The following is a 56,425-nucleotide window of genomic DNA, read 5'->3' as shown; positions in this document are numbered from 1 at the left end:
TGTGCTTTCCCTCGCGCTGACGGGCTGCGGCACCGACGAACCCGCCGCGCCCGCCGCGGCGGCGCCGTCGGAATCGGCCCCGCCGGTGGTCAAGCCGTACAACGGGACCCGTCCGACGAACGTGAAGATCCCCAAGATCGGCGCGGAATCGAGTCTGGTCACCGTCGCGGTCGGCAAGGACGGCAAGATGTCCGTCCCGTCGGCGAAGAATCCGATGCAGGCCGCGTGGTACCGGCTTTCGCCGGTGCCCGGCGACGTCGGCCCGTCGATCCTGCTCGGCCACGTCGACGGCAACAAGCAGCCGGGCATCTTCTACAAGCTCAAGGACGTCAACCCGGGCGACGAGGTGCTCGTCGAGCGCAGCGACGGCAAGAACCTGAAGTTCGTGGTCGAGAAGAAGGACCAGGTGCCCAAGGACCAGTTCCCCGAGGAAGCGGTCTACGGCAACACGGACAAGCCGCAGCTGCGGCTGATCACCTGTGGCGGTGTCTTCGACAAGGAAGAGCACAGCTACAAGGACAACATCATCGTGTACGCGAACCTGGTCGCCTGACGAGCGCCATGAAAGGTCCTTTCCTTGCGAAATTCGCGAGGAAAGGACCTTTCCTTGCATCCGGGGACGCGCTCAGCCCACCCCGGCAGCAGGGAACGGGAACCCGACCGGAGCCGTCGCCTCGGTGTCGACCCACTTCCGCATCCCCGCGTCACAGGCCGCGTAGCCCCAGTTGATCAACCGCTCCTGCAGCACTTCCGGCAGTTTCGTCAGGCGCGTCGGGGTTTCCGCCAGTACGTGGGTGCGCTCGGCGGGCGCCGCGAGCGAATCTTCGAGCTGGAAGTTCGCGAGATCGACGTAAGATCCCCAGTAGGCGCCGGCGAAATCCTTCTCCACGTAGGACTTCAGCAACGCGCCGCGCCGCAGTTCGCGCACCTGGTTGTCGATCACGTCGAGGACGCGCAGCAGCTGCCGTCCCCAGTCGCGTTTGACGCTGCGCGTGACCTTCATCCGCTTGCCCGCGTCGCTCACCAGCACCGTCGCGTGCCCTTCGACCGGGTCGAGGCCGAGGTTGTCGTAGACGCCGGCGTCGCTCAGCACGATCTTGCGTTTCCGCTCGGCGGAATGCGGATCCTGGATCACCACGGGCGAGAGCATCGGCGGGAACGCCGAAGACGCGGCCACCGCGGTCGCGAGCGGGATGTTCCCGTGCGGGCCGTTCTGCCGGAAGAACCACCACAGCGCGCCGTCCTGGAGGTTCGTCGCGGTGAAGACGAACTGCGGCCCCGTCGGGTCGATGTCCTTCAGGCAGCAGTCGCCGAACAGGTGTTTCGCGTACACCCGCGCGAGTTCCTCACCGGCACTCCGCCAGGGCACGGCCATGGCGAGCAGGGTGACCGGGATGTCGAGCCGTTTGCGGGCCAGGTTCCGGATCGGCGCCACGACCTTGTCGGAGAAGTTGTCCGCGACACCGTTCTCGAACTTCAGCTCCGCCCAAGCGTGCGCGAGCACGCCGGCCGCGATCGAGCCGCCCGAAACGCTGGAGAACGTCGAGATCTTCGACAGCCAGCCGAGTTCGTTGAGCCGCCACAGGGCCCCGGTGTGGAACAACATCGCGCGGTAGCCGCCGCCGGACAGCGCGAGACCGACGCCTTGCCGGGTGGCCGAAGCTTTGTTGGTATCCCCCACCTGAGTGAGTGTAAGGGTGGTCAGGCGAGTAGTGGCTGCAAGAGACGCCGTTGCTCTTCGGGGACGTACTCGGCGTAGTTGTCGTAGAGCGCCTGCTTCGCCAGTCGCGAAGCGCGCTCGCCGTCGGAATCCCGGATCGCGCCGAGCACCTCTTCGTGATGCGTCAGCCAGTTGCGCATCAACGCCGTCCGGTCGTCGGCGTGCTCCAGTTTGTCCTCGATGAGTTCCAGTACGACGCCGCGGACGACCTCACCGCTGATCACCAGCAGCGGATTCCCCGTCGCGCGGGCGATGGCCTCGTGGAACGCGACGTCCGCGTGCGAGAACTCCGCGAATCCCTTCGAGACGCCCGCGCGCATCGCTTCCAGTGCGGTGTCGAGCTCGGCGAGGTGGCCCTCCGTCCTGAGCTGCGCGGCGAGCAGATGTGCGGAACCGTCGAGCACCATGCGGAACTGCAGGAGTTCGGACAACCCGAGATGGTCGGCCCGCGCGAGCCGGTGCATCGACCGGTGCAACGCGGCGGGGGAGGCGGCCAGAACCTCGGGACCGCGCGGATCGCCTGGCCGCGAGCGGATCATTTCCGCTGCTTGCAGTACACGCAGTGCCTCGCGCACGGTCGAGCGGCCGACGTCGAACTGGACCATCAGCTCGCGTTCGCTCGGCAACCGGTCGCCCGGTTTGATCCGGCCGCTGAACACGGCTTCCTCGATCTGTTCGACGACACGCTGGTACGCGCGGACAGGGGCGACCGGCTCGAATTCCATCTTGACCCTGCCGTCTCGTCTGGTTTACTGGTCAGACCAGTCTACCGGTCAGGGGGCAGGATGAAAGCCCGGATTCACGCGGCAGTGGTGGCGTTGCTGCTGGTGGCGTCCGGCTGCTCCGCCGGTTCGAGTGCCACCGTGGCCAAGGATCCCGGCACGCTCGCCATCGGCTACACCGCCGAACCCGCCAACTTCGACTTCACCCGCACGGACGGTGCCGCCATCCCGCAGGCTTTGCTCTACAACGTCTACGAGGGTCTGGTGAAGCTCGACGCGAACGCGAAGATCGTGCCGCTGCTGGCCGAATCGTGGACGGTGTCGGAAGACCGCAAGACCTACGACTTCAAGCTCCGGAAGAACGCGAAGTTCAGCAACGGGGCGCCGTTCACCGCCGAAGACGTCAAGTTCTCGCTGATGCGCGTGAAGACCGACTGGACCGTGTCGATCAAGTCCACAATGGACGTCGTCGACCGGGTCGACGTGGTGGCGCCGGACCACGCGCGGGTCGTGCTCACGAAACCCAGCAACGGCTGGCTGTTCAGCCTCACCAGCCGCCTCGGCGCGATGTTCAGCCCGACCGGGGTCGCGGATCTGGCGAACAAACCGGTCGGCACCGGGCCGTACACGGTGTCCTCGCGACGTCGTGGCGACTCCATCGTGCTCAAGCAGAATCCCGCGTACTGGGGCACGAAACCGGCCTATTCCACCGTGGTCCTCAAGTACATCAAGGATCCGACGGCGCTCAACAACGCCTTGCTCAGCAACGGGATCGACGTCATCTCCGCGATCACCGTGCCGGATTCGATCCCGCAGTTCCAGAGCGACGACCGGTTCACCGTCGTCGAAGGCACGACCAACAGCGAGGTCACCCTCGCGTTCAACAACGCGCGCCCGCCGCTGAACGACGTCCGGGTGAGGAAAGCGCTGTCGTACGCGATCGACCGGAAAGCGTTGCTGGACACGGCGTGGGCCGGTCGCGGCACGCTCATCGGCAGTATGGTCCCGCCTACGGACCCCTGGTACGAAGACCTCTCGAACGCGTATCCGTTCGATCCCGCGAAGGCGAAAGCGCTGCTCGCGGAAGCGGGCCTGCCGAATCCCTCACTGCGGCTGAGGATTCCGAACCTGCCGTACGCGGTATCGGCCGCGCAGGTGGTGTCCTCGCAGCTGGCGGACGTCGGGGTCACGGTGACGATCGAGCCGCTGGACTTCCCGGCGGTGTGGCTCAAACAGGTCTTCACCGACCACGACTACGACCTGTCGATCATCCAGCACGTCGAGGCGCGCGACATCGTCACCTTCGGCAGGCCGAAGTACTACTGGGGTTACGACGGCAAGCCCGTCCAGCAGAACCTGGCGAAGGCCGACGCCGGAACGCCCCAGGAGCAGATCGACGCGATGCGGCAGGTCGCGCGGAGGCTGTCCGAAGACGCCGCCGCGGACTGGCTCTTCCTGTTCCCCAACGTGATCGTGGCGAAGAACAAGGTGACCGGGTTCGTCCGCAACCAGGTCAGCGAGTCCTTCGATCTCACGGGATTGGCGCCGCGATGACGGTCAAGATCGTGCGCCGCGTGGCGATCCTGGTGGCCAGTGTGCTGGTCGCGTCCATCGTGGTGTTCCTGTTCATGGCCGTGTTGCCGGGCGATCCGGCGCAGGTCGCGCTAGGCGTCAACGCGACACCGGAACTGATCGCGAAAACGCGCGCCGAGTTCGGCATCGACAGGCCGCTCGTGACGCAGTACTTCGACTGGATCGGCGGTGTCCTGCAAGGCGACTTCGGCCGCTCGTACGTCACGCGCGAGGAGATCGGCCCGGCGCTGACCGACCGGCTCGGCGTCACGTTGTGGCTGGTCGGGGCCGGGATGCTGGTGGCGTTGCTGATCGCCGTCCCGGCCGGGACGTTCGCCGCGGTGCGGCATCGGAAGGCGAACGGCACGGCGGTTTCCGGACTGTCGCAGATCGGCGTCGCGATTCCCGCGTTCCTCGCCGGCATCATCCTGGTGCAGATCTTCGCGGTGCAGCTGCGCTGGCTGCCCTCCGGCGGCTGGACACCGCCGGTGCAGGATCCGGGCGAATTCCTCCGCGGTCTCGTCCTGCCCGCGTTGTCCTTGGGGCTGGTGCAAGGCGCGGTGCTCACGCGCTACGTCCGGTCGGCCGTGCTCGACACGCTCGGCCAGGACTACTTGCGCACTGCGCGATCCAAGGGGCTGCGACCGTTCCAAGCCTTGTTCCGCCACGGTCTGCGGAACGCCGCTGTGCCGGTGGTGACGGTGCTGGGGCTGCAACTGTCGACGCTGCTGATCGGTGCCGTCGTCGTCGAGCGCGTGTTCGTCCTGCCGGGCCTGGGCAGCATGCTGCTCGACTCGGTGGCGTCGCGGGATCTGCTGTCCGTGCAGGGGATCGTGCTGGTCTTGGTGGTCGGCGTACTGCTGGTGAACTTCGTGGTCGACGTCCTGTACACGGTGCTCGACCCGAGATTGCGGGGTTCCTGATGCGTAGCCGCAGTCTCGTCATCGGCGGCGTCCTGGTCGCGTTGATCGTCGTCGCCGCCCTGCTCTCGTTCGTGTGGACGCCGTTCGACCCGGTGAAGGTCGACGCGGCCAACCGGCTGCACGATTTCAGCGGCTCGAACCCGCTCGGCACCGACAGCTTCGGCCGCGACGTGCTCAGCCAGATCATGGTCGGCGCGCGGACGACGTTGTACGTCGGCGTGGTCGCGGTCGGGATCGCCGCGGTGATCGGGACGCCGCTCGGGATCCTCGCCGGGATGTCGTCGCGGTGGCTCGGCGAATTCGTCATGCGGGTCAACGATCTCGTGCTCGCGTTCCCCGCGTTGCTGCTGGCGATCATGTTCGGCGCGGTGTTCGGGGCGGACACGCTGACCGCGATGGTGGCGATCGGTATCGCGACCATCCCGTCGTTCGCGCGGATCGCGCGTTCGGGGACGCTGCAGGTGATGAGCTCCGAGTTCGTGCTGGCCGCCCGGTCGGCGGGCCGGTCGCGGCTGAACATCGCGGCGCGGCATGTGCTGCCGAACATCTCCGGGCTGCTGATCGTGCAGGCGTCGGTGTCGTTCGCGATCGCCGTGCTCGCGGAAGCGGCGTTGTCGTTCCTCGGCTTCGGCACCCGGCCGCCGACCCCGTCGTGGGGCCGCATGCTGCAGGAATCCCAGGTGTTCCTGACCCTGCATCCGCGGCTCGCGCTCGTGCCCGGTGTCGCGATCGCCATCGCCGTCCTCGGCTTCAATTTGCTCGGCGACGGCCTGCGTGATCGTCTCGATCCCCGATTGGCGGCGCGGCTATGACACTGCGGGTGGACGGTCTCGGCATCGGCGGCCTGGTCCGCGACGTCTCGTTCGGCATCGCGCGCGGTGAGCGTGTCGGGTTGATCGGCGAGTCCGGTTCCGGGAAATCGTTGACGGCGTTGTCGATCATGGGGCTGCTGCCCGAAGAGCTCGCCGCCTCCGGATCGGTGAAACTCGACGGCCGCGAGCTGCTCGGCGCGCCGGAGAAGGAGCTGTCGCGGTTGCGCGGCAACGAACTCTCGATGGTGTTCCAGGAGCCGATGACCGCGCTGAACCCGGCGATGCGGGTCGGTGCGCAGGTGGCCGAGCCGATGCGGATCCATCGCAAGGGCGGGAAGGATCCCGAGTCCTTGCTGGCGTCCGTGGGACTACCTGGGGTCGCCCGTGCCTACCCGCATCAGCTGTCCGGCGGGCAGCGGCAACGCGTCGTCCTCGCGATCGCGCTGGCCAACGACCCGAAGCTGCTCATCTGCGACGAGCCGACGACCGCGCTGGACGTCACGGTGCAGGCGCAGATCCTGGAACTGATCCTCGACGGCGTGCGGGAGCGGGAGAGCGCGCTGCTGTTCATCACGCACGACCTCGCCGTCGTGGCGTCGGTGTGCGAGCGGGTGCTGGTGATGCTGGGGGGCGAGATCGTCGAAGCCGGCACCACCCGCGACGTCCTCACCGCGCCACAGCACGAATACACGAAGAAGCTGTTGGCCGCTTCGGATCTGGAGGCGAGCCGATGATGATCTCGGTGCGGGATCTCGAACGTCGTTACACCCGGCGCGATGTGCATGCGTTGCGCGGAGTGTCGTTCGACGTCGAGGCCGGACAGCGGTTCGGCATCGTCGGCGAATCCGGTTCGGGAAAGTCCACTTTGGTCAGATTGCTGGCCGCGCTCGACAAGCCGACGGCGGGCAGCGTCTCGTTCCAGGGCAAACGCGTGGACACGTTGCCGGAGCGCAAACTCGGCTTCCTGCGGTCGGAACTGCAGATCGTCTTCCAGGATCCGATGGGTTCGCTCGATCCGCGGATGCGGGTGCGCGACATCATCTCCGAACCGCTGGGCCGACGGGATTCCGCGCGGGTTTCGGAGCTGCTGAAGGCCGTCGGGCTGCCCGAGGACGCGGCCGGCCGCTATCCGCACCAGTTCTCCGGCGGGCAACGGCAGCGCATCTCGATCGCACGGGCGCTCGCGCCGAATCCGAGCGTCCTCATCGCGGACGAACCGGTCAGCGCGCTCGACGTCTCGGTGCGGAAGCAGATCCTCGACCTGCTCGCGTCGCTGGTCGAGCTGTACTCGCTGACGCTGATCTTCGTCTCGCACGACCTCGGCGTGGTGCGGCACGTCTGCGACCGGGTCGCGGTGATGCGGCGCGGGGAGATCGTCGAGATGGGCGACGTCGACCAGGTCTACGACGCGCCGGAACACGAGTACACCAGGGAACTGCTGGCGGCCGCGCCGAATCTGCGGGCCGAACTGGCGCGGTTGAGGGGAGGGGACGATGCCTGAATATCCGGAAGGCTTGCCGATCGGTGACAGCTGGGTGTCCACTGTGGACACCTCGTCGGTGGACTTCCCGTATGACGGGAGCCAGATCGGCCGGGCGCCGGTCGGGACGCCGGAGCTGGCCACGCGGGCGATCGACGAGGCGGTCGCGGTGTTCAAGCAGGTCGCGGCCCTGCCGTCGCGGACCCGGCGCTCACTGCTGAACGCCGTCGCCGCCGCTTTGGAAGCCCGCCGCTCCGACTTCGAGCAGCTTCTGGTGCTGGAGACCGGAAAGCCGCTGGTCGATTGCCGTGTCGAGGTCGCCCGCACGATCGTCACCTGGCAGGCCGCCGCCGAGGAGGTCTCGCGGCTGCACGGTGAGACCGTCCCGCTCGACCTGCTGCCGTCCGGCGACGGACTGGTCGGGTTCTGGAAACGCAAGCCGATCGGCGTGGTGGTCGGCATCGCAGGCTTCAACTATCCGCTGCTCCTGGCGTCGCACAAGATCGCGCCCGCCATCGCGGCCGGTTGCCCGGTGGTGGTGAAACCCGCGCCGCAGACGCCGCTGGCGACGTTGTGGCTCGTGCATCTGGTGCGCTCGCTGACCGACCTGCCCGCGATGGTCCAGCTGGTCACCGGCGACGCGGCCGTCGGCTCGGCGCTGGTCACGGACCGGCGGGTCGGCGCGGTGTCGTTCACCGGATCCGCGCTGGTCGGGCACCGGATCGCGCGCGACGCCGCGCCCACGAAGACGTTGCTGGAGCTGGGCTCCAACGCGGCACTGGTGGTCGCGGAGGACGCGGATCTCGACGCCGCCGCGGACGCCGTGCTGCGCGGCGGGTTCTACGCGTCCGGGCAGGCCTGCATTTCGGTGCAGCGAGTGCTGGTCGTGGACGCCATCGCCGAGGAATTCACCGAAAGGGTGCTGGCGCGGCTCGGCGAGGTCGTCACCGGTGACCCCCGCGACGAGAAGACGCGGGTTTCGGCGCTGATCGACCCGGGCTCGACGCGGCGCGTACAGGAGTGGGTCGACAAAGCGACTTCGGCCGGTGCGCGGCTGGTCGGGGGCGGTGTCGACGGCACGGTGATCCGGCCGACCGTGCTGCTCGACGTGCCCGACGGCGTCGAATGCTGGGACGAGGAGATCTTCGGCCCCGTGGTCTGCATCCGCACTGTGTCCTCTGTGGACGAAGCGTTCGAGGCGGTCAACGCGTCGCGCTACGGGCTGCACGCCTCGGTGTTCAGCACGTCGTTGAAGACGGCGTTCCGCGCGCTCGACGAGCTCGAAGTCGGCGGCGTGGTGGTCAACGAGGTGCCCGGGTTCCGGTCCGACACCATGCCGTACGGCGGCGTGAAGGACTCCGGGATCGGGCGGGAAGGGCCGCGGTTCGCGGTCGAAGAACTGACCGTGACGAGAATGGCGGTGCTGCGCCCGTGACGTACGAAAACCTGTTCCGGCTCGACGGGAAGCGGGCCGTCGTCCTCGGCGGTGGCAGCGGGATCGGCCGCGAATCCGCGAAGGCACTGGCAGCGCACGGCGCCGAGGTGATCGTCGCGGATCGCGATGTCGCCGCGGCCAAGGAAACCGGCGTGGGCGAGGCGTACGAGATCGACCTGCTCTCGGAGGGTGCGGCGGCACGCGCGGCGGAGGAACTCGGCGAGATCGACGTCGTCGTGCTGACCGCCGCGACCAACGTGCGCAAACGGCTGCTGGAGTACACGCGCGAGGAATTCGACCGGGTGATCGCGTTGAACCTCGGCGCGACCTTCGAGGTCGTCCGCGCGTTCGGCGCGGGGATGGTCGAGCGCGGGCGGGGGAGCATCGTCGGGTTCTCGTCGATCCGCGGCACCACCGTCGAGCCCGGCCAAGGCCCGTACGCGGCGACGAAAGCCGGGCTGGTGCAGCTGTTCCGCACGGCCGCGGCGGAGTTCGGCCCGGCGGGGGTGCGGGTGAACGCGATCGCGCCCGGCGTCGTCGAAACCCCGCTGACGGCGCAGATCAAGGCGAATCCGGCCTGGTACGACGCGTACGCGACCAAGGGCGCGCTCGGCCGATGGGCGCGTCCCGACGAACTCGCCGGCGCCGTCGTGTACCTCGCGTCGGACGCGTCGTCGTTCGTCACCGGCTCCGTGCTGGCGGTGGACGGCGGCTGGACCGCGGTCGACGGCCGCTTCGAACCGCCCGCGACGTAAGGAGCCCTGCCGTGCCGGAGTTGCCCGATCTGACCGCCGTCGAACTGGTCGCCCAATACCGCGCTGGGACGCTGTCGCCGGTCGAGGTCACCGAAGCGGTCCTCGCGCGTATCGAGACGCGCGAGCCCGAACTGCACGCGCTCTACGCGTACGACCCGAGCGGAGCACGCGAAGACGCGAAGGCGTCCGAAAGCCGTTGGCACGCGGGGGAGCCACTCGGCCCGATCGACGGTGTTCCGTTGACGCTCAAGGAGAACATCGCGACGCGCGGCACCCCGGTCCCGCTCGGCACGGCCGCCACGTCGCTGACGCCCGCACCCGAAGACGCCCCGGCGGGCGCTCGCGTGCGCGAGTCCGGTGGGGTTCTGCTGGGCAAGACGACCATGCCGGACTACGGGATGCTGACGTCCGGGCTGTCGAGTTTCCACACCGCGTCACGGAATCCGTGGGACACCACGCGCACGCCCGGTGGTTCCAGCGCGGGTGCGGGTTCGGCGGCCGCCGCGGGCTACGGCCCGCTGCACGTCGGCACCGACATCGGCGGCTCGATCCGGCTGCCCGCCGGCTGGTGCGGTCTGGTCGGGCTGAAGCCGAGCTTCGGGCGGGTGCCGGTGGATCCGCCGTTCCTCGGCCGCGTCGTCGGGCCGATGACGCGCACCGTGGCCGACACCGCGCTGCTGATGAGCGTTCTGTCCGGTGTGGACGGTCGCGATCACCTCTCGCTGCCTCCGTCCTCTATGGACTGGGAGGCGCTGTCTTGCGAGGTCAAGGGCCTGCGTATCGGACTGCACCTCGACCCGGGCGTCGGGCTTCCGGTCCTGCCGGAGACGATCGCCGCCGTCACCGAAGCCGCCCGTGTCTTCGAGGCGGCCGGTGCCGTCGTCGAGCCGGTTTCGCCGTTCCTGCGCCGGGAAATGCTCGACGGGCTCGACACCTTCTGGCGCGTCCGTGCCTGGTCGGACATGTCGGCCCTGCCCGAAGACCGCCGCGCGAAGGTGCTGCCGTACATCGCCGACTGGGCCGCCGGCGGCGCCGACGTCAGCGGTGTCGACGCCTACCGCGGCTTCGCGCAGATCGACGCCATCGCCGTCGCGACCCTGCGCGCGACCGAGCGTTTCGACGTCGTCCTGTCCCCGACCTGCCCGGTCTCGGCCCCGCCCGCCGACTGGCCCTCGCCGACCAACGACCCGCGCCGCCCGTTCGAGCACATCGCGTTCACCGTGCCGTACAACATGTCCGGCCAGCCCGCGGTCTCGATCAACTGCGGCTACACGAGCGACGACCAGCCCATCGGCCTGCAAATCAGCGGGCGCCGCTTCGCCGACCTCGACGTCCTTCGCGCCGCTGCCGCCTACGAAACCCTTCGCCCCACTCCGCGCCCCTGGCCCTGACCCCACCCCATGCATTTAGTCCTCTGAATGCGGTCGTTCGCTTCGCCAACTACCGCATTCAGAGGACTAAATGCGTCAAGCGCCGATCGCCTCGGCCAGCGCCAGGATCCGCCGCGCGTTCTCCACGTGCAGGTTCTCGATCATCCGCCCGTCCACGGTCACGACGCCCTGCCCGGCCGCCTGCGCCTCCTCGAACGCCGCGATGATCTTGCGCGATCGCGTGATCTCCTCCTCGGACGGCGCGAAGATCCGGTTGCACGGCTCCAGCTGCGCCGGGTGGATCAGCGTCTTGCCGTCGAAGCCGAACTGGCGCCCCTGCACGCATTCCGCCTCGAAGCCTTCGAGGTCCTTCACATCGTTGTAAACGCCGTCGAGGATCGCCTTGCCGGTCGCGCGCGCGGCCAGCAGCGCGAGGGAGAGCCCGCCCAGCAGCGGAGCGCGGCCGGGGACGAACTCGGCGTGCAGTTCCTTCGCCAGGTCGTTCGTGCCCATGACCAGCACGGTCAGCCGCTCGGACGCGGCGGCGATCTCCTCGGCGTGCAGCATCGCGACCGGCGTTTCGACCATCGCCCAGATCTTCGTGTGGTCCGGCGCGCCGCCGAGTTCCAGCGCGCGCTCGATGTTGTGCACTTCGGCGGCGGAGTTCACCTTCGGCACCACGACCGCGGCCGGGCCCGCCTGCGCGGCGGCGCGGAGGTCGGCGTCGTGCCATTCGGTGTCGAGGCCGTTGACGCGGATGGTCACCTCGCGCGAGCCGTATTCCTTCGACGAAGCGGCGGCGCAAACGCGTTCACGTGCGGCTTCCTTCGCGTCGGGCGCGACGGCGTCTTCGAGATCGAGGATGAGCCCGTCCGCGTCCAGCGTCTTGGCCTTTTCCAGCGCTCTTTCGTTCGCGCCGGGCATGTAGAGGACGGAACGCCGGGGGTTCATGCGGAAGCCTCCTTCGTGGCCGCGTCGTACGCGGCGGCGAGTTCAGGATCGTCGGCGGCGAGCGCGTCCGCGAGTTCGGCGACCACCCGGCACTGCTTCACCGAGGCGTCGTCCTGCATCTTGCCGTCGATCATCACCGCGCCGGTGCCATCACCCATCTCGGCGATGACACGCCGAGCCCAGGCAACGTCCTCGGGCGAAGGCGAGAACACCTTCTTGGCGATGTCGATCTGCACCGGGTGCAAGCTCCAAGCGCCCACGCAGCCGAGCAGGAACGCGTTGCGGAACTGGTCTTCACAGGCCACGACGTCGCGGATGTCGCCGAACGGCCCGTAGTACGGCAGGATCCCGTTCGCCGCGCAGGCGTCGACCATCCGCGCGACGGTGTAGTGCCACAGATCCTGCTGATACGTCGTGCGTCCCTCGTTCAGGTCCTCGCCGGTCGGGTCCGTGCGCACGAGGTAACCGGGGTGCCCGCCACCCACCCGGGTGGTCTTCATCCGGCGGCTCGCGGCGAGGTCGGCCGGGCCGAGCGAGATGCCCTGCATCCGGGGGCTCGCGCCGGCGATCTCCTCGACGTTCGCGACGCCGCTGGCGGTCTCCAGGATCGCGTGCACCAGCAGCGGCTTCGTCAGCCCGGCCCGCGCTTCGAGCTGCGCCAGCAGCCGGTCGACGTAGTGGATGTCCTGCGCGCCTTCGACCTTCGGCACCATGATCACGTCGAGTTTGTCGCCGATCTCGGTGACCAGGGTGATCAGGTCGTCGAGCACCCACGGCGAGTCGAGGCTGTTGACGCGCGTCCACAGCTGCGTCTTGCCGAAGTCGGTCGACTTCGCGATGGAGACCAGCCCGTTCCGCGCGGCCTCCTTGCGGTCGGCGCGCACGGCGTCTTCGAGGTTGCCGAGCAGGACGTCGACCTTCTTGGCGATGTCCGGGACCTTGGCGGCCATCTTCTCGTTGCTGGGATCGAAGAAGTGGATCATCCGCGAAGGAGGCACGGGGATCTGGCGGAGCGGTTCCGGCGCCCCCACCGCGAGCGGGGCGAAGAAATCCTTCGGCGAACGCATCGTTCCTCCATCGCTACGGGCCAAGTGACCGACGGGTAACCCTAAACCCGGAAGGCGGGGAACCGCTGCGGCGCAGCTCACCTCCAAGGGGACACGATCGGGAATCGCGGAGGAATCTGTGGACGACTGGGCCTTGCCGGGTTTCACCGAGCTGGGGTCGCTGGGTGAAGGGGGATTCGGACGGGTCGTGCTGGCCCGCCACGACGAATCCGCGCAGGTCGTGGCCATCAAATACCTCTATGCGAGGTTCGCCGCCGACCCGCAGCGCCTCGCCGAGTTCCGCCATGAGGCGCAGATCCTGAGCCGCGTTTCGGGGCCGCACATCGCCCGTCTGCACCAGTTCGTGGAGACCCCGCAAGGGGCCGCGATCATCATGGAAGCCGTTCACGGAATCTCCCTGAAAGAGATCCTCGGCCGCCAGGAGAAACTCGAACCCGAAGCCGCGCTGGCCATCCTCAAGGGCTCGCTGCTCGGTCTCGCCGGCGCGCACGCCGCGGGCACCGTCCACCGCGACTACAAACCGGCCAACGTCCTGGTCACCCGTGAGGGGCAGAGCAAACTCGTCGACTTCGGCATCGCCGTGCTCGCCGGGCAGACCGGGGTCGCCGCGGGCACCCCCGCGTACATGGCGCCCGAGCAGTGGGCGGGCGGTGTCGCCACCCCGGCGACCGATGTCTACGCCGCGACCTGCGTGTTCTTCCAGTGCGTCGTCGGCCACCGGCCCTACGAGGCGGAGCAGACCGAAGTGCTGCGCACGCTGCACGAATACGCCCCGATCCCGTTCGGCGAAGTACCCGAACCGGTCCGCGACCTCATCGCGCGCGGCATGGCGAAGGACGTCGCCCACCGGCCGTCGGGCGCGGCCGAATTCGTCGCTGAGCTGGAGGCGTCCGCCAGGAAGGCGTACGGCGACGATTGGGAGCGCAACGGCTGGCACTGGCTCGCCAAGGGCGCCGGTGTCCTGGTCGCCCTGTCCCCGTTGGCCCTGCTCGGCGCGGGAACCGCGGCCGCGCCGGTCCTCGCGGGTGGCGGGGTCGCGGCCACCGCCGGCGGCGGGATCGCGCTCGGCCTCAAGATCACCGCCGCGGTCGCCGCCGCCACCGCGGTCGCCGTCGGGACGGTCGTGGTGGTCAACACGAACAGCGACGACGAAGCGCCACCACGGACGACGACCGTCGCCGCGATGAAGGTCGACCTCCTCACCCGCACCGAGAAGCTCGACGGCTTCGACTTCAACGGGAAGTACGTCCGCATCAGCGGGCTGAAGGACAAGGCGGTCGAGGAGCGGGTCAACAAGGCGCTGATGGCGCCGATCGACGGCTGGCTCACCAGCGTCTGGCCGCCGGGCAGCCCGCCGGAAAAGGAACCCGACGGCGACATCCCGCATATGTCCACCACCGCCGAGGTCCTGCGCCAGGACGACAAGCTGATCTCGGTCGTCTACGAACGCTCGGTCGAGACGGTCCAGCTCGGGAACCACGGCGCCTACGCCGTCCGGACCCTCGTGATCGACCTGTCCGACGGCGACGTGATCCCGACCGCGGGCCTGTTCGCCGACGTCGACGGCAACGCCGAACGGATGCGGATGGTGGAGGACCGGATGTACGCCTCGGCCAAACCGGGCGAGTGTCTCGCCACGCCGCCGTCGGCGCCCGAGCACCTTCCCGCGGGCGCGATGTCCGACCGATACACCCAGGACGGGGCGATCGTGCAGGCGGCGCCCGCGGCGAACGGGATGGAGTTCCGCGTCGCCGCCTTCGCGCTCGGGTACCCGATGGTCTGCAATCCGACGACCGTCACCGTGCCTTACGAACGGCTGCGTGACCTGCTGAGTCCCGCGGTCGCGTACCTGCTCGGTGGCAAGCAGGGCGAAAAGACCAAAGAGGACAACGTCGGCGCCTTCACCATCACCACCCCGGAATCCTGGCGGCTGCTCTCCGACGATCCCGTCGAGCGCTACCTGGTGACCGCCGACCAGTGCACGCAGCCGTTCCAGTGCGCGGGCGTCGTCTTCAGCGACAACTCGCGGGTCGATCCGGCCACCCCGCCCTATGAACCGGGCAAGCCGTACAACCGATCCACCGGCCCGCGTCCGTGTCACTCGCTCGGGGCACCAGGGGAGACTCAGGGGTCGCCTGTCCTGCAGACGAAGGAGCTTCGTTCGATCGGGACTAAGAAGGCGGCCTACGAAGAGTGGCGACTCACGTGTTCCGGCGGCGGTAGCGTCACCCAGCGGGTCTGGTTCCTGCCGAAAACGCAGCTCGTGATCGTGGACGAGTGGAACACTCCAGGCCTCGACAAGATCCTGGAAGAGGCGAAGTGGAACTAAGCGACGAGTGGAGACTGCCCGGCTTCACGGAGCTGGAGCAGCTGGGCACCGGCACCTTCGGCCGCGTGGTGCTCGCGCGCCAGGACAACACCGGCCACGTCGTCGCGATCAAGTACCTCTTCTCCCGCTTCGCCGCCGAGCCCGCCTATCTCGACGCGTTCCGCCAGGAAGCCCTGGCGCTGCACCGGGTGACGAGCCCGCACGTCGTGAAGCTGTACGAGTTCTTCGAGACGCCGCAGGGTGCGGCGATCGTCATGGAGGCGATCAACGGCGTCTCCCTGCGTTCCGTCCTGCAGGCCGAAGGCGCTCTCGAACCCGAAGCCGCCCTCGCGGTCCTGAAGGGATCGCTGCTCGGGCTGGCCGCGGCGCACTCCGTGAACGTCGTCCACCGGGACTACAAACCGGCCAACGTCCTCGTCGCCGACACCGGCGAGAGCAAACTGGTCGACTTCGGCACGGCCGTCCTCGCGGGTGAACGCGGCCCGTCCGTCGGCACGCCCGCGTACATGGCGCCCGAGCAGTGGTCCGGCGGCCAGGCCACTCCCGCGACCGACGTCTACGCCGCGACCTGCGTGTTCTTCCAGTGCGTCGCCGGGCATCGGCCGTACGAGGCCGAGCAGACCGAAGTGCTGCGCACGCTGCACGAACACGCGCCCATCCCGTTCGGCGAAGTCCCCCAGCCGGTGCACGAGATCGTCGCGCTGGGGATGGCGAAGGACCCGGCGAAACGGCCGGTCGACGCGCTCATGTTCGTCAGCGAACTGGAACGCGTCGCCCGCGCGGGATACGGCGACGAATGGGAACGCAAGGGCTGGTCGCGGCTGGCGAAGGCGGCGGGCGTGCTCGCCGCCGCGACGCCGTTGGTCCTGCTCAGCGCCGGTACGGCGGCCGCGCCCGGCGTCGCCGCCGCCGGAACGGGTGCGGCGGCCGCGTCGACCGGCGGGATCGCGGTCGGGCTGAAGATCACCGCCGGGGTCATCGCGGCGACGGCCGCCGTGGTCGGCTCGGTGGTCGTCTTCTCCGACGCGAGCACTCCGCCCCCGTCACCGCCGACCACGCAGCAGGCCGTCGCACTCAAGGTCGCCATGAAGACCGAGTCCGGGACAGTGCCCGGCACGACCCTCGCCTACACCGGCGAACGGCCGGAGGTGACCGGGTCGCCCGATCAAGCCTGGCTCAAACGGGTCAACGACGCGCTGACCGCGCCGATCGACGCCTGGAACCGCAAAACCGGCCCCGGTGCCGCCAAGCTGGAGCCGGAACGCGGCCCGTACACACTGACCACGAAGGCCGACATCCGCACGGAGAACGAGCGGTACCTCTCGGTGCGCTACACCCACGACCTCGTGAACAAACCGCATCCGACCTGGGGTTACGGCCGCGCGACGGTGACGATCGACCTCAAGGAGGGCAAGGCGCTCACGCCCGCCGAGCTGTTCGCGCCCGGGAAGTTCACCGACGACGGCCTCCGGGAACTGACCGAACGCCTCTGGCCCGACAAGGAGCAATGCGGCGCCCCGACCACCGTTTTCCCGTACCGGCCGCTCCGGGCGGCGGACCTCACCGAAGACCCGAAGGTGTGGCTCGCGTTCGCGCCGACGGCCCTCGAGATCACCGTCAACCTGACCGATCTCGGCTTCTCCACCGCCTGCAGCGTCAAGGACCTCACGCTGCCGTACGACAAGGTGCGCGACCTGCTGAACCCCGCCCTTGTCGATGGCGTGACCAGCGGAAAGGTGGTCAAAGGCACGTCGTCCGCCCCGCCGGCGCAGGGCGTCACGGACGTCTCGGCCGGAGCGCTCACCCTGCATCTGCCGCAAGGCTGGTCCGAGGTCTCGCAGGGGCTGGAGAAGGTGCTCGTCGCGCCGGGCTGCCCGGATCCCAAGAAGTACTTCAACTGCAAGTACGTCCTCGTCACGGATAACACCCAGCGCTCCGCCGAGCAGCCGCCGTACCGGCCGGGGGAGTTCTACCGGCGCAGCGCGGGCGGCCGGGCCTGCAACGCCGCCGGGCGCAAGGACCTCCGCCAAGAGGGTGACGCCGCGCGGACGGCTTCCGCCACCGCACCGGTCGGCGGGGCGACGGCGACCTACGAGGAGTGGACGATCCAGTGTGTTCCTCGTGGACAGACGGGCGGCAGCGGCGAGACGCAAGTGACGCAGCGGATCTGGTTCCTTGCGGACAGGCAAATCGTGGTGATGGACGAGTGGCGGACGCCGGGCGTCGAAGAACTCCTTCGTACCGCGACGATCTCCTGACCTGACCTGCGAAAGTCCAAAGTGGAATGAGTATTCATTGGGCCGAATGGCCTAACGTCTCGTTTCGTTCCCCGTGACCGTTCGGAGACACCGGGTAACACCACTTACCTCCCTCTCACTCGGTTGGCGGCACGGTCGGACTGAAGTCGAATGACCGCCTACCGACCGGTCACCGATGACAAAGTGCCGCCGATCGCAGCCACTCCCGTTGTCCGGCGCCGCCGCCTCCCCGCCCTGTTAGACAGGTCATGTGCCGCTTCCACCGAGGTGGCACGGGGATGACGAGCCCTAGGGAAACCAGGTTCGAAGGAGGCGGAACGTGGCGGCTACACCGAACATGGAGAGCTCGACGGTCGCCGGTGGCGCGAAGCGCAGCCGGTCACTGCCGAGCCGGGTGGTGCCGCCGATCGAACTGCCCGCGAGCGTCGGGGAGCTTTCGCGCAAGGCGGCGGCCCTGCTCGGTTGGAACGGCATCGTCTTGCCGGAGACCACCGTGCTCGGCCGCAAGATCTGCGTGGTCGCCCGGCTCCGTACCGACGTGCACGCGGAGCGCATCGCGATGGGCATGGGTCCCGTCGTCGATCGCGCCACCGTCGACACCTGGACATGGCCAGAGCTGGCCGCGACCGCACCCGCGCCGGCCGCCGAGATCATCGGCGTCCTCGCGGTCGCCCGGCACTGGCGCACCGCGATGGCCTCCGCGGTTCCGTTCGCACGTTACGGCGAGGCCGCGATGGTTCTCCCATCGCCTGCCGTACTGACGGAAGACTACGTCGGCAACTGCCTGCCGCGTGCCCGTGCCTACGGGCTCGGCATCGTCACCGCCGACCCCAACGCGGTGGCCGACCTCGACCTCGAGGGTCACGGCGAGCGCATGATCCTCGACGAGGACCCGGTCTCGCGCTTGGTCAACGAGATCGTCTACGAGCAGCTGCTCCGCGAAACCGAGCTTCCTGCCGAAGTGGACTGAACGCGCTACGGTCGGGTCCATGCGAGTCGTCATTGCGGGTGGACACGGACAGATCGCGCTGAAGCTGGAGAAACTGCTCTCCGCACGCGGTGATCAGGCGGTGGGGATCGTGCGCAATCCCGATCACGTCGCCGATCTCGAAGCCGCCGGTGCCGAAGCGGTCGTCCTCGATCTGGAAAAGTCCGATGTGGACGCCGTCGCCAAGGTGCTCGACGGCGCCGACGCCGCCATCTTCGCGGCGGGCGCCGGGCCGGGCAGCGGGACCGCTCGTAAGGACACTGTGGACAGAGCGGCCGCCGAACTCTTCGCGGCCGCCTCCGAGCGGGCGGGCGTCCGGCGGCATGTCCAGGTCGGCTCCATGGGCGCGGACAAATGGGAGACCGCGGACGTCTCCGACGAGTTCCGGATCTACCTCAAGGCCAAGAAAGCGGCCGAAGACGATCTGCGCGCCCGCGATCTCGATTGGACGATCCTGCGGCCGGGGCAGCTCACCAACGACGAAGGCACCGGCAAGATCTTGATCGCCGAGTCCACCGGTCGTGGGCCCATTCCCCGACAGGACGTCGCCGCGATCCTCGTCGCGCTGCTCGACAACCCGTCCACGGCGGGACGCGTCCTCGAAGCGATCTCGGGTGATACTGCTATCTCTCAGGCCTTTTCCGCACTGTGAAACTCTAGTGTGTGGACGTAATCCGTCTTTTGACTGAACGGAGAAGGTCCTTGCGCGAGGACATCGCGGTCTTCAGTGGCAGCGCCCATCCCGAGCTCGCCGAAGAGATCTGCGCCCATCTCGGTGTTCCCCTGCATCCGGTGAAGGTGCAGCGGTTCGCCAACGACTGTCTCGAAGTCCAGCTCGAAGCGAACTGCCGCGAGCGCGACGTCTTCCTGATCCAGCCGTTGGTGCGGCCGGTGCAGGAACATCTCGTCGAACTGCTGCTGATGCTGGACGCCGCGCGGGGCGCTTCGGCGAAGCGGATCACCGTCGTCATGCCGCACTATTCGTACGCCCGGTCGGACAAGAAGGACGCGCCGCGGATCTCGATCGGCGGCCGTCTCGTCGCCGACCTGATGGCGACCGCCGGCGCCGATCGCGTCCTCGCGATGACACTGCACTCGCCGCAGGTGCACGGATTCTTCAGCGTCCCGGTCGATCACCTGCACGCGCTGCAGGAACTGGCGAAGCACTTCCGCCAGTACGACCTGTCCGCGACCACCGTGGTCTCGCCGGATCTCGGCAACGCCAAGGAGGCCGCGCATTTCGCCCGGCTGCTCGGTGTCCAGGTCGCGGCGGGCGCGAAGCAGCGCTTCGCCGACGACAGGGTCGAGATCAGCTCGGTGATCGGCGAGATCACCGGCCGCGACGTCATCGTCCTCGACGACGAGATCGCCAAGGGCAGCACGGTGATCGAACTGCTCAACAAGCTCCGGGAACTGAAGCCGCGTTCGATCCGCGTCGCCTGCACGCACGGCCTCTTCTCCAGCGGCGCGCTCGAGCGGATCGGCAGCCAGCCCGACGTGCTGGAGGTCGTCTGCACGAACACGGTGCCCATCCCGCCGGAGGAGCAGAGCCCGAAACTGCGGGTCCTGTCGATCGCGCCCGCGCTGGCGGAGGCGATGCGCCGGATCCACAACGGAGAGTCGGTCAGCGCGCTGTTCGAAACCGCTTAGGGAGTGCCGAGGACCCGGTCGAGATACGTGTTCGTGAAGATCCCGGCCGGGTCCACCTCCTTGCGGACCCGCAGGAAATCGTCGAAGCGCGGGTAGCGCGAGCGCAGTGTCGCGGCGTCGAGGTCGTGCATCTTGCCCCAGTGCGGGCGGCCGCCGACCTCGCCGACGATCGACGCGAACCCGGCGAAGTACTCCCGATAGGGCATGCCGACGAACTGGTGGATCGCGATGTAGGCCGAGTCGCGGCCGTTCGCGGTCGAAAGCCAGATGTCGTCCGCCGCGGCGACGCGCACCTCGACCGGGAACGCGACCGGGTTCTCCAGCTTCGGGACGAACGCACGGAGTTCGGCGAAGACGTCGTGCAGCGCGTCGCGGGGGATCGCGAACTCCGACTCGACGAACCGCACGCCGCGATGGGTCACGAAGACGCGATGCGACGTGTCGCTGTACTCGCGGGCGGAAAGGATGTTCGAGGCGAACCGGCCGAGCGGCTGCACGAGTTTCGGCACCGCGCGGCCGAGGCGGCACAGGCCGCCGAACGCGACGTTCTCGGTGACCTCGTAGTCGACGAACTCCTTCAGCCTGCTCAACGGCCGGTGCTCGCTACCCGCGGGAAGCCGGTTGTTGCGCTTGACCAGGGCGTTCTTGCCGTAGGGGAACCAGTAGAACTCGAAGTGGTCGTTCTCGTCGGCGAACTGGTCGAAGCCTTCGAGGACCTGTTCGAGCGGTTCCGGCCGCTCCTGGGCGGAGAGCAGGAACGACGGTTCACACTGCAGGGTGACCGTGCTGATGACGCCGAGCGCGCCCAGACCGACCCGCGCCGCGGCGAAGAGGTCGGGGCGTTCGTCCGCCGAACAGGTGACCACGGTGCCGTCGGCGAGCACGAGTTCGAGCGCGGCGATCTGGGTGGCGATGCCGCCGAGCTTGGCGCCGGTGCCGTGGGTGCCGGTGGAAATCGCGCCGGCGACGGTCTGCGCGTCGATGTCGCCGAGGTTGGTCATCGCCAGGCCCAGCGCGTCGAGTTCGGCGTTGAGCTGCTTGAGCGTGGTGCCCGAACGGACCGTGACCAGGCCTTTCGCGACGTCGGCGGAGGCGATCCCGGTCCAGCCGGTCAGGTCCATGGCGTCCGAATTCGCGGCGGCGATCGCGGTGAAGGAGTGGCCGCTGCCGAGTGGGCGGAGGCGTCGTCCGTCCGCGGCGGACCGGCCGATCGCTTCGGCGATCGCGTCCGTGTCACGCGGCCGATGCACGCGCAGCGGCGACGCCGTCGCGGTGCCGGCCCAGTTGCTCCACCGTGTCATGCGCCCACCTATTCCGAGAGGCTGTGAGTGCCGAAACAGTAAGTGAATAGTATTCGCGTTTCAAGCCCTTCTGTCGTACCTTAGTTCGGGTGACCAGTGCGACGGTGTACGACTTGGCGACGAAGGACCTGGATCCTCCGTTCGCGATTGTCGACTTGGATGCGTTCGACGCGAACGGCGCCGACCTGCTGCGGCGGGCGGCCGGGAAGCCGATCCGCGTGGTCAGCAAATCCGTGCGCTGCCGGTATCTGCTCGAACGGGTCCTCGCGCGGCCCGGCTTCGAAGGCCTCATGTGCTACTCGCTCGCCGAAGCCGTCTGGCATGTCGAGCAGGGGACGTCCGACGACATCGTGGTGGCGTACCCGACCGCCGACCACGGCGCGCTGCGGCGGCTGGCGGCGAACGACCGGGCGCGGGCGGCGATCTCGATCATGGTCGACTCGCCCGAACATCTCGACCTGGTCGATGCCGCGCTCGGGCAGGGGCATCCCGAAATCCGGGTCTGCCTGGAACTCGACGCTTCGTGGCGGCCGCTGCCCGGAGTGCACATCGGCACCCGGCGCTCGCCGGTGTTCAGCCCGCGGCAGGCCGCGGATCTGGCGCGGACCATCTTGTCCCGCAAGGGTTTCCGGCTGGTCGGGATGATGGCGTACGAAGGGCAGATCGCCGGGCTCGGCGACGCGGCGGGCAGTGGGGCCAAGAACTCCGTCATCGGCTGGATGCAGCGAAAGTCCATTGTGGAAATCGCGAAGCGCCGTGCGGCCGCGGTTCGCGCCGTGCGGGGGCTGGCGGATCTGGAGTTCGTCAACGGCGGCGGCAGCGGCAGCGTCGAATCGACCGGCGCCGAAGCGGCCGTCACCGAAATCGCGGCGGGCTCCGGCCTGATCGGGCCGACGCTTTTCGACGGCTACGCGCATTTCTCGCCGCGCCCGGCCGCGATGTTCGCGCTGCCCGTCGTCCGGCGCCCCGCCCCGAAGGTCGCGACGCTCTTCTCCGGCGGCTACATCGCTTCGGGCCCTGCGGAGTCTTCGCGCCTCCCGAAGCCCTACTTGCCCGAAGGTCTCTCGCTGCTCGGCTTCGAAGGCGCCGGCGAAGTCCAAACCCCCGTCTCCGGCGAAGCGGCCCGCCACCTGCGGCTCGGCGACCGCGTCTGGCTGCGCCACGCGAAAGCCGGAGAACTCGCCGAACGCTTCACGCACTACCACGTCGTCGTCGGCGACCGCGTCGACCGGACCGTCCCCACCTACCGCGGCGAGTCCCAAAACTTCGGCTGACCCCGCGACCCCACCCCCCACCCATCCCTGGGGGGCGCGCCCCGCACCAGCGTATCGGGAGGGGGCGACGGGGGACGGGGTTCGGTGGGGTGAGGGGCGAGGTTGTCCACAACTGTGGGTGGGTGTGGACAACTTATGTGGACAACCGGGTAACGCCAGGTCAGTGGGTGTGAAGGCGGGGCTGCTGGGAATCGTGTGACTGGTGGGGCGACGGGTTCGGGCGTCGGTGGACACGAATGGAGCAAGGGCCTCCTTTGAGACACTCAACGTCTCAAAGGGGGCCTTCAGGACGTCCGGGCAGAGCTGCGGGAGTCCACAGTGGACGAAGCGTCGAGAACCCCGAGCGGAGAACCTCAGGCCTCCCCGAACTTGCTCGCCAAGTAGCCCTTCACCACCGACTTCGCCTCCGCCACGATCCGCTCGTCCCCTCGCGGGTCCCGGCGGAAAGCCAGCTTCAGCAGCGCGTCGGCGGTCTCGTTCGCGATCGTCAGCGCGAATCGGATGTCGTCCGGCGGCGACTGGATCCGCGCGGAGAGCACATCGGTGAGCGCGTCGACGATGACCGCGTTGTTGTCACGCGTCTCGTCGAGGAGTTGCCGGTCCACGACGTCACCGAAGTGCACCTTCGAGAAGCCGGGTACCTCGCGGTGCATCGCCAAGTAGATGTCGAGGATCGAGTCCACGACGTCCCACCAGTGCTCGGGCGCGAGCTCGTTCAGCGTTTCCGACACCGAGGCGACGAACCGCTCGAGGTTCCGCTGCGTCAGCGCCTGCACCACGGCCCGCTTGTCGGGGAAGAACTGGTACAGCGAACCGACGGCCACCCCGGCGCGCTTCGCGATCAGCGTGGTCGTCAACGCGTCGTAGCCGAGTTCGTCGATCAGCTGGGCGCTGGCGTCGAGCATCTGCTCCACCCGCTTGGCGCTGCGCTGCTGAACGGGCTGCCGCCGGAGCGGAGTCGTCTCCGCTTGCGGTTTCGCGGCCTGGATGTCGGACACTCGGGCTCCTCCTTCGCTGATCTGCGACTTTATCGTGCCGACAGGGTTCCCCCCGGTCGAGTGAAGGCATAGTATCTGAGAACTTTTCATGTTCGGCCGAGTCTGAAGAGGAAAGGCGTGCCGCCGGTGGAGAATCCGACCTTCCCGTCCGAATTCCTGTGGGGTGTATCGACCTCCGCCTTCCAGATCGAGGGGGCGACCGGTGAAGGCGGCCGGGGACAGTCCATTTGGGACACGTTCACCGAAACGGAGGGAAAGATCGCGCGGGCTGAGCACGCCAAGGTAGCGGCCGATCACTTCCACCGCTACTCCGAGGACATCTCGCTGATGGCCGAACTCGGCGTCGGCGCCTACCGCATGTCCTTCGCCTGGCCCCGGATCCAGCCCGACGGCGACGGCAAACCCAACGCCGAAGGCCTTGCGTTCTATGACAAATTGCTCGACGAGGTCTGCGCCGCCGGTATCGCGCCGACCGGGACGCTCTTCCATTGGGACCTCCCGCAGGCCCTCGAAGACAAGGGCGGCTGGCTCGCTCGCGACACCGCCGAACGGTTCGGGGAGTACGCCGCCATCGTGGGCGAGCGGTTCTCCGATCGGGTGAAAATGTGGATCCCGCTCAACGAGCCCATGGTCATGTCGATCTTCGGCTACGCGATCGGCGAGTACGCGCCCGGCAAGACACTCCTGCTCGACGCCCTGCCCACCGCGCACTACCAGAATCTCGCGCACGGTCTCGCGGTCCAAGCGCTGCGCGCGGCCGGTGCCCGGAGCGTCGGCACGGCCAACAATCATTCGCCGATCTGGCCCGCCACCGATTCGCCGGAGGACAAGGCCGCGGGCGAATGGATCGACGCCCTCATCAATCGCACTTACGCGGATCCGGTGCTGCTCGGCCGATATCCCGAACAAGTAGTCGCGCATCTCCCGGCGGGTTTCGCCGACGATCTGCCGACCATCGCGCAGCCCCTCGACTTCTACGGGGTGAATTACTACGAGCCGCAGGGCGTCGCCGCGCCCGGCGAAGGCAATCCGCTGCCCTTCGAGCTTCGCGCGATCGAGGGATATCCCATGACCACCAACGATTCGCCGATCGTCCCGCACGGGCTGCGCGATCTGCTCGTCGGCTTCCACGAGCGCTACCGCGAGCACCTCCCGCCCGTCTACATCACCGAAAACGGCTGCAGCTTCGACGACGTCGTCGCCGAAGACGGCCACGTCCACGACCAGGAACGCATCGACTTCCTCGACAGTCACCTGGTCGCGGTGCGCGAAGCGATGGACGCCGGCGTCGACGTCCGCGGGTACTTCGTCTGGTCGCTGATGGACAACTTCGAATGGTCGAAGGGCTACCAGCCGCGGTTCGGGCTGGTGCACATCGATTACGAGACACAGAAGCGCACGCCGAAGGACTCCTTCGGCTGGTACCGGGAACTGATCCGCCATGAGTGAGGTCCGGGATCTGCCCGAGGCGCTCGCCGAGCCGGTCGCCAGGGTCCGCGCGGGGTGGATGAGCCTGCTGTTCTTCGCGAACATCGCGCTCTGGCTGGGGGTTTACGCACCCATCCAGGTTCTCCTGCCCAAACAGGCCGAACTGCTGGACGCCACCAGTAAGGAGGCCGTGTTCAGCCTGGTCACCGGCATCGGCGCGGTCGTCGCGCTGATCGCCAACCCGGCCGTCGGTCTGCTGTCCGACCGGACCTGTTCCGCTCGCGGCCGTCGTCATCCGTGGACGGCGGCCGGCGCCGCTGTCGCCGCCGCCGGACTGCTCGTCCTCGCGTTCGCGCCGAACGTCGCGGTCATGGTGCTCGGCTGGTGTCTGGTCCAGGCGGGACTGAACGGGATGCTCGCGATGCTGGTGTCGGCCATCGCCGACCGCGTTCCCGTACCCCAGCGCGCCCAGGTCGGCGGCCTCGTCGGCATCGCCCAGATGCTCGGGACCGTGCTCGGCGCGGTGGTGGTCGTGGTGATGCTCGACCTCGCCGGGCTCCCGCTGGGCTACGCGGTGTGCGCGGCCATCGTGCTGGCGGGCGCGGCGGCGTTCGTCCTGCGCACGCCGGACGCGCGGCTGCCGGTCGCGTTCCGGCCGTCGGCCAGGACTCGGGACGTACTCGCGAATCTGTGGATCTCCCCGCGCAGGCATCCGGACTTCGCCTGGGCGTGGGGCTGCCACTTCATGATCAACCTCGGCAACGCCTTCGGGACGCTGTACCTGTTGTTCTTCCTCAAGGACGCGGTGCACTACGAAGATCCGGACACCGGACTGCTGATCATGATGGGCCTCTACGGCGCGGCGCTCGTCGTCGGCGCGCTCATCGCCGGGCACTTCTCCGACAAGACGGGACGCCGGAAGCCATACGTCCTCGCCGCTTCGGCGGTGATGGCCGTCGCCGCCCTGCTGCTGGTGGTCTGGCAGAACTGGACGGCCGCGCTTGCGGCGTCACCGTTGCTGGGAGTCGGTTTCGGCGCGTACATGGCCGTCGCGCTGGCGATGCTCACGCAGGTGCTGCCCACCGCGCAGGACCGGGCGAAGGACCTCGGCGTCATCAACATCGCGAACTCGCTGCCGCAGGTGGTGGCGCCGATGCTGACCGCGCCGATTTTGGCCTACCTGGGCGGATATCCGAGCCTTTTCGCGGCTTCGGCGCTGTCCACCGTCATCGCCGCGGTACTGGTCACGCGGGTGAAGGGCGTCAGCTGAAGGTTGGAGACCGCGGACCGGTGCCGGTCGGGGGAGGGGAGTGCAACGGCACCGGCCCGCGGGGTTCGGGGGATGGCAGCGCGCTCCGGGGCAGGTATCGCGCTGCGTTTGTGATCATCAACCTAGCGACCGATTACTGCCTTCGCTAGGTGTTCTGCCGATAATTTTCGATTAATCGCGGTGGGGACCGGAGTGATTACCGAGAGCGGTTCGTCGCGTTCGGGGGTACGCGCGAACCGCCGCCGGCGAAGGCGAGATCGTGGCGTGGTTGCCGAGGGGGCTGCTCGGACCGCCGGTCACTCGCCTGGCTTTCTCAAGCGTGCACGCCGCCGATGGCGGCACGACGCGGGTTGACCAGAGCGTGCCTGCCGGTGGTTTCGGCCGGGCTCACCCCGCGGCTCTGGCCAGGGACGCGGCGGCGGCTTTCGCGCCGGTGGTCCTGGGTGGCCGCGATCTGCTGGGGGGCGAGGCCGCCGGCGACCAGGTGCTCGTGCGCGACCTGCCATACCGAGCAGGGGGCCTTGCACTTGTGCCAGCGGGTCGAGCAGGTGGGGCAGTCCCCGCGCTCGTCGGGCTCGTGCGCCTGGAGCATCGCGCGCCAGCCTTCGGCGAGCCGGGGGAGCTCCGAGCGGGCGACCGAGACGAGCGACTGCGCGTCGGCCCGGTTCGCGAGATCGGAGAGCATGTCGAGGCGTTCCCAAACCGCGTTGCGGAGGACTTGCCCTAGGACCTGATCCACGGAGAACTCACCGTTACCTTTCCGCCATTTTGGCGGCTTCGTTGAGCGCTGCCCTGAGCTGTCCGAGCTGGCCGGACGTCAGGCGCGCGGTCTCTCCTGGCGGCGAGACGAGAACCACCTGGTTGTCTTCGACGAACACGGTGACGGCGCGTTCACGGCTGATGAGATCGCCGCACTGCACCCGCCAGACCAGCTGTCCGCCTTCGTAACGGCGCACACTCGCGGTACGGGGGTCGACCGGGGTGGAAGGGGAGACCGGACGGTTCGCGCCGGGGGCGACGGCGACCGCCTGCTGACCGGCGGGGCCGGCCGCACGCAGGTGGCGCGTGGCCATACCGGGCCGTCCCGCGGTGATGGAGCCTGTTGCGATCGAGTCCACGAACTCCACTGGCTCTTCTCCGCTCTCTCGTTCCACGTCGTCTTCGTATCCGCGTGTCCGCACCTGTAGGGGGTTCGGAGACTTGGTAGCTCTCCGTGATCGCGGCCGGTGGCCGGTCGGTCACGGAGATCTGACAACTACAGTGATGTGAAACCGAGTGCGATAGAAGGTCGAACCGCCGTCATAGCGGTGACCGGACGGGGTTTCACGGTAAGCGGTCAAACGACTTCTGCCGGGCCGATCACGACGGGCGATCCGGTGTTTCGCACGGTTGAATAGGTGTGCCTACGCTGTTTCTCGACCCCAACGGAACTGTGAGGGGGCGCAATGGACGCCAGTATCGGTGGCGGCGCTGTCGCCGGCTCGGACGCTGCAAGCGGTTCGGGTCGCCAGAGTCACCCCGTGCCACCGGATGCCTGGGAGCAGCCGGAGATGCGAGCCGCACTGGCCACACGGGAGATCTCGTCCGTGTACCGGCTGTTGCGCAAGCACGGTGTTTCGCAGCGTCAGATCGCGGCGATGACCGGCCAGTCGCAGTCCGAGGTGTCCGAGATCCTCAAAGGTCGCCAGGTGATGGCGTACGACGTGCTCACCCGCATCGCTGACGGCCTTGGTGTCCCCAGGGGATACATGGGTCTCGCCTATGACGAGGCGACAGCGATAAAGGTCGTCGGCGCTGCCGACGGCCAGCAGGCGGAGGAGGACGAGTCCGTGAAGCGACGGAGGTTCCTCGCACACGCCGCCCAGGTCACGATGGGTGCGGCGGTGTTCGGCCCGGAATCGGGTACGTGGTCGGCGGGACCGGCGAAGACGCCCGCTCCCGGACGGATCGGCATGACCGACGTCCGCCAGGTGGAAGCCGCGACCAGAGCCCTCCGTTCCCTCGACTACCAGTACGGCGGCGGTTTCTGCCGCGACGCCGTGGTCGCCCAGCTGTCCTGGGGACAGCAGATGCTCGAGTCCACCGGCACCGAGCCGGTCAAGAACCGGCTGTACGTCGCCCTCGCCGACCTGCACAGCCTGGCGGGCTGGACCTCCTTCGACACCGGCCTCATGGATTCCGCGCGCGGACATTTCGCGAACGCGCTGGACCTGGCCAAACAGGGCGACAACCACCCGCTGGTCGCGAACGTCCTCTACCGGATGGGCCGCGTCTACCTGCACCAGGACGCCCCGAACGACGCGCTGAAACTGTTCCAGCTCGGCCAGATCGCCGCCCAGGAATCGGGCTCCGAGCTGGCGGTCGCCGTGCTCTGCGCCAACGAGGCGTGGGCCTACGCGATGATGGGCAACGAGGAGCAGGCCGTGAAGCTGCTCGGCCGGAGCAAGGACGAGTTCGCCCGCGCCAACCTCGCCGAGGCCGAATCCTGGGTCAAGTTCTTCACCGAGACCGACGTCTACGCCATGATCGGCACCGTGCACACCGTGCTCGCGGCGAAGAACGCCGAGCACACCAAGTACGCGATCCCGGCGCTGACCAAGGCCGTCGAGTCCTACACGGACGACATGGCCCGCAGCAAGACGTTCATGCTCAGCGCCCTGGCCACGAACCACCTGCTCGAAGGCGATCTCGACCATGGCGCCAAGGTGGGCTCGAAGGCCGTCGACTGTGCCGAGGGCATCAAGTCCGAGCGGGTGAAGGACCGGATGCGGCCACTGCAGGTCGAGGCGGAGCGCCGCCGGAACAACGCGGACGCCCGTGACCTCGCCGACCGCCTCAACTCCTTCTACGCCGCCTGAGCCGACCGGTCCGGGCGGCCGGTTCACGCCCGCCATCCTGCGCGACGCCCTCGGGCGGACGTGCGATCTGCTGGGCGTGGACCCCGAAGGTGCCCGCCTGCTGAGGTTCACCAACAACGCCGTCTACGAGCTGGCGAGCGCGCCGTTCGTCGTCAGGATCGTCGGCTCCACCCTGCTGCGGCATCGCGTCGGCACGGTCGTGCGGGTCGCGCGGCATTTCGAACGGCACGCGGTGCCTGCCATCCGGCTCGTTCCCGGGCTCGACCAGCCGCTGCCGGTCGGCGAACATCTCGTGACGGTCTGGTGGAAGGTGCCCGAGACCGGCCGGAAGGCGAAGTCGGCCGATCTCGCCGCGCTGCTGCGCCAGGTCCACGCGCTCCCGCCACCCGAGGGGCTCGCCGAATGGGCGCCGTTCGCCGCGGTCCGCGCCCGGGTTTCGGACGCGGAGGAGCTGGACGAGGGCGACCGGCGGTTCCTGCTCGAACGCTGCGCCGAGGTCGAAGCCGCGCTCGCGGACCTGGACTTCCCCCTGCCCAGGGGCCTCGTCCACGGGGACGCGCACACCGGGAACGTGATCCCCGGGCCGGACGGGCCGGTGCTGTGCGATTTCGATTCGTCCTGTGTCGGGCCGCCGGAATGGGATCTGACGCCGCTCGCCGTGGGCCATGAACGGTTCGGTGATCCGCCGGCCCGCTATCGCGTGTTCGCGCAGCGGTACGGATTCGACGTGACGACGTGGTCCGGCTTCTCCGTACTGCGCGCGATCCGTGAACTGAAGCTCACGACGAGTGTTCTCCCCATTCTCCGCAGTCATCCCAGCGTGCGGGATGAGCTGCGAAAACGATTGAACGATCTTCGGAACGGACGCACCGGCGCACGCTGGAACCGCTATCGCTGACTCACCCGGGAAAGGCATCTGCACGTGCATTCGCCGACGGCGAATGACCGTTCGTCGCTTGTCCGAATTCGTCGATCAAACGGTGACGAATTCGCCCGGGCTAATCACTTCTCCCGGCCTAATGCTCCCCCGAATGTGCAAGTTGCAACTACGCTGAGTCATTCGCATCGGCGCGTTCACTCGGTCGCTGAGTACCGATCGGTGCCGTGGGGTCACAGCTGTTCGAGCCGCGTGCGCAGAGCGTCAGCCTCCGGGCGGCCGAGACCGACCAGGATGGGCAACGCCCGGTCGTAGTGCCGCCTCGCCTCGTCGGTGTTCCCTTCCGCCTCGGCGACCTCGCCGAACGCGGCCAGGGCCCTGGCCACCTCGAACCTCGACCCACTGGCCTCCATCGTGGCCAGCGACGCTTCGAGTTCGGTCCGGGCGGCCGCGAGATCCCCGGTCGCGGTGAGGGCGCGGCCGAGATCGGTCCGGGCGCGGGCCACGTTGTACGGGTCGGCGGCCAGCACTTCGCGAGCGCGGGTGAGGTGCTCGATCGCCGGCTCCGGCCGTCCGGCCTTGAGCTGGGTCGAACCGAGGTTGATCAGCGCGAGGCCGACGTCGTGCGGGCGGCTCTGGCTCTCGCTCAGGCGATGGTCTTCGGTGAACCATCGCACCGCGTCGTCGAGCCTGCCCTGTGCCAGCGCGACCAGGCCGAGGCCTTCCACCGACCGGATCTCGACGACCTCGTTGCCGGCCTTCCGCGCCGCTTCGCGTCCGGCCTCGTAGTGCGAGACGGCTTCGTCGTACCGGCCGGTGCCGCGGCAGGCGGCGCCCGCGCGGTTGTGCATCAGCGCCTCCGCCGACGCGTTGCCCCACGCCCGCGCGCAGCGCACCCCGGCCTGGCTCACCTCGAGGAAATCCGGATAGTGCTTGCGCAGCAGGAAGAGCGGCCACATCGCGGCGGCGAGCTGCCAGCCCAGTTCGGGCAGCTGCCAGGTTTCGGCGGTCTTGACGGCGGCGATGAGGTTCTCGCGTTCCAGTTCGAGCCAGGCGAGTTCCTCGTCGGAGGACGCGAACGACATCGGCGACGGTGGCCGGTACTCGTAGCGGTACGGGATCGGGTCCTGGTCGGGGACCGTCATGGCGGTGGTCTTCGACGCGGTGAAGAGGTACCACTCGAGCATGCGGCGCACCGCGATGTCGCGGTCGTACTCGTTGCCCGCCGTCTTCTCCTTGGCGTGCAGGCGCGCGAGGTCGTGGAAGGTGTACCGGTCGTCGCCGCGGTCGATCAGCAGTCCGACGTCGACGAGCTGGTCCAGCAGGTCTTCGGCGACCTCCTCGCGGACAGCGATCGACGCGGCGGCCACACCGACGCCGAAATCGGGGCCGGGGTGCAGCCCGAGCGCCGCGTACAGCGCGGCCGCGTCCGAGGGGAGCTCGTCGTAGGAGAGGTTGAAGCTGGCTTCCACCGATTGCGCCTCTTTCGTCGACAGCGTGGCCAGTCGACGATATTCCTTCCCCAGTTCGGTGGCGATCTTCTCCAGCGACATCTTCGGCCGTCCGGCCAGCTTGGCGCCGACCGTGGTGAGGGCGATCGGCAGGCCGCCGCACAGCTCGGCGATGTCCCGCGCCCGCGCGGCTTCGGCGCCGACCCGCTCCGCGCCGACCGCGCGGCCCAGCAATTCGGCGCTGTGCGCGGAACCGAAGGGCGCCAGCTCGACCAGCCGCGCGCGATGCTCGGTCTGGAGCCTGCCCAGACGACGTCGCGAAGTCACGATCACGAGGCTTCCCCCGCCGGCGGGCAGCAGCGGAAGCACCTGTTCGGTCGATCCGGCGTTGTCGAGCAGTACGAGCAACGGCCGTTCGGCGGTCGTCGTGCGGTACAGCGCGATGAGCTCTTCGACGTCCGAGGGCAGCCCCTCCGGCGGAACGTCCAGCGCGCGAAGAAACCGGCCGAGCGCTTCGCTCACCGAAAGCGGGCCGTTGGTGCTGAACCCGCCGAGGTCCGCCCAGAGGTGCCCGTCGGGGAAGCGGTCTCCTAGCTGCCGGCCCCACGCGGTGGCCAGTGCGGTCTTGCCGATCCCGCCCTGGCCGCTGATCAGCTGCACGGCCGGCCCGTCGGTGTCGTGCTGGGCCAGCAGCTTCTCCAGCAACGCGAGTTCGGCGGTGCGGTTGGTGAAATGCGCGGGTGCGGGCGGAAGCTGACGCGGGCCCGAACTCACCTGCCGGGTGAGCCTGACCGCCGATCGCTGCCGCGGTACCTGTGGCGTGCTGACTTCACTTTCACCCGACAACGGGCCGCCCATCAACCATCCCCTCTTCGGGTTAACCCCAGCGAACGCGTAGAGCATTCCGGTGGAGCTCCGCGGAGGACAGCGAAACCGGCCAAATGCGGCCGGATGGAGCAAACACTGTCACAGCTCGGTCGTCTGTAGATTGACGCCGAAATGGGGCACAAGGCTTATCTCGACTGAAAGAAGGATCCATGAGCACAGCAGGCAAGACCCGCTGGCAAGAAGGACTGTCGAACGAACTGGACCACTGGAGGATCTGGCTGTCCGGTGGGCCGGAGGCCTTCGCCGGCGGAGGGTTCAACGACTACGAATGGCGGACCAGCCCCGACTCGGACCTGCGGAACCAGCCGCATCTGACGCGCAACCTCGAGCCGTTCGCGCCCGAGAGATCGACGGTGCGCATTCTCGACGTCGGCGCGGGCCCGCTGACCTGCGTCGGCAAGGTGTGGCCCGGCCGCACGGTGGAGATCACCCCGGTCGACCCGCTCGCCGACCGGTACAACACCCTCCTCGCCGAGCTGGACCTGACTCCCTTGGTGGCCACCCAGGACGCCGAGGTGGAGAAGCTCTCCGAGGCGTTCCCGGTGGACCACTTCGACCTGGTCTACTGCCAGAACGCGCTGGACCACGTGTACGACCCGGTGCTCGGCACCCGCCAGATGCTCGAGGTCGTCAAGCCGGGCCACGCCGTCGTGCTGATGCTCAACGTGAACGAGGGCGAGCGCGAGAACTACTTCGGGCTGCACCAGTGGAACTTCTGCCGTGAAGGTGACGACCTCGTCGTCTGGAACCACGACGGCCGGGTGAGCGTCAACGAGGAGCTGTCCGGGATCGCCGAGGTGCGCTTCGAGCCCGAGTCCACCGAGACGCTGATGATCGTTTCGCTGGACAAGAAGGCCTAGGTCGTCGGGACGACCGGGGCTCGCGTGAGGACGACGGCGAAGCCGAACGCGAGCCCCGGCGACGTGCGACCACGCTCATTCATGAGCTACCCTCGATCAAGAGCGTGCCGTCGTGGACGTCGCGCGAGTCGCAAGGCCAGGTGACCTGGGGCATGACCGGGAGCCTGGCCTTACGCATATCACCAGCCGGTCAGGTCGGCGTATCCATCCGGATTTCGTGGACGCAACCGCTCAGCGGCTCGAAAAAGGCGTCGCTACCGGTGAGCCGGGCCCGGACCGCCCCAGCGACGACGTCGGCGATCCACAGCAATGGCTCGTCTTTGCCGAATCGGTGTTCTATCCGAAACGCTGTTCCCCTCGGCAGGTATAGCCGCGCGTGCCGGACGCTGTCGACGTCCCGCTTGTTGAGGTCGGCTTGCCGGGCTTCGGCGACGAGTGTGTCGACACCGACAGCATGCAGCTCGACGACCAGTCGCTGTAGGCACAGCGCGCGACTGCGCTCCTGCCGCTTCGGCCTCACCGGTGTACCGACGGTGACCACATGCAATTCGTCGAAGTCGGCGACTCGCTTGACGACGTCGAGCTTCTCCTGGTGATCCATCGGGTACCAGTGCAGTTTGCTGCTGCGGCGTCCGCCGCGAACGTCCAGCATCACCTCGCGAAGTTCGGCGTGCCGGGTAATCGGCAGCACCGCCGCCGCGAGTACGTAGAAGCCTCCGGAGGGATCCTCGCGGAACGACTCGTCGGCGAAGGCCTGCGGCGGAGACATCCGCAAAGCGTATGCGGCCCCTCTGGCACCACTATTCAGCGATGCCGGACGCAAACGAAAGATGCGCCGGCCTAGGTCGTCGGAACGACCGGGGCTCGCGTGAGGACGACGGCGAAGCCGAACGCGAGCCCCATCACCGTCAGTTCCAGCGTCGCCCACGCGGCCAGCGCGGTGCGGTTGTGCCGCACGATCTGCGGCATCAGCTTCCAGCGCGTGTACGCGCCGAGGCTCGCGATCGCCCCGGTGCACAACAGCTTCAACAGCACCAGCTGCCCGTACGGCGTGGTGAAGACGCCTTCCCAAAACCCGAGCGACGGGTTGAGCGAGATCTCGATCAGCCCGTTGAACAGTCCGGTCGCCGCGCCGAGGATCAGGCACAGCGTGGCCAGTTTGGAGAACCGCGGCAGCGCGTGCGCCAGCAGCGTCCGGTTCCCGACGAGCAGCACCGCCATCGCGCCGAGCCCGCCGGTCCAGGCGACGGCGCTCATCACGTGCAGTTCCATCGAGATCATCGTGTAGTCGTGGTAGTTCCAGTTCGACGCGTGCCCGGTGACCGGCAGCGGCAGCAGCGCGAACAGTCCCAGCCCGACGCGGACCTCGGCGGGCACCTTCTCGCCGTGTTTCAGCGCGAGGATCCCCAGTCCCGCGTGCAGCAGGGCAAGGACCGCGACGATCAGCAGCGCCTTCCCGGCGCCGACGTCGGCGATGTAGCTCCCGACGTCCGACATCGACAGCGTGCTGGAACCCGGCCGGTATTCGGCGGTCTGCAGGATCAGCGCGACGAGCGCGGTGGTCGCCCAGACCAGCGCGGCCGCGACGCTCGCGGGCCGCGCGATCCGCATGATCGGCTCGGAGAGCTTCGGCCGGTCGTAGCCGACCAGTACCGAAAGCAGTGCCAGCCCGATCGTCGCGACCGCCGAGATGTCCAGCAGAACCCGCACGATCGGGATCGAGACCGAGACCACCTCGCTGACCTGCGCGACCCCGGGCACCGGGGCGGTCGCCGTCAGCGCGACACCGATCAGGGCGCCGACGATGCCCGCCGTCACCACACAGAACAGGACGGCGACGCGGGCTCGCGAGGTGGTCTCGGCCTGGGTCATGAGCCGCTCTTCTCCTTGTCACCGGCGCCGGTGCGCAGTGCGACGGTCAGTCCGACGGCGAGCAGCACGACGGCGCCCGCGATCCACACCCAGATCGGCACGCCGGACGAGCCTTCGCCGCCGGTCGCCGGGGCGGTCTCGGCCTGGCCCGCGTTGCTCCGCGCGGCGTCGGCGCTCGCCGGGGTCCCGGTGCCCGCGGCGGTGAGGGTGAACGGCACCTCACCGGTCACGGAATGCCCGTCCGCGGACAGGATCCGGTAGCCGATCTTGTACTCGCCCGCCGGGCCGAGCGGCCGCAGCGGCACGGTCACGACGCTGTCGCGGACCTCGACCTGGCCTTCGGCCCACTGGCCGCCGCCCGGTCCGACGACCGCGATCTGGTTGACGTTCGCGTTCTGGACGTACTGGTCGAACGTGAGGGTGATCTTCGCGGGACCGGCGGCGAGCGACGCGCCCTTCGCCGGGTCGGAGGAGATCAAGACGTTGTGCGCCAGCGCCGGGGTGGCGGTGGCGAGCCACGCCACCCCGGTGATCGCCAGCGCGACGATCGCTTTACGCATTCACTTTCCTTCGGTGTCGCTCTTGCCGGAGACGGCGGTGGCGCTGCGGGCGCGCAGGGTGGCACCGGCGCCGACGCCGAGGCCGAGCGCGCCGACGACCAGGCCGGCGCCGCCGAGCCAGCGGGCGGTGTCGTCGGACGACGAAGAAGCGGCGTGCGACTCCTCGGACGCCTTCGCGTCGGTGCCGTGGCCGCCACCGTGTCCGTCAGCGGTCTTCTCGGCGAGCTTCACCGTCGGCGCGGGGTGCTCCGGCTCCTCACCCGAGGCCGGGGTCGGCTGGTTCCACTCGACGACCTTGCCGTTCTCGTAGGTCTGGGTGGCCGGGAACTCGATCGCGTCGACGTTGGTCGGGAACTGGCCCGCGCTGATCTGGAACTCCTGGAACTCGGTCGATCCGGCGGCGATCTTGGTGCCGGGTTCGGCGGTCCAGGAGACCTTGGAGACGGCTTCGGTGATCTGCGTGCCGGACGCGGTGGTCACCGGGGCGGGCAGCTTGGACTTGACGACCTCGGCCTTCCAGCCGGGAACCGGCTTGGCCCGCACCGAGCTGAGCGCGTACTCGGGTTTGACGGTGATCTCGACCTTGACCGTGCCGGCGTCCTTCTCCTCGTTGGGAACGCGGAAGAAGATCGCGCCGTAGCCGCCCTTCGACGGCTGGGGGCCGTAGACGTTGGCGGTGACGTGGGCCGAGGCGACCCCGGCGGACAGCAGGCCGGCGATACCGACGGTGGCGGCCAGGAAACCGGCGCGCTTGAAGACGTGCTTGGACACGAAAACTCCTGAACGTGACTGGGACGGCGGGCTCGGGGGCCTCGCCGGATTGACGGGGGATGTCGTGGGTTCAGGAGAACAGCGGCGGGCCACGCCTGCCGTGGACGCGGCGGAGGTCCACCCGGACGAGGTGACCGGGGCCCGCCGGACGGGCGAGCACCGGCGACGCCAGCGCGGCGGGGACCGGGAGCGCGTTGAGGATGAAGGGGACCAGCGCGCGCAGGCAGGAGAGGATGCCGAGCAGCAGTCCGTCGGCCTTGGCCAGCAGCACCGCGGTGATCAGCGTGGCGACGACGTGCGCGGCGGTCATCGCGAGCCCGCCCGAAACCGGGGCCGGTTCGCCGTGCACCACCTCGTGCGTGCTCAGCGAACTGAGCACGAGGTGCATCACGACCTGACCGGCGCCGAGATCGACGATGGTGGCCAGCGGTCCGCGGGCTTTCGAAGCGAGGAAGGCCGCGTTCCAGCCGATCAGCACGGTGAGCAACACCGTCATCGCCGTATCGGGGAGGTCGCCGTCCCCGATCATGTGAGCGGTCACGGCCAGCGCCGCGGAACTCACTCCGAGCAAGGCACCACGCACCACGCGTAACGCGCTTCGGTGATGGCCGCCTTTACTCACGGGTGAAGAGTATTCGACGTACGTCCGGGTGGTCGATCTCCTCCCGGCTGCTGAGCAGTGGGAAAGACACCGCCTGCGTTTGCCCGATCAGGCCGGATCGGGCAGGTTGGCGGGATAAAAGGCGGTAAACAGGGGTTTGACCGCGCGGGTTTTGGGTAGTCAGGCTCCCGATACAGCTACTCCGAATGGGTGAGGAGGCTCACCCGAGGCGGCGGGAGAACCAGCACGCGATGAATCTCTTCGAGTACATCTCGGATCGGTGGGACAGACTCGCCCTCCAAGGGCTCCTCCATGTCAGCGCGGTCGTGCAGTGCACGATCCTGGCCGCCGTCCTCGGCGTGGTGATCGGCGTCGCCGTCTACCGCAGCCCGATCGGTTCGGCCGTGGCCACGGCGCTGGCGAGCACGATCCTCACCGTCCCCTCCTTCGCCCTCCTGGGGCTCCTCATCCCGGTGTTCGGCCTCGGCGCGAACACCACGGTCATCGCGCTCGTGCTCTACGCGCTGCTGCCGATCGTGCGGAACACGATCGTCGGGCTGAGCGGCGTCGATCCGGCGGTCAGCGACGCGGCACGCGGAATCGGCATGAGCCGGTTCGGCGTGCTGACCAGGGTGGAGCTGCGGCTCGCCTGGCCCGCGATCCTCGCCGGCATGCGGGTCGCGACGCAGATGCTCATGGGTATCGCGGTCATCGCGGCCTACGCGAAGGGCCCCGGCCTCGGCTCGGAGGTCTTCTCCGGCCTCACCAACGCGGGGAGCACGAACTCCCTAAACCAGGCACTGACCGGGACGCTCGGCGTGGTCGTCCTCGCACTGGTCCTCGACGCCGTTTACGTCCTGATCAACCGTTTGACCGTCTCTAGGGGTGTCCGTGGCTGAGTCCGAAACCGTATCCGGCGTCGAGATCGAGCTGGAGAACGTCACGAAGCGCTACCCCGGCACCCGTGAGCCCGCGGTCGACGACTTCTCGATGGTGGTGCCCGCGGGCAAGATCGTGGTCTTCGTCGGCCCGTCCGGCTGCGGCAAGACCACGACCATGCGCATGATCAACCGGCTGATCGAGCCGACGTCGGGCCGGATCACCATCGGCGGCGACGACGCGCTGAAGCTCGACGTCGACACCCTGCGCCGCCGCATCGGCTACGCGATCCAGCAGGCCGGGCTCTTCCCGCATTTCACCGTCGCGCAGAACATCGCCGTGGTGCCCGGGCTGCTCGGCTGGGACAAGAAGAAGGTCGACGACCGGGTCGAGGAGATGATGGACCTGGTCGGGCTGGACCCGGCCGATTTCCGCGACCGGTTCCCGCGTCAGCTGTCCGGTGGGCAGCAGCAGCGGGTCGGCGTCGCGCGGGCGCTCGCGGCGGATCCGCCGGTGCTGCTGATGGACGAGCCGTTCGGCGCGGTCGACCCGATCACCCGCGGCAACCTGCAGGACGAACTGCTGCGGCTGCAGACCGAGCTGAAGAAGACGATCGTCTTCGTCACCCACGACTTCGACGAGGCCGTGAAGCTCGGCGACAAGATCGCGGTGCTCGGCAACCAGTCGCGGATCCTGCAGTACGACACCCCGGACGCGATCCTCGCGAACCCGGCCGACGACACGGTCGCCGGTTTCGTCGGCGCCGGTGCCTCGCTGAAGCAGCTGACGCTGCTGCGGGTCCGCGACGTCGAGCTGAAGCAGGACGCGTTGACGGCGACGGTGAGCGAGTCGCCGTCCGAGGTGCGCGACAAGCTGACGCAGCAGCGCAAGCATTTCGTGCTGGTGCTCGACCAGCGGCGTCGTCCGATGCGGTGGGTGCACGTCCGCGAGCTGACCAAGGCGACGTCGCTGTCGACCGCGGGCAAACCGCTGCGTGACTACGTCAGCCTCCAGTCGACGCTGCAGGACGCGCTCGAAGCCATGCTCGCCGAGGGCGGCAGCGTACCGGTGACCGGCGCCCGCGGCGAATACGCCGGGACGATCGAGCTCGACACCGTCATCGCGACGATCCAGCAGCTACGCGAGGAGCACTCCGACGACAACCCGGCGGAAGGTGTGACCGCATGACGGCCGTCGATACCGGGTTCTCCACCGAGTCCTCGTCGAGAAGCGCCGAGCGGGTCCGGCTGTTCGCCCAGCCCGCCGCGGTGCTGCTGATCGTCGCCGGGGTGCTGATCTGGGTGTTCAGCAGTGATCTCACCGCGACGGAGAAGGAGACCCTCAACGCCGCCGGGCTGTTCGCCGCGCTGCGCGACCACCTGGCGATGACCGTCGTGGTCACCGCGATCGTGGTCGCCGTCGCGGTACCGCTCGGCGTGCTCGTGACGCGGCCGTGGGCGAAATGGGCGGCGCCGGTCTTCCTGGCGGTCGCGAACATCGGCCAGGCCGCGCCCGCGCTGGGTGTGCTGGTGCTGTGGTTCATCGTCACCGGCGCCACCGGCGGGCTGTGGGTCGCCGCGCTGCCGCTGGCGTTCTACTCGCTGCTTCCGGTGCTGCGGAACACGATGGTCGGCCTGCAGCAGGTCGATCCGTCGCTGATCGACGCCGGCCGCGGGATCGGCATGTCGGCCTCCGGGGTGCTGTGGCGGGTCGAATTCCCGCTGGCGATCCCGCTGATCCTGGCCGGTCTGCGGACCTCGCTGGTGCTGGCCGTCGGCACGGCGACCTTCGGCATGTTCGTCAACGCCGGCGGGTTCGGCCTGCTGATCGACACCGGCTACAAGCTCAACCTGACGAAGGTGCTGATCACCGGCTCGGTGCTCGCCGTCGCACTGGCGCTGCTGGTGGACTGGCTCGGCGCGGTGGCGGAACAGTTCTTCGGACCGAAGGGACTGCGCTGACAATGCGACTCAAAGCGATCCTGGGCGCGGTCCTGTTGTGCGGCACGCTTTCCGCGTGCGGGCTCGAGGTCAACACCGCGCTGCCGTACAAGATCGAACCCGGTTCCATCCAGCCCGTCGAGTCGCTCAAGGGCGTCAAGGTGACGGTGGGCTCGAAGGATTTCACCGAGAACATCATCCTGGGCTACATGGCCGAGATGGCGCTTTCCGCCGCGGGCGCGGACGTCGTCGACCTGACCGACATCAAGGGCTCGAACTCGTCGCGGCAGGCGCTGCTCGCCGGCCAGACCGACGTCACCTGGGAGTACACCGGCACCGGCTGGATCAACTACCAGGGCAACGAACTCCCCGTCCCCGGCGGGGAACAGGCCCAGTACGAAGCCACGAAGGCGGCCGACGAGGCGAAATTCGGCGTCACCTGGCTGAATTACTCGCCGCTCAACGACCAGTACGCCTTCGCGGTCACCGAGGCCTACGGCGCGGCGAACAACCTGAAGACGACGTCGGATCTGGCGGAGTTCCTGAAGCGGAAACCGGACCAGAACGTGTTCTGCCTGGAGACCGAATTCACCAGCCGCCAGGACGGTTTCCCCGCCGCCGTGCGGGCGTACGGGTTCCAGAATCCGGTGATCAAGAACTTCGGCATCGGGACGATCTACTCGGCCGTGGCGAGCGGGACCTGCCCGATCGGCGAGATCTTCACGACCGACGGCCGGATCGCCGGGCTGAACCTTCGCGTCCTCGAAGACGACAAGAAGGCGTTCCCGCAGTACAACGCCGTGCCGACGTTGCGGACGGAATTCCTGAACCAGCACCCGGAACTGCGCGGACCACTGGAAACCGTCGCCGCCGCCCTCGACAACAAGCAGATGATCGAGCTGTGCAAGCAGGTCGACGTCGACGGTCGTGACCAGGGCGAGGTCGCCTACGAATGGATGAAGAAGAAGGGGTTCATCTCCTAGCCCCGGATATGTCATGAAAGGGCCGTTCAGGACGAAATATGTCCTGAACGGCCCTTTCATGACATCCGGTGAGGCTCAGATCCCCAGCCGGTGCAGCAGCTTCCCCTCCAGCTGGTCCAGCTCCCCGGCCACGGCCCGGTGCGCCGCCTTCCGCCGTGCGGCGGGCATCCGCTCCGAAGCACGAACGGTCGCCGAAAGCTGCTCCAGCGTCCCCTGCGTGTCCTTCGCGAAGGCCGCGTCGGCGTCTGTCGCCTTCGCGGACCTCTTCAGCTCCGCGAGCCCCTGCGTCAGCCCCGCGATCCGCGCGTGCAGCGCGGCACCGCGTCCGCTGAACTCGCCGAGCTGGTCGACGGCGACGCCGAGCTTCTTCGCTTGATAACGGTCGTATAGCTCTCGTGCGGCGCCCGCCGCTCGAACGGCGTACGGCGCGATCACCGGCAGTACGGCCGGTCCGACCACTTTGGCCACCGCGACGGCGTTCTTCGCCTTCTTCGGGGTAAACCTGCCTTCGCCCTCGACGGCTTTGGCCTTGCGCGCCATGGCACCTCCCACGCTGTGTCACTGACGAACTTACTGGTCCCCGATGTGGCGGGCATGTCGGCTTGCCGGTGGCCTTCTAGAGTGTTGTCCGTGAGTAACGAGGTGCTACTGGATGCGGGAGCGGTGAGCCGCTGCCGGCGTCGCGTGCACCTGGAACACGATCCGGCGATGCGCGAGGTCCCGCTCGCCCCGCCCGACCCCGCCGCGCAGCAGCGGATCGCCGACGCCTCAGCACATCGCGACGCGATCGTGCAGCGGCTCATGGACGCGACCGGACCCGATGCGACCTGGGTCAAGATCCCTCGCGACCTCCCTGCCGCCGAGCGCGTGCAGCTCACCGAAGAGGCCTTCGCCGCCGAAGCGCGCTACATCTGGGGCGCGCTGCTCCCGGTGGATCGCGCCGGTCATCGGCGTGGCGGCTCCGAACTCCTGGTCAACACCGGCGACGGCTACGTGCCGGTGCTGGTCGTGCGGCACCGCATCACCGATCGCGGCGCGGGCGCGCCGACCACCGTGATGACCGACCTCGATCCGGCGAACCGGCTGCCCGACGCGGCGCGAAAGGTCCGCTCTCAGCCGCGCGACCAGATGCGGCTCGCCCACCTCTATCGGATGCTCGAAGCGCTCGGAAAGCACGAAGGACACCGCGCCGTCGGCGGCGTCATCGGGCTCGACGCGGACGTCGTCGTCTGGCATGACCTGTCCGCGGCCACCTGGCCTGGCGGCCGAAGCGCGCTGACGGAGTACCAGAGCCGCTTCGCCGACAGGCTCGCCATCGCGACCGCCGCCGCCGAAGGGGACGAGCCGCTCGCCGAGCCTTCCCGCGTCCTCGAATGCCGGCGCTGCCCCTGGTGGCCGACGTGCGAGGTCGTGCTCACCGAAACCCGCGACGTCAGCCTGGTCGTCCGCGGCGAGGACGCGATGGAACTGCGCCGCGCCGGGGTGTCCACAGTGGACAAGCTGGCCGCGCTCGACCCGGCCGACGAGCCCCCGCCGATGAACTGGACCGGCGGCACCTTCGCCGACTCGATCATCCTGGCGCGCGCCTGGCTCGCCGATCTCACGATGGTGCGCAAGGTCGACCGCGTCGAGGTCCCGCGCGGCGACGTCGAGGTCGACGTCGACATGGAGAGTTTCGGTGATTCCGGCGCGTACCTGTGGGGTTCGCTGCTGACCGGCGCCGACATCGGGATGGAGCAGGGCTACCGGGCGTTCGCGACCTGGGAGCCGCTGCCGACCGCCGACGAGGCCCGGTCGTTCGCGGAGTTCTGGGCCTGGTTCACCGAAGTCCGCGAGCGCACGCTCGCCGCGGGCCTGACCTTCCGCGCCTACTGCTACAACGCGCTCGCCGAGAACCGCTGGCTCTTCGGCTCCGCGAGCCGGTTCGGCGACTACCCCGGTGTCCCCAAGAAGGCCGAGATCGCGTCCTTTGTGGACTCCGAGGAGTGGATCGACCTCTTCCGCAGCGTCACCGACCAGTTCCTGTGCTCGCACGGCAAGGGGCTCAAGGTCATCGCCCCGGTCGCCGGGTTCGCGTGGCGCGATCCGGAAGCGGGCGGCGAGGCGTCGATGCGGTGGTACCGCGACGCCGTCGGCATGGACGGCGGTGTCCCCGACGACGTCCAGCGGGAGCGTCTCCTTCGCTACAACGAGGACGACGTCCTGGCCACGCACGCGCTGCGGAACTGGATGACCGACCACGCGCAGACGTCCGTGCCGTACATGAACGACCTCTGATCCCGGCTCTCGCCGAGCTTGCGATCACTCGCGGCCCTGTGGATACTCGTTGACGAGTACTCGTCCACGAGGAGGCGCGGTGAAGCGGCGCAAGGTCGGGAATCTGCTCGCGCTGGCGATCCTGTCCACGCTGAACGAGCGCCCGATGCATCCGTACGAAATGGCCTCGGTCCTGAAGAGCCGCGGCAAGGACCGCGACATGGGGATCAAATGGGGTTCCTTCTACACGGTCGTCGGCAACCTGCGGAAACACGGTTTCATCGAGGCCGCGGAGAGCGGTCGCGACGGCGCCCGACCCGAGCGCACGGTGTACCGGATCACCGACGCCGGCCGTGACGAAATGCTCGACTGGCTGCGTGAGCTCCTGGGCGAGCTCGCGCCGGAGGAGCCGAAGTTCGTCGCCGGGCTGTCGGTGATGGGGTGGCTCGGGCCGGACGAGGTGGTCGCCCTGTTCCGCACCCGGCTGGCGGCGCTGGAGGAGGACATCGCCTCGACGCGAGCGGAGCTGACGCGGCTCCTCGAAGAGATCCCGCGGCTGGTGCTGCTCGAAACCGAGTACCACCTGGCGATCCGGGTCGCCGAGGCCGAATGGGTCCGCTCGATCCTCGGGGAACTGACTTCCGGCTCGATGCCGGGGCTCGCGCAGTGGCGGGCCATGCTGGCGGAAAGGGGGAGTACTCGCAGTTGAAAGAGCCCCGGCGAGGTGTTGCAGCACCCCGCCGGGGCGACGATCCCGCAACCGGAACCCGGCCACGAGACGGCACTTCGAGGATAACCGGGCTCCGGGCGAACAACCTGGAGAGACATGTCGAACATCAAGGACAGGAAACGGTTCAAGATCTTGCCGGAGATGGGCGGCGCGCTGGCGCGGAACTACGCCCGGCAGCGCGGCACCGGACCGCAGATCGAACACTGGCGGCGGCAGGCGCGCGAACTCACCGCGGACCTGCCGGAAGGCGCGAAGATCCTCGAGGTCGCCTTCGGCCCCGGCTACTTCGCCGTCGAACTCGCGCGGCTCGGGTTCTCCGTCACCGGCCTCGACGTCGCACCGACGTTCGTCGAGATCGCGAGCGAATACGCGCGGGCTGAAGGCGTCGAGGTCTCGTTTCGCGAGGGCGATGTCGCGGCCATGCCGTTCGACGACGAGTCGTTCGACTTCGTCGTGTGCCAGGCGGCGTTCAAGAACTTCGTGTGGCCGGTGAAGGCACTCGACGAGATGTACCGCGTGCTGCGCCCGGGCGGGACGGCCGTGGTGCAGGACATGAACCGCGACTCGACCGATGGCGACATCGTGCGCGAGGTGGAGAGCATGAAGCTCGGGAAGCTGGCGGCTCTCGGTGTGCGGCAGGCGCTCACCGGGCTGCGGCGGCGGGCGTACACGCCGGTCGACTTCGGCGGGCTGGTCGCCGAAACCGCGTTCCGGACGTGCGAGATCACTACGTCGGGCATCAGCCTGGACGTCCGCCTCACCCGCTCCTGAAATGTCATGAAAGGGCCGTTCCTGACGTTTTCCGTCAGGAACGGCCCTTTCCTGACATCCGTCAGCGAGGAGCCATGCGCAGCGAGCCGTCCATCCGGATGACCTCGCCGTTCAGGTAGTCGTGGTCGATCAGCGACAGCGCGAGCTGCGCGTACTCGTCCGGCCGCGCGAGCCGCTTCGGGAACGGCACGCCCTCGGCCAGCGAAGCGCGGAACTCCTCGCTCACCGTCGCCAGCATCGGGGTGTCGACGATGCCCGGCGCGATGGTCAGCACGCGGATCCCGTGCGACGCGAGGTCGCGCGCGGCGGGCAGGGTCATCCCGACGATGCCGCCCTTGGACGACGAGTACGCGACCTGCCCGATCTGGCCGTCGAAGGCGGCGACCGACGCGGTGTTGATGATGACGCCGCGCGCGTTGTCGGCCAGCGGCTCGGTCTTGGCGATGGCCTCGGAGGCCAGCGTCAGCACGTTGAAGGAGCCGATCAGGTTGATCTGGACGACCTTCGCGTACAGGGCGAGGTCGTGCGGGCCCTTCTTCGAAAGGATCCGCGCGGACGGCCCGATCCCGGCGCAGTTCACCACGGTCCGCAGCGGCACCCCGGACTCGGCCGCGGTCGCGACGGCGGCGCGTACCTGCTCCGGGTCGGTCACGTCCGCCTCGACGTAGGTGATGCCCTCGATCTGCTCGGCGTTGGCGATGGCGCCGGCGAGGTCCAGCGCGAAGACCCGCGCGCCCTTCGCGGCGAGCGCCTTCGCGGTCGCGCCGCCGAGCCCGGACGCGCCACCCGTGACGAGCGCCGCGGTATCGGTGATCTGCATGTTCTCCCTTTCGTCGGCAACCGTTCATAGGTTAACGCTCGTTCGCATCGGGCCCAGGTGGGATGGCTCACTCCGGTGCGAAGCATGTCGTGAGGAGTATTCGGGCCTGAAGCATTCCGTTCGCTCGGAGGTCAACTCCGGCTGTCACCTTCAGCAGCATGAGCGCTGCTCGGATCGTGGTGGTGGGGACCGGTTACGTCGGATTGACCACGGGGGCCTGCCTGGCCGGCCTGGGGCATCGAGTCACTTGCGTCGATGTCGACCAGGCGAAGGTCGCAAGGCTTTCCGCCGGACGGGTGGACATCCTGGAGCCGGGATTGTCCGAGCTGGTGTCGAGGGGACTGACCAGCGGGAGACTCGAGTTCGTGGTCGGCGCACGCGACGCCGTTCGCGACGCCGAGGCCGTTTTCCTTTGTGTGCCAACGCCGATGGGCGCGGGCGGCTCGGCGGACCTGCGGGCGGTCGAAGCCGTCGCCGCCGAGATCGGCGACGTCATCCCGCCGGGCTGCGCGCTGATCACCAAATCGACCGTTCCGGTGGGGACGTCGAAGCGCATCCAGGCGATGCTCGGCCGCACGGACGTGCCGGTGGTGTCGAACCCCGAGTTCCTGCGTGAGGGCACCGCGGTCGAGGATTTCCTCGGCCCCGACCGGATCGTCGTCGGCTCGGACGACGTCGCGGCCGCCCGCTGGGTCGGCGATCTCTACGCCGACCTCGCCGCCCCGGTCGTCGTCGCCGACGCGGCCAGCGCGGAACTGGTGAAGTACGCGGCGAACTGCTTCCTCGCGATGAAACTGTCCTATGTGAACTCGATCGCCGAACTGTGCGAACGCCTCGGCGCCGACATCGACCTGGTCACCGAGGGCATGGGCTACGACCGGCGCATCGGCCGCTCGTTCCTCAAACCCGGACCGGGCTGGGGCGGCTCGTGCCTGCCGAAGGACACCAGCGCGCTGGTGAAGGTCGCCGAGTCGGTGCAGTACGACTTCACGCTGCTCACCTCGGCGATCGAGGAGAACATCGCGCAGCGGGACCGCATCGTCGCGAAGATCGCCGGCGCCGTCGGCGGCACGCTCGCCGGTTCGCGGATCGGCGTCCTCGGGCTGGCGTTCAAAGCCGGGACGAACGACCTGCGCGACTCGCCCGCCCTCGCGGTCGCGTCCGTGCTGGGCGCACTCGGCGCGGAACTGACCGCCTACGACCCCGCCGTCGGCGGGCATATCGACGGCATGACCGTGGTCGACGACCCGTACCAGGTCGCGAAGGCCGCCGACGCCGTCGTCGTGCTGACGGAATGGGACGAGTTCAAACGGCTCGACTGGACCTATATGGCCGAGCAGATGGACGGCGATTCGGTCGTCGACACGCGCAATCTCCTCGACCCGCACCAGATCCTGGACGCGGGCCTGTCGTGGCAGGGGGTCGGGCGGCCGCGGGCGGCGCTGCGGCGGAAGGTCGCCGTTTCATGACACCAGCGAAACGAGCTTGAGCAGCCCGTCCACGACCTCCTCGGCCGTCGGGCCGTTCTCCGGATCGAGCATGTGCTGCAGCATCACGCCCGAATTCAGGGCCGTGGCGACCGCGCCGATGCGGCGTTCGTCCGCCTCGGTGAGGGTGTCCTCGTCGATCCCGAGGATGCCCGCCGCCATCCCCCGGCGGCCCTCGCGCTGCGCGGCGGCGAGCTGTTTCCGCAGCTCAGGGTGATGTTCGGACTGCACGAACGCTTCGATCGAGGCAATCCACAGCTGGCGGTTGCGCCCGTACGAGTCGATCATCGCGCGCCACGAAGCCGCGTACTGCTCGGACGGTGACGCTTTGGGGTCGACGGCACCCCGCATCTCGGCCTGGATCTCCTTGCCCCAGTCGTCCATCGCCTGGGAGAACGCCGTGAGCAGCAGGGCTTCGCGCGATCCGAAGTGGTAGCCGATCGCCGCGTGGCTGACTCCCGCCGCCGTCGCGATGTCCCGCACCGTCGTGCGTGACCAGCCTTTTTCCTTCAAACACTCGATGGCGCCCGCCATCAGGTCCTCGCGATTACCCATGCCCGCGATCCTAGACCACGCGGTTTATCCATTTGGTTTGACCAAGCGGCTTGACCAAGCGTGCAAATCTGCCGTACGGTCACTCCCATCACCACGAACCCAGGGAGCAAGCCATGACGACCACCGTTCTGATCTCCGGCGCCGGTATCGCGGGTCCGGCCCTCGCCTTCTGGCTGCGGGAGCGCGGTTTCGCGCCGACCGTCGTCGAACGGGCGCCCGCTCTGCGTGAAGGCGGCAGCGCGGTCGACTTCCGCGGCGAGCAGATGACGCTGCTCGAGCGCATGGGGATCCTCGAGGACATTCGCGCGAAGGAAACCGCGATGGGCGAGCAGGTCATCGTCGACACGCGGGGCAAGAAGGTCGCCCAGATGCCGTCGGTCTTCTTCAGCGGCGAAGTCGAGATCGAGCGCGGAGATCTAACGCGCATCCTCTACGACCACACGAAAGACGACGTCGAGTACATCTTCGGCGACTGGATCACCAAGCTCGACGAAGTCTCGGACGGTGTCGACGTCGGCTTCGCCCACGGCGAGTCACGCAGATTCGACCTGGTCGTCGGCGCGGACGGGCTGCACTCGGGCGTGCGGCGGCTGACGTTCGGTGGCGAAGAGCTGTTCCGCACCGACCTCGGCTTCCACACCGCGGGCTTCAGCGCGCCCAATCACCTCGACCTCGACCACCTCGGCCAGATCTGCAGCGGCCCCGGCCGGACGGTCATGGTCGCCAGCGGCCGCGATCGCTCGGCGCTCAATGTCAGTTTCGTCTTCGCGTCGGAGTCACTGGAGGTGGAGCGACGCGACGTCGAGGCGCAGAAGAAGGCCCTCGCCGAGCGCTATGCCGACTTCGGCTGGGAAATCCCGACGCTGCTGGAGAGCCTCCAGGGTGCGGAGACGCTGTACTTCGATTCGCTCAGCCAGATCCACCTCGACAAGTGGTCGCGGGGCCGGGTCGTGCTGCTCGGCGACGCGGCCTGGTGCGCGGGCCCGGGCGGATCGGGCACCGGGCTCGCGATGATGGGCGCGTACATCCTGGCGGGGGAACTCGCCGCGGCACACGGAGACCACGAGGTCGCTTTCGCGCGGTACGAAGAGAAATTGCGCGGTCCGGTGAAGATCTCGCAGAAGCAGGCGGCCGGCATCGGCACGTTTCTCGCGCCGAAGACGCGGTTCATGGTCGGCTACCGGAACTTCCTGTACCGGGTGCTGGGTTCGCGGCCGATGACGAAGGTGTTCACGTGGATCACGTCGCGGGCGGCGAACGCGGCGACGCTGGAAAACTATGACGCCCCGGTGGCCGCGGGGGGATAGTTTCGTTGGGTGATGGAGGCGAAGGAGTTCCGGAAGGTCTGTTACGAGGCCGCCCGGCGAACACGTGGCCAGGTTGTCCGGTTCGTGCCGGGCGAGGTGGCACGGAACTTCGAAACCGGCGAGATCGCTTATGGCCATCGGACCGTCGCGGTGTTGTGGACGCAGGACAGGGACGAGGGCGGAAGGCGGGAGATCGTGGGCATCGCGGACGCATCCATCGGCTACGGATCGATCACCTTCGTCGACGAGCCAGGACTGCTGGCTGTTTTGAGAGAGCTTCTTCCCGAGCACCGCCTGTACTCCCGGGCCGAGCTCGAAGCGCCGATCGACATCACGGAACCGCGCTGGAAGAACCACTACGACGTCCAGTGCTGGCGGCCCGATTTCATCGGCGAGGTGCTCTTCAACTGCTGGGACTGAAAAAGTAGTTAGCAAAGCGTAGTATCACCGTCGTGTTCACGACCAGGCCGGAACTGGCCGGCACCCACGGCATGGTGGCATCGACGCACTGGCTGGCCTCGGCCACCGGCATGGCGGTGCTGGAAGACGGCGGCAACGCCTTCGACGCGGCGGTAGCGGCCGGATTCGTCCTGCAGATCGCCGAGCCGCATCTGTGCGGCCCGGCGGGGCAGGTCCCCGGCATCTTCGTCACCGCGACGGACCGGACTCCGAGAGTCCTCGCGGGTCAGGGAGTCTCGCCCGCGGCTGCGACGCCCGAATACTTCGCGGACCTCGGGCTCGATCTGATCCCCGGCAGCGGCTTGCTCCCCGCGACTGTCCCGGGCGCGTGGGACGGCTGGCTGCTGCTCCTGCGGGATCACGGCACGAAGTCGTTGCGCGATGTCCTCGGCTACGCGATTTCCTACGCACGCAACGGGATTCCTCTGGTCAGCCGGGTCGGCGACACGATCCGCGCGGTCCAGGACCTCTTCACCGAGCATTGGCCGACGTCCGCGGCGCTCTGGATGCGGGATGGCAAGCCGGTCGAAGGCCTGCACCGCAATCCGGCGCTCGCGGACACCTGGGAGCGGCTGCTCGCCGAGGCCGAGTCGGCCGGCGGCCGCGAGGCGCAGATCGACGCCGGGCGCCGCGCGTGGTCGCAAGGTTTCGTCGCCGAAGCCATCGAGGCATTCAGCCGCAAGGCTTTCCGCGACGATTCCGGCCGCGATCACGCAGGTCTCCTCACCGGCGAGGACATCGCGGGCTGGGAAGCGACGTACGAGGACGCGCTGCAGGTCGACTTCGGCGACTGGGGCCTGGTGAAGATGGGCGCCTGGACGCAAGGTCCCGCGTTGCTGCAGCAGGCTCGGCTGCTGGACGGCCTGCGCGATGAGTTGTCCTATGTGGACGGAATCCCGACCGAACGCACGGTGCACTTGGCCGTCGAGGCGGCGAAGCTGGCGTTCGCGGACCGGGAGGCGTGGTACGGCGATTCGCCCGACGTGCCGATCGAGCTGCTGATCTCCCGCGAGTACGCGGACGCCCGCCGGGCCTTGATCACCGACGAGGCGTCCGCCGAACTGCGGCCCGGCGGACCCTCGCCGCGGCTGCCCGCGATCCTCGAAAGGCTGCGCGGACTGGAATCCGGTTCCGGTGCGACGGGGGAGCCGACGGTCGGCCCGCTGGGCGAGACCCGCGGCGACACTGTGCACATCGACGTCGTCGACGCGGCCGGGAACATGATCTCGGTGACGCCGTCGGGTGGCTGGCTGCAGTCGAGCCCGACGATCCCGGAACTCGGTTTCTGTCTCGACTCGCGTGGGCAGATGTTCTGGCTGGAACAGGGTTTGCCGAATTCGCTGGCGCCACGCAAGCGGCCGCGGATCACGCTTTCGCCGTCGATGGGCCTGCGGGACGGCGAGCCGGTGCTCGCGTTCGGCACGCCCGGTGGCGACCAGCAGGACCAATGGCAGCTGTGTTTCTGGCTGGCGCACACGCTCGGCGGGCTGAACCTCCAGGAGTCGATCGACTCGCCGGCGTGGCACACCACCGCGTTCCCAAGTTCGTTCTATCCGCGTTCGTGGACGCCGCGCGAACTGGTGGTCGAGTCACGCCTCGGTAAGTCCACAGTGGACGCACTTGCCGAGCGCGGGCACGCCGTCGTCGACGCCGGACCTTGGGCGCTCGGGCGGCTTTCGGCCGTGTCCCGGTCCGGCGGCGTGCTCCGTGCCGCCGCCAACGCGCGCGGCATGCAGGGCTACGCGGCGGGCCGCTGACTCTCTTGCCGTGAAGGCCTCCTTCCCTACTTTCAGGGTAGGGAAGGAGGCCTTCACGGCAAGCGGTTGTCCACAATGGCTCCCACCTGTGGACAACCCGCCTCACGTCCGCCTCCCGGACCCCATCGGCGATAGACTGGCTTCGGGGTCGCCCCCCTGGGAGTGGTGGGGGGTGGGGAGGTGACTCAAGAGCGCGGCTGTTCCCAGAGCCAGAATTCGATGCCCTGGTTGTCCACGCACTCGGCGCTCAGGCCGTAGGGCTGCTGTTCGGTTTCACCCGCCTGGCCGCCCTGGGCCCGGACACGGTCGAGGGCGGCGGCGAGGTCGTCGACGGCGTACATGACCTTCCAGCCCACCTGCCGCCCCGGACCACCCCAAAGCCCGCCCTGCAAGCCGGAACCTTCGACACTCCAACCGCCTTCGACCCGTCCGGGTGAGAACTGCCAGCCCAAAACGGCGCCGTAGAACGCCTTCGCGCGTTCGTCGTCCGGGACCTGGAAGGTGAAGTAGCCCGCTTCGCCGTGCCGGATCGGCGTAGCGCCGGAAGCGGGTCGAGGCGCCGCTTGCGCGACGAGCCACCGCTGGCCGTACGGGTCCTTGATCTCCCCGCTCAGCCCGTGGCCCTCGTCCGCGACGGGACGCCGCAGCTCTCCGCCCAGCTCCACGGCCCGCGCGGCCGAAGCATGCGCGTCCGCGACCTCGACCCGGATCAGCGGGCCACCGGCCGGCGCCACGACGATGCCCAGTTCGGGAAACTCCTCCGCGAACATCAGCACGCTGTCCCCGATGGCCAGTTCGGCGTGCCCGACGCGACCGTCCTCCATCACGATCGGATCGGACCGCCGTCGCGCCCCGAACACCTCGACGTAGAAGTCGAGCGCGGCGCGGGCGTCCGTCACCACGAGATACGGCGTCAAAGAGCGGACTTCGGCATCGGTGGTGGTGAGTGTTTCGGTCATCTCGGCTCCGTTCAGGACGGCGCGACGAAGGTTGTCACGCAGTTCGGCGGCGAAGAGCGGGTCAGGCTCGACAGGCTGCGAGGGCGCGCGAAGCGCGTCGAATGGATCAGACATCGCGACCCTCCTTCTCCTGGTAAGCCCGCCGGAACGCGGCACGGGCCCGCACGAGCAACGCCTCCGTGGCGTGCACCGTGCGCTCGAGATGCTCGGCGACCTCCGGGACCGGGAGGCCGTCGACGTAGCGAAGCGTCAACGCGGCTTGGTGATGCGCCCCGAGCGACGCGAGCACCTCGCGTGCCAGCAGCGCGTCCAGCCGTTCGTCCCACGGATCGGTGTACTCCTCTTCGTGGACGAGCCGCAGCCCGCGTTCCTCGCGTTCCTTGCGCCGCCAGTGATCGGCGAGTTTGTGCCGGGCGACGCCGATCAGCCACCCGGTGCTCACCGGCGGTGCGAGCTCCTTGCGACAGGCCCTCACCGCGCCGAGGAACGTCTCCGACGTCAATTCCTCGGCGAGGGTGCGATCACCGCACCGGGACAGCAGGTACCCGTAGACCTCCGGCAACGCCGTCTCGTACAGCGAAAGCAGCGCGAAGGCCGGGTCCCGATGCACCCGTGGTTCCGTCACATCCCCATCGTCGCTCGGGGAGCCACAACTCCGACGGGTGAAACCGAACTTTCTCAGGCACGCGGGTCCGGCAGCCGTCGCGCGACCGTGATCACGCCGACCGTCAGCACCGCCTGGATGCCGATGACCAGCGCGAACGCGCCCTTCATCCCGAGCGGCCCGGCACCGGCGGACGCGAACAACGTCCCCAGCGTCGCGACGCCCAGCGCCATCGCGGCCTGCTGCGACGTCGTCAGCATCCCGCTGCCGACCCCGGCGATCTCCGGCGGCACCTTCGACAACACGATCCGGAACACCGTCGTCATCGCCAGTCCCTGGCCGAGGCCGCACAGCAGCATCCCCGGCGCGAAATCGAGCACGCCCAGGTTCGGCCATTCCAGCAGCACGGTCCCGATCAGCACCAGCAGCCCGAGCAGCTGCACCGAGAGACCGGCGGCCACGACCCGCTGCCCGAACCGCGTCACCAGGCGGCTGCTGACCAGGCACATCGCGAAGAACGCGAGCGAAAGCGGCGCCGTCACCAGGCCGGAACCGAACGGCCCCAGGTGCAGGCCGTCCTGCAATGTCACCGCGAACACGAACATGAACGCGCTGAACCCGATGAAGAACGGCACCCCGACCAGCAGACCTTGCCGCACACTCGGCATCCGCATCACCGACGGCGGCAGCAGCGGGACACCGCCCCGGCGTTCCATCCGGCGTTCGACGTGGACGAATCCGGCCGCCGCGAACGGGAACACCACGAGCAACGCGATCGTCCACAGTGGCCAGCCCTGCACCGGTCCTTCCGCCAGCGGGAGCAGCAGCGACACCAGCGCGATCGCCAGGAAGAAGGTGCCGGGACGGTCGATGCCGATCGGGTTCCGCGAACGGCTCTCCGGGATCAGCCGCCGCGCGACCACCAGACCGACGAGGCCGACGGGGACGTTGACCAGGAAGATCGGCCGCCAGCCGGTACCCCAGAGATCGGCGGCGACCAGCGCCCCGCCGAGGAACTGGCCCAGCACCATCGAAAGCCCCGCTGTCGCACCGTAGAGGCCGAGGGCCTTGGAGCGGCGTTCGCCGGTGGTCGCCGCCTGGATGATCGACAGCACCTGCGGCAGCATCAGCGCGGCGGCCGCCCCCTGCGCGGCCCGTGCCAGCACCAGCGTCAACGCCGTCGGCGCGATCCCGCAGAGCAGGGAGGTGAACGTGAACGCGGTCAGCCCGATCAGGAACAGCTTGCGGCGGCCGAAGGCGTCGCCGAGCCGTCCGCCGACGACGAGCAGGACGGCGTAGGCGATCCCGTAGGCCGCGACCACCAGTTCCAAGGTGGCCGAAGACGTGCGGAGGTCCGAACCGATCGCGGGCAGGGCGATGTTGACGATGAAGAAGTCGATGAGCGGAAGTGCCGCCCCCAGCAGCACGGTGACCAGGCCCGCCGAAGTCAGGGCCGGGCCTGCGGCGACGCGTGCGGGCGTCGCCGGAACTTGCGTCGAAGTCATGAGTACCACGATCAGCCGATCGTGACCCTGGTACCAGGAGTGTGTTTATCCTGGTACCACCACTACCTGGTAACCGGCTTCGAGCTTTGCGAACCTGATGAGGTGACCATGACCGTCGATTCGCGAGTGGCCGAGGTGCGGCGGCACGAGCTGGCCGCGTTCCTGCGCAGCCGCCGCGAGCGCATCACCCCGGATCAGGTCGGCCTGCCGATCAGCGGCAGGCGCCGCACGCCGGGACTGCGGCGCGAGGAGGTCGCGCAGCTGGCCGGGGTCGGGGTCACCTGGTACACGTGGCTCGAACAGGGCCGGGACATCAACGCGTCCGAGCAGGTGCTGGACGCGATCTCCCGCACCCTGCGACTGGATCCGTACGAGCACACGCATCTGTTCACCCTCGCCGGCGCGCCCGAACCGCCGCTGGAGAAGGACTGCAAGCTCCTCAGCCAGAACATCCACCGGATGATGAACAAACTGGAGCCGTTCCCGGTCTGCGTGCGCAACGCGCGGTGCGACATCCTCGCCTACAACCGCGCCTACGACTGGCTGATGGGCGGCCTCGACGACATCCCGTTCGAGGAGCGCAACACGCTCATCCAGTGCCTGACCAATCCCGAGTGGCGCCGCAGGCTCCCGGACTGGGAGCTCAACCTGCCCCGCGTGGTCGCCGGTTTCCGCGCCGCGATGGCCGAGCACCTCGCCGAACCGGCGTGGAAGAACCTGGTCAAACGCCTGCGGCAGGAGTCCGAGCTGTTCGAGCGGATGTGGAAGGAACACGACGTCTCCACCGAACGGATCGTGCTCAAGCGATACCTGCATCCCGACGTCGGCCTGCTGCGGTTCGAGTTCTCGTACCTGTATCTCGGACGGCGTTCCGAGATCTCCCTGGCGACGCTGACCCCGGCGGACGAAGAGACCGCGGCGAAACTGCCCAGCTCCTTCTGAAGGGGGAGGCGGACCAGGCTCGCGAGGGAGCCTTTCCGCGATGTGAACGCCGACGCTGAGTGCATGACCGTAGCGATGGCTCCACCCAAGATCTCCAGCGCTCGCCTGATCGTCTGTTACGCGGCGATCCTCGGCACGCTCCCGTACCTGACGTTGAAGGCGTCCTGGGTCACCGGAGGCAACCTCGGCCTCCGAGATCCGTCCTTTGTGGACTCGGACCTGATGTTGCTGGCGAATCTGGCGACCGGCGGGATGGACGTCGTCGCGGTGGTGCTGGCGCTGGCGTTCACCTACTCCTGGGGACGGCGGATCCCCGCGCCGCTCGTCCTGTTCCCGATCTGGATCGGCACCGGGCTGCTCGCGCCGATCGTGCTGGACATCCCGGTGATCGTCGCCGACCTGTCGACCGCTCAACTGGCCGAAATGCCGCTGGAGAACTGGGTCTGGGCCGTCGTCTACGGCGGTTTCGCCTGGCAGGGGATCCTGCTGCTGACCGCGTTCGTGCTCTACGCCCGCGATCGCTGGTGGTTCGTCGTCACCGGCACCGTGAAGCCGGGGACCATCGGCGCGTCGGGTGTGCTGGGCATCGTCGCCGCACTCGTCTGCGCGGCCTTCCACACGATCTGGGCGTTCGGCTCCGGCGGCATCGCCGCTCGTGGCCAGGACATCGTGATCGCCGTGCTCATCCTCCTCGCCGTTCTCGCGCTGGCGAACGTTTCGCGAGGGCGGTTCTGGCCGCGGCTGGTGCTGGTGTGGACCGGCGCCGGGGCGATGGCGGGCACCGGGGCGTGGGGCCTGTTCGCCGCGTTCACCATGGGATCCGCCGACCACGCGGCGGTGCTGGCCGTGCAGGTGGCCGGCGGGGTGCTGATGATGGTCTCGGTCCTGCGGCGGCTACCGCACGCGGCGTAGCCGGGAAGCCGCTTTTGAACGGACGCGACACGCCCCCGCCCCGGGTAGCTTTCGTCCTGTGCTGCTGAAGGAACGGTATCCGTGGAGTCCCTGGGTGGGCCGCGTGCTGCGCGTGGTGCTGCCGCTGGGGTTCGTCCTCGGCGCCACGAGCGGCGCCTCGCGCTGGCAGCCGGGCGCGCCACAGCTGACCTCGACCGGGGTTTTGTGGCTGGTCGCCATCGCGGTGCCGCTGCTGATCGTGCACCGCTTCCCGATGACGATCTTCCTGCTCACGTCCGCGCTGACGCTCGGCTACTACGCGTCCGGCAACCCGGGCGGTCCGGCGATCGTGCTGCCGACCATCGCGCTCTTCCTGCTCACCAAGATCCGCGGGCCGGTCGTCGCCGGGTCCACCGGCGGAGCGCTGCTGGCGGTGGCGGGCATCGCGCTGTTCGTCCGGCACGGGTTCGCCGGCTTCGACCTGCGGACCGGGCTGGGCCTGGTCTGGGTGATCGCGGTCGTCGGGGTCGGGACGGCGG

General features: G+C 68.6%; 53 protein-coding genes and 1 pseudogene (1 of these 54 only partly in view). 34 read left to right on the top strand and 20 right to left on the bottom strand.

What is annotated here, in order from left to right; all coding sequences use genetic code 11:
- Positions 1-553 carry the 3' portion of a class F sortase gene (locus tag ED92_RS05910; protein ID WP_052120296.1) on the top strand. It extends 44 nt beyond the left edge of the window, so only the last 553 of its 597 coding nucleotides appear in the window; its start codon lies off the left edge, out of view; the stop codon is at positions 551-553.
- Between the two features lie 72 nt (positions 554-625).
- Here the strand turns inward: ED92_RS05910 and ED92_RS05905 are convergent, their stop codons facing one another.
- Together ED92_RS05905 and ED92_RS05900 are read right to left on the bottom strand one after the other, a co-directional pair.
- Positions 626-1,681 carry a patatin-like phospholipase family protein gene (locus ED92_RS05905; protein WP_037333895.1) on the bottom strand — a complete coding sequence of 352 codons (1,056 nt, stop codon included), beginning with the start codon at positions 1,679-1,681 and terminating at the stop codon, positions 626-628.
- 20 nt (positions 1,682-1,701) lie between these two features.
- The gene (locus tag ED92_RS05900) at positions 1,702-2,445 is read right to left on the bottom strand and encodes a FadR/GntR family transcriptional regulator (protein WP_037333891.1); all 744 of its coding nucleotides are present in this window, start codon (positions 2,443-2,445) and stop codon (positions 1,702-1,704) included.
- A 60-nt stretch (positions 2,446-2,505) separates the two neighbouring features.
- Here ED92_RS05900 and ED92_RS05895 point away from each other — a divergent pair, with 60 nt between their 5' ends.
- The 8 genes from ED92_RS05895 to ED92_RS05860 are packed head-to-tail and all read left to right on the top strand — an operon-like array spanning position 2,506 to position 10,810.
- Positions 2,506-3,996, top strand: coding sequence for an ABC transporter substrate-binding protein (locus ED92_RS05895; protein ID WP_037333887.1), 1,491 nt, complete (start codon positions 2,506-2,508; stop codon positions 3,994-3,996).
- The gene (locus ED92_RS05890; RefSeq protein ID WP_037333884.1) at positions 3,993-4,937 is read left to right on the top strand and encodes an ABC transporter permease; all 945 of its coding nucleotides are present in this window, start codon (positions 3,993-3,995) and stop codon (positions 4,935-4,937) included. Before ED92_RS05895 ends, ED92_RS05890 begins: the two co-directional genes overlap by 4 nt.
- Positions 4,937-5,749: an ABC transporter permease gene (locus ED92_RS05885; RefSeq protein ID WP_037333880.1), complete on the top strand. Its 813-nt coding sequence runs from the start codon at positions 4,937-4,939 to the stop codon at positions 5,747-5,749. The genes ED92_RS05890 and ED92_RS05885 overlap by 1 nt, the downstream gene beginning before the upstream one ends.
- Entirely contained in the window at positions 5,746-6,483 is a 738-nt protein-coding gene (locus ED92_RS05880; RefSeq protein ID WP_037333877.1) for an ABC transporter ATP-binding protein, read from the top strand. Before ED92_RS05885 ends, ED92_RS05880 begins: the two co-directional genes overlap by 4 nt.
- Positions 6,480-7,250 carry an ABC transporter ATP-binding protein gene (locus tag ED92_RS05875; protein ID WP_081975702.1) on the top strand — a complete coding sequence of 257 codons (771 nt, stop codon included), beginning with the start codon at positions 6,480-6,482 and terminating at the stop codon, positions 7,248-7,250. The genes ED92_RS05880 and ED92_RS05875 overlap by 4 nt, the downstream gene beginning before the upstream one ends.
- Positions 7,243-8,664: an aldehyde dehydrogenase family protein gene (locus ED92_RS05870; protein ID WP_037333874.1), complete on the top strand. Its 1,422-nt coding sequence runs from the start codon at positions 7,243-7,245 to the stop codon at positions 8,662-8,664. Before ED92_RS05875 ends, ED92_RS05870 begins: the two co-directional genes overlap by 8 nt.
- Positions 8,661-9,419 (top strand): SDR family NAD(P)-dependent oxidoreductase, encoded by a 759-nt coding sequence (locus ED92_RS05865; RefSeq protein WP_037333870.1) that lies wholly within the window; start codon positions 8,661-8,663, stop codon positions 9,417-9,419. Before ED92_RS05870 ends, ED92_RS05865 begins: the two co-directional genes overlap by 4 nt.
- A gap of 11 nt (positions 9,420-9,430) precedes the next feature.
- Entirely contained in the window at positions 9,431-10,810 is a 1,380-nt protein-coding gene (locus tag ED92_RS05860) for an amidase (protein ID WP_037333867.1), read from the top strand.
- Positions 10,811-10,885: 75 nt separating this feature from the next.
- On the opposite strand, the gene ED92_RS05855 is transcribed toward ED92_RS05860, so the two are convergent.
- Entirely contained in the window at positions 10,886-11,740 is an 855-nt protein-coding gene (locus ED92_RS05855; protein ID WP_037333864.1) for a CoA ester lyase, read from the bottom strand.
- Positions 11,737-12,807, bottom strand: coding sequence for a CoA ester lyase (locus ED92_RS05850; RefSeq protein ID WP_037333861.1), 1,071 nt, complete (start codon positions 12,805-12,807; stop codon positions 11,737-11,739). The genes ED92_RS05855 and ED92_RS05850 overlap by 4 nt, the downstream gene beginning before the upstream one ends.
- 118 nt (positions 12,808-12,925) lie before the next feature.
- On the opposite strand from ED92_RS05850, the gene ED92_RS05845 reads away from it, so the two are divergent.
- The 5 genes from ED92_RS05845 (at position 12,926) to ED92_RS05825 (ending at position 20,032) form a co-directional block, all read left to right on the top strand.
- Positions 12,926-15,136, top strand: coding sequence for a serine/threonine-protein kinase (locus tag ED92_RS05845; protein ID WP_037333858.1), 2,211 nt, complete (start codon positions 12,926-12,928; stop codon positions 15,134-15,136).
- A complete protein-coding gene (locus ED92_RS05840; RefSeq protein ID WP_037333853.1) occupies positions 15,127-17,394 on the top strand; it encodes a serine/threonine-protein kinase in 2,268 nt (755 codons plus the stop codon). The genes ED92_RS05845 and ED92_RS05840 overlap by 10 nt, the downstream gene beginning before the upstream one ends.
- A gap of 319 nt (positions 17,395-17,713) precedes the next feature.
- On the top strand, positions 17,714-18,364 hold the full coding sequence (locus ED92_RS05835) for a hypothetical protein (RefSeq protein ID WP_037333848.1): 651 nt from the start codon (positions 17,714-17,716) through the stop codon (positions 18,362-18,364).
- 19 nt (positions 18,365-18,383) lie between these two features.
- Entirely contained in the window at positions 18,384-19,034 is a 651-nt protein-coding gene (locus ED92_RS05830) for an NAD(P)H-binding protein (RefSeq protein WP_037333844.1), read from the top strand.
- A gap of 50 nt (positions 19,035-19,084) precedes the next feature.
- On the top strand, positions 19,085-20,032 hold the full coding sequence (locus tag ED92_RS05825; RefSeq protein WP_037333840.1) for a ribose-phosphate pyrophosphokinase: 948 nt from the start codon (positions 19,085-19,087) through the stop codon (positions 20,030-20,032).
- Here the strand turns inward: ED92_RS05825 and ED92_RS05820 are convergent.
- Complete coding sequence (locus tag ED92_RS05820; protein WP_037333837.1) at positions 20,029-21,333, bottom strand: D-arabinono-1,4-lactone oxidase; 1,305 nt, start codon at positions 21,331-21,333, stop codon at positions 20,029-20,031. The two genes, ED92_RS05825 and ED92_RS05820, sit on opposite strands and share 4 nt — an antisense overlap.
- A gap of 89 nt (positions 21,334-21,422) precedes the next feature.
- Here ED92_RS05820 and ED92_RS05815 point away from each other — a divergent pair, with 89 nt between their 5' ends.
- Complete coding sequence (locus tag ED92_RS05815; protein ID WP_037333834.1) at positions 21,423-22,607, top strand: amino acid deaminase/aldolase; 1,185 nt, start codon at positions 21,423-21,425, stop codon at positions 22,605-22,607.
- A 353-nt stretch (positions 22,608-22,960) separates the two neighbouring features.
- Here the strand turns inward: ED92_RS05815 and ED92_RS05810 are convergent, their stop codons facing one another.
- Positions 22,961-23,605, bottom strand: a complete 645-nt coding sequence (locus tag ED92_RS05810; RefSeq protein ID WP_016330531.1) for a TetR/AcrR family transcriptional regulator — start codon at positions 23,603-23,605, stop codon at positions 22,961-22,963.
- 126 nt (positions 23,606-23,731) lie between these two features.
- Between ED92_RS05810 and ED92_RS05805 the strand changes: the two genes are divergently transcribed.
- Positions 23,732-25,054, top strand: coding sequence for a GH1 family beta-glucosidase (locus ED92_RS05805; RefSeq protein WP_037336098.1), 1,323 nt, complete (start codon positions 23,732-23,734; stop codon positions 25,052-25,054).
- Complete coding sequence (locus ED92_RS05800; protein ID WP_037333831.1) at positions 25,047-26,303, top strand: MFS transporter; 1,257 nt, start codon at positions 25,047-25,049, stop codon at positions 26,301-26,303. Before ED92_RS05805 ends, ED92_RS05800 begins: the two co-directional genes overlap by 8 nt.
- A 313-nt stretch (positions 26,304-26,616) precedes the next feature.
- On the opposite strand, the gene ED92_RS05795 is transcribed toward ED92_RS05800, so the two are convergent.
- Both ED92_RS05795 and ED92_RS05790 read right to left on the bottom strand, forming a co-directional pair.
- Positions 26,617-27,042, bottom strand: coding sequence for a hypothetical protein (locus tag ED92_RS05795; RefSeq protein WP_037333828.1), 426 nt, complete (start codon positions 27,040-27,042; stop codon positions 26,617-26,619).
- 13 nt (positions 27,043-27,055) lie between these two features.
- The gene (locus ED92_RS05790) at positions 27,056-27,430 is read right to left on the bottom strand and encodes a hypothetical protein (RefSeq protein ID WP_037333826.1); all 375 of its coding nucleotides are present in this window, start codon (positions 27,428-27,430) and stop codon (positions 27,056-27,058) included.
- Between the two features lie 423 nt (positions 27,431-27,853).
- On the opposite strand from ED92_RS05790, the gene ED92_RS05785 reads away from it, so the two are divergent.
- On the top strand, positions 27,854-29,161 hold the full coding sequence (locus ED92_RS05785) for a helix-turn-helix transcriptional regulator (protein WP_161791087.1): 1,308 nt from the start codon (positions 27,854-27,856) through the stop codon (positions 29,159-29,161).
- Positions 29,121-30,059 (top strand): phosphotransferase family protein, encoded by a 939-nt coding sequence (locus ED92_RS05780; protein WP_369797375.1) that lies wholly within the window; start codon positions 29,121-29,123, stop codon positions 30,057-30,059. Before ED92_RS05785 ends, ED92_RS05780 begins: the two co-directional genes overlap by 41 nt.
- 212 nt (positions 30,060-30,271) lie before the next feature.
- Here ED92_RS05780 and ED92_RS05775 read toward each other — a convergent pair whose 3' ends face one another.
- On the bottom strand, positions 30,272-32,263 hold the full coding sequence (locus tag ED92_RS05775; RefSeq protein ID WP_235213202.1) for a tetratricopeptide repeat protein: 1,992 nt from the start codon (positions 32,261-32,263) through the stop codon (positions 30,272-30,274).
- A 263-nt stretch (positions 32,264-32,526) separates the two neighbouring features.
- On the opposite strand from ED92_RS05775, the gene ED92_RS05770 reads away from it, so the two are divergent.
- Positions 32,527-33,237, top strand: coding sequence for a bifunctional 2-polyprenyl-6-hydroxyphenol methylase/3-demethylubiquinol 3-O-methyltransferase UbiG (locus ED92_RS05770; RefSeq protein WP_037333817.1), 711 nt, complete (start codon positions 32,527-32,529; stop codon positions 33,235-33,237).
- Between the two features lie 190 nt (positions 33,238-33,427).
- On the opposite strand, the gene ED92_RS05765 is transcribed toward ED92_RS05770, so the two are convergent.
- The 5 genes from ED92_RS05765 to ED92_RS05745 all read right to left on the bottom strand — a co-directional run bounded on the left by ED92_RS05765 (position 33,428) and on the right by ED92_RS05745 (position 37,002).
- Positions 33,428-34,006: a DUF3800 domain-containing protein gene (locus tag ED92_RS05765; protein ID WP_037333815.1), complete on the bottom strand. Its 579-nt coding sequence runs from the start codon at positions 34,004-34,006 to the stop codon at positions 33,428-33,430.
- Between the two features lie 71 nt (positions 34,007-34,077).
- A complete protein-coding gene (locus tag ED92_RS05760; protein ID WP_037333812.1) occupies positions 34,078-35,109 on the bottom strand; it encodes a copper resistance D family protein in 1,032 nt (343 codons plus the stop codon).
- Complete coding sequence (locus ED92_RS05755; RefSeq protein ID WP_037333809.1) at positions 35,106-35,669, bottom strand: copper resistance CopC family protein; 564 nt, start codon at positions 35,667-35,669, stop codon at positions 35,106-35,108. Before ED92_RS05755 ends, ED92_RS05760 begins: the two co-directional genes overlap by 4 nt.
- Positions 35,670-36,440, bottom strand: coding sequence for a YcnI family protein (locus ED92_RS05750; RefSeq protein WP_037333806.1), 771 nt, complete (start codon positions 36,438-36,440; stop codon positions 35,670-35,672).
- Between the two features lie 70 nt (positions 36,441-36,510).
- Positions 36,511-37,002: a hypothetical protein gene (locus tag ED92_RS05745; protein ID WP_081975742.1), complete on the bottom strand. Its 492-nt coding sequence runs from the start codon at positions 37,000-37,002 to the stop codon at positions 36,511-36,513.
- A 290-nt stretch (positions 37,003-37,292) separates the two neighbouring features.
- Between ED92_RS05745 and ED92_RS05740 the strand changes: the two genes are divergently transcribed.
- From ED92_RS05740 to ED92_RS05725, 4 genes are read left to right on the top strand one after another with little or no spacing between them, the layout of a single operon-like run.
- A complete protein-coding gene (locus tag ED92_RS05740) occupies positions 37,293-37,940 on the top strand; it encodes an ABC transporter permease (protein ID WP_007030477.1) in 648 nt (215 codons plus the stop codon).
- Positions 37,927-39,108, top strand: coding sequence for an ABC transporter ATP-binding protein (locus ED92_RS05735; RefSeq protein WP_369797374.1), 1,182 nt, complete (start codon positions 37,927-37,929; stop codon positions 39,106-39,108). The genes ED92_RS05740 and ED92_RS05735 overlap by 14 nt, the downstream gene beginning before the upstream one ends.
- Positions 39,105-39,881 carry an ABC transporter permease gene (locus tag ED92_RS05730; RefSeq protein WP_037333798.1) on the top strand — a complete coding sequence of 259 codons (777 nt, stop codon included), beginning with the start codon at positions 39,105-39,107 and terminating at the stop codon, positions 39,879-39,881. Before ED92_RS05735 ends, ED92_RS05730 begins: the two co-directional genes overlap by 4 nt.
- A 2-nt stretch (positions 39,882-39,883) precedes the next feature.
- Positions 39,884-40,843, top strand: coding sequence for a glycine betaine ABC transporter substrate-binding protein (locus tag ED92_RS05725; RefSeq protein WP_037333796.1), 960 nt, complete (start codon positions 39,884-39,886; stop codon positions 40,841-40,843).
- 75 nt (positions 40,844-40,918) lie between these two features.
- Here ED92_RS05725 and ED92_RS05720 read toward each other — a convergent pair whose 3' ends face one another.
- Positions 40,919-41,383, bottom strand: coding sequence for a DUF6474 family protein (locus ED92_RS05720; protein ID WP_037333793.1), 465 nt, complete (start codon positions 41,381-41,383; stop codon positions 40,919-40,921).
- Positions 41,384-41,473: 90 nt separating this feature from the next.
- Between ED92_RS05720 and ED92_RS05715 the strand changes: the two genes are divergently transcribed.
- From ED92_RS05715 to ED92_RS05705, 3 genes are all read left to right on the top strand, one after another.
- Positions 41,474-43,120 carry a TM0106 family RecB-like putative nuclease gene (locus ED92_RS05715; RefSeq protein ID WP_200882671.1) on the top strand — a complete coding sequence of 549 codons (1,647 nt, stop codon included), beginning with the start codon at positions 41,474-41,476 and terminating at the stop codon, positions 43,118-43,120.
- A 79-nt stretch (positions 43,121-43,199) separates the two neighbouring features.
- Positions 43,200-43,808 carry a PadR family transcriptional regulator gene (locus ED92_RS05710; protein WP_037333786.1) on the top strand — a complete coding sequence of 203 codons (609 nt, stop codon included), beginning with the start codon at positions 43,200-43,202 and terminating at the stop codon, positions 43,806-43,808.
- A gap of 117 nt (positions 43,809-43,925) precedes the next feature.
- Positions 43,926-44,600, top strand: coding sequence for a class I SAM-dependent methyltransferase (locus tag ED92_RS05705; protein ID WP_037333783.1), 675 nt, complete (start codon positions 43,926-43,928; stop codon positions 44,598-44,600).
- A 61-nt stretch (positions 44,601-44,661) separates the two neighbouring features.
- Here ED92_RS05705 and ED92_RS05700 read toward each other — a convergent pair whose 3' ends face one another.
- The gene (locus tag ED92_RS05700) at positions 44,662-45,420 is read right to left on the bottom strand and encodes an SDR family NAD(P)-dependent oxidoreductase (RefSeq protein ID WP_037333780.1); all 759 of its coding nucleotides are present in this window, start codon (positions 45,418-45,420) and stop codon (positions 44,662-44,664) included.
- Between the two features lie 158 nt (positions 45,421-45,578).
- Between ED92_RS05700 and ED92_RS05695 the strand changes: the two genes are divergently transcribed.
- Positions 45,579-46,889, top strand: coding sequence for a UDP-glucose/GDP-mannose dehydrogenase family protein (locus tag ED92_RS05695; RefSeq protein ID WP_081975701.1), 1,311 nt, complete (start codon positions 45,579-45,581; stop codon positions 46,887-46,889).
- On the opposite strand, the gene ED92_RS05690 is transcribed toward ED92_RS05695, so the two are convergent.
- Positions 46,884-47,462: a TetR/AcrR family transcriptional regulator gene (locus ED92_RS05690; RefSeq protein ID WP_037333778.1), complete on the bottom strand. Its 579-nt coding sequence runs from the start codon at positions 47,460-47,462 to the stop codon at positions 46,884-46,886. The two genes, ED92_RS05695 and ED92_RS05690, sit on opposite strands and share 6 nt — an antisense overlap.
- Positions 47,463-47,575: 113 nt before the next feature.
- Here ED92_RS05690 and ED92_RS05685 point away from each other — a divergent pair, with 113 nt between their 5' ends.
- The 3 genes from ED92_RS05685 to ED92_RS05675 are packed head-to-tail and all read left to right on the top strand — an operon-like array spanning position 47,576 to position 50,985.
- On the top strand, positions 47,576-48,769 hold the full coding sequence (locus ED92_RS05685) for an FAD-dependent monooxygenase (protein ID WP_037333776.1): 1,194 nt from the start codon (positions 47,576-47,578) through the stop codon (positions 48,767-48,769).
- Positions 48,770-48,781: 12 nt separating this feature from the next.
- Positions 48,782-49,189: a hypothetical protein gene (locus ED92_RS05680; protein WP_235213234.1), complete on the top strand. Its 408-nt coding sequence runs from the start codon at positions 48,782-48,784 to the stop codon at positions 49,187-49,189.
- Positions 49,190-49,221: 32 nt separating this feature from the next.
- Positions 49,222-50,985, top strand: coding sequence for a gamma-glutamyltransferase family protein (locus tag ED92_RS05675; RefSeq protein WP_037333770.1), 1,764 nt, complete (start codon positions 49,222-49,224; stop codon positions 50,983-50,985).
- A 185-nt stretch (positions 50,986-51,170) separates the two neighbouring features.
- Here the strand turns inward: ED92_RS05675 and ED92_RS05670 are convergent, their stop codons facing one another.
- Genes ED92_RS05670 through ED92_RS05660 form a run of 3 tightly spaced genes read right to left on the bottom strand, consistent with a single transcriptional unit; the run spans position 51,171 to position 54,053 of the window.
- The gene (locus ED92_RS05670) at positions 51,171-52,058 is read right to left on the bottom strand and encodes a VOC family protein (protein ID WP_037333767.1); all 888 of its coding nucleotides are present in this window, start codon (positions 52,056-52,058) and stop codon (positions 51,171-51,173) included.
- Positions 52,051-52,569 (bottom strand): RNA polymerase sigma factor, encoded by a 519-nt coding sequence (locus ED92_RS05665; protein WP_037333763.1) that lies wholly within the window; start codon positions 52,567-52,569, stop codon positions 52,051-52,053. Before ED92_RS05665 ends, ED92_RS05670 begins: the two co-directional genes overlap by 8 nt.
- A gap of 53 nt (positions 52,570-52,622) precedes the next feature.
- Positions 52,623-54,053 carry an MFS transporter gene (locus ED92_RS05660; RefSeq protein WP_037333760.1) on the bottom strand — a complete coding sequence of 477 codons (1,431 nt, stop codon included), beginning with the start codon at positions 54,051-54,053 and terminating at the stop codon, positions 52,623-52,625.
- Positions 54,054-54,161: 108 nt separating this feature from the next.
- Here ED92_RS05660 and ED92_RS05655 point away from each other — a divergent pair, with 108 nt between their 5' ends.
- The 3 genes and pseudogenes from ED92_RS05655 to ED92_RS05645 all read left to right on the top strand — a co-directional run.
- A complete protein-coding gene (locus ED92_RS05655; protein WP_125731480.1) occupies positions 54,162-54,995 on the top strand; it encodes a helix-turn-helix transcriptional regulator in 834 nt (277 codons plus the stop codon).
- Between the two features lie 63 nt (positions 54,996-55,058).
- Positions 55,059-55,907 (top strand): hypothetical protein, encoded by an 849-nt coding sequence (locus tag ED92_RS05650; RefSeq protein ID WP_235213201.1) that lies wholly within the window; start codon positions 55,059-55,061, stop codon positions 55,905-55,907.
- A gap of 58 nt (positions 55,908-55,965) precedes the next feature.
- Positions 55,966-56,425, top strand: a pseudogene (locus ED92_RS05645) (sensor histidine kinase); the annotation flags it as partial.

The sequence above is a fragment of the Amycolatopsis sp. MJM2582 genome (assembly GCF_000754115.1).
Taxonomy (GTDB): Bacteria; Actinomycetota; Actinomycetes; order Mycobacteriales; family Pseudonocardiaceae; genus Amycolatopsis; species Amycolatopsis japonica.
This window is presented reverse-complemented; position numbering and strand designations above follow the sequence as displayed.

Coding starts and splice junctions, on each gene's coding strand:
- ED92_RS05900 (WP_037333891.1), bottom strand. CDS start 2,445: ATGGAATTCGAGCCGGTCGCCCCTGTCCGCGCGTACCAGCGTGTCGTC.
- ED92_RS05895 (WP_037333887.1), top strand. CDS start 2,506: ATGAAAGCCCGGATTCACGCGGCAGTGGTGGCGTTGCTGCTGGTGGCG.
- ED92_RS05890 (WP_037333884.1), top strand. CDS start 3,993: ATGACGGTCAAGATCGTGCGCCGCGTGGCGATCCTGGTGGCCAGTGTG.
- ED92_RS05885 (WP_037333880.1), top strand. CDS start 4,937: ATGCGTAGCCGCAGTCTCGTCATCGGCGGCGTCCTGGTCGCGTTGATC.
- ED92_RS05880 (WP_037333877.1), top strand. CDS start 5,746: ATGACACTGCGGGTGGACGGTCTCGGCATCGGCGGCCTGGTCCGCGAC.
- ED92_RS05875 (WP_081975702.1), top strand. CDS start 6,480: ATGATGATCTCGGTGCGGGATCTCGAACGTCGTTACACCCGGCGCGAT.
- ED92_RS05870 (WP_037333874.1), top strand. CDS start 7,243: ATGCCTGAATATCCGGAAGGCTTGCCGATCGGTGACAGCTGGGTGTCC.
- ED92_RS05855 (WP_037333864.1), bottom strand. CDS start 11,740: ATGAACCCCCGGCGTTCCGTCCTCTACATGCCCGGCGCGAACGAAAGA.
- ED92_RS05850 (WP_037333861.1), bottom strand. CDS start 12,807: ATGCGTTCGCCGAAGGATTTCTTCGCCCCGCTCGCGGTGGGGGCGCCG.
- ED92_RS05830 (WP_037333844.1), top strand. CDS start 18,384: ATGCGAGTCGTCATTGCGGGTGGACACGGACAGATCGCGCTGAAGCTG.
- ED92_RS05820 (WP_037333837.1), bottom strand. CDS start 21,333: ATGACACGGTGGAGCAACTGGGCCGGCACCGCGACGGCGTCGCCGCTG.
- ED92_RS05800 (WP_037333831.1), top strand. CDS start 25,047: ATGAGTGAGGTCCGGGATCTGCCCGAGGCGCTCGCCGAGCCGGTCGCC.
- ED92_RS05785 (WP_161791087.1), top strand. CDS start 27,854: ATGCGAGCCGCACTGGCCACACGGGAGATCTCGTCCGTGTACCGGCTG.
- ED92_RS05770 (WP_037333817.1), top strand. CDS start 32,527: ATGAGCACAGCAGGCAAGACCCGCTGGCAAGAAGGACTGTCGAACGAA.
- ED92_RS05765 (WP_037333815.1), bottom strand. CDS start 34,006: ATGTCTCCGCCGCAGGCCTTCGCCGACGAGTCGTTCCGCGAGGATCCC.
- ED92_RS05760 (WP_037333812.1), bottom strand. CDS start 35,109: ATGACCCAGGCCGAGACCACCTCGCGAGCCCGCGTCGCCGTCCTGTTC.
- ED92_RS05755 (WP_037333809.1), bottom strand. CDS start 35,669: ATGCGTAAAGCGATCGTCGCGCTGGCGATCACCGGGGTGGCGTGGCTC.
- ED92_RS05740 (WP_007030477.1), top strand. CDS start 37,293: ATGAATCTCTTCGAGTACATCTCGGATCGGTGGGACAGACTCGCCCTC.
- ED92_RS05730 (WP_037333798.1), top strand. CDS start 39,105: ATGACGGCCGTCGATACCGGGTTCTCCACCGAGTCCTCGTCGAGAAGC.
- ED92_RS05725 (WP_037333796.1), top strand. CDS start 39,884: ATGCGACTCAAAGCGATCCTGGGCGCGGTCCTGTTGTGCGGCACGCTT.
- ED92_RS05720 (WP_037333793.1), bottom strand. CDS start 41,383: ATGGCGCGCAAGGCCAAAGCCGTCGAGGGCGAAGGCAGGTTTACCCCG.
- ED92_RS05705 (WP_037333783.1), top strand. CDS start 43,926: ATGTCGAACATCAAGGACAGGAAACGGTTCAAGATCTTGCCGGAGATG.
- ED92_RS05700 (WP_037333780.1), bottom strand. CDS start 45,420: ATGCAGATCACCGATACCGCGGCGCTCGTCACGGGTGGCGCGTCCGGG.
- ED92_RS05695 (WP_081975701.1), top strand. CDS start 45,579: ATGAGCGCTGCTCGGATCGTGGTGGTGGGGACCGGTTACGTCGGATTG.
- ED92_RS05690 (WP_037333778.1), bottom strand. CDS start 47,462: ATGGGTAATCGCGAGGACCTGATGGCGGGCGCCATCGAGTGTTTGAAG.
- ED92_RS05685 (WP_037333776.1), top strand. CDS start 47,576: ATGACGACCACCGTTCTGATCTCCGGCGCCGGTATCGCGGGTCCGGCC.
- ED92_RS05680 (WP_235213234.1), top strand. CDS start 48,782: ATGGAGGCGAAGGAGTTCCGGAAGGTCTGTTACGAGGCCGCCCGGCGA.
- ED92_RS05670 (WP_037333767.1), bottom strand. CDS start 52,058: ATGTCTGATCCATTCGACGCGCTTCGCGCGCCCTCGCAGCCTGTCGAG.
- ED92_RS05660 (WP_037333760.1), bottom strand. CDS start 54,053: ATGACTTCGACGCAAGTTCCGGCGACGCCCGCACGCGTCGCCGCAGGC.
- ED92_RS05655 (WP_125731480.1), top strand. CDS start 54,162: ATGACCGTCGATTCGCGAGTGGCCGAGGTGCGGCGGCACGAGCTGGCC.
- ED92_RS05650 (WP_235213201.1), top strand. CDS start 55,059: ATGACCGTAGCGATGGCTCCACCCAAGATCTCCAGCGCTCGCCTGATC.